This window comes from Streptomyces sp. NPDC026500, assembly GCF_055567635.1.
Genome location: NZ_JBVHQB010000011.1, coordinates 115343 through 171496, shown reverse-complemented (window position 1 = coordinate 171496; position 56154 = coordinate 115343). Strand labels below are relative to the sequence as shown.

Here is a 56154-nt window from a genome sequence, read left to right as displayed (position 1 = left end):
GCCAGGGCCGCCGTCTGCATCGACAACGCCCGCCGCTTCTCCCGCGAGCGCCAGACCGCGCTGGCCCTCCAGCGCAGCCTGCTCCCCCAGTCCCTCCCCCGGACGGCGGCCCTGGAGGCGGCGTCGCGCTATCTGCCCGCGGCGCGGGCCGGGGTGGGCGGCGACTGGTTCGATGTGATCCCGCTGTCCGGGATGCGGGTCGCCATGGTCGTCGGCGATGTCATCGGCAACGGCATCCAGGCCTCGGCGACGATGGGCCGACTGCGCACCGCCGTCCGCACCCTCGCCGACATCGACCTGGCCCCGGACGAGCTGCTCACCCACCTCGACGACCTCGTCGTACGGCTGTCCGCCGAGGCCGGGTCCCAGGGGACCACCGGGGAGGTCGGCGCCACCTGCGTCTACGCGGTGTACGACCCGGTCTCCCGGCGCTGCACCCTCGCCAGCGCGGGCCACCCACCGCCCCTCGTCCTGCCGCCGGACGGCCCGCCCCGGCAGATCGACGTACCGCCCGGTCCGGCGCTCGGCCTGGGCGGGCTGCCGTTCGAGTCCGTCGAGCTCGACCTGCCGGAGGGCACGGTGCTCGCGCTGTACACCGACGGCCTGCTCGAAAGCCGCGAACGGGACGTCGACACCGGCCTCCGGCTGTTCTGCCGGGCGCTGGAGGAGTCCTCGCGGTCCCTGGAGGGGGCGGCCCACGCGATCCTCCAGACGCTGCTTCCCGCGGGCGGCGCCCCGGACGACGTGGCGCTGCTCCTCGCCCGTACCCATGGCCTCGCCCCGTCCGATGTGGCGACCTGGGACATTCCCGCCGACCCCGCCCTCGTCGCGCCGATCCGCAAGCAGGTCGCCGATCAGCTGGAGGTCTGGGAGCTGACCGTGGCCACGTTCACGGCCGAACTCGTGGTGAGCGAGCTGGTCACCAACGCCATCCGCTACGGCGAGCCGCCCATCCGGCTGCGGCTCATCCATGACGCCGAGACCCTGATCTGCGAGGTCTCGGACAGCAGCCACACCGCGCCGCATCTGCGCCGCGCGAAGACCTTCGACGAGGGCGGACGCGGGCTGCTCCTCGTCGCCCAGCTCACCCAGCGCTGGGGCAGCCGGCACACCCCGGAGGGGAAGACCATCTGGGCGGAGCTGTCGCTTCTCGGCGAGGAGTGAAAGCCGTTCGGGGGTGACGTGCGGGGCGGGTCGGCGACGCGGGGGCAGGGCGTAGGCGGGCGGGCGGCGGGGTGTCTGATGTGATGGAGGGCGCCGCCATCACCGCCCGGAGGACCCGATCCTGAACAGCCCACTCGTCCAAGCCATCTCCGGCACGGCCGGCACCCCGCTCGTCGGGGCGCTCTCCACGGGGCCCGGCGATCACCTCGCCGGAACTCTCTCCACCGGGCCCGGCACGCATGTCGCCGCGCACCTCGCCGCGCCGCTCGCCACCGCTCTCGGCAGCCCGTTCGCCGAGGCACTGTCCGTCGTCCTGCTCGCGGCCGTCCTGGTCTGCGCGGTGGTGCGGCCGTTCGACTGGCCCGAGGCGGCGGTGGCCGTGCCCGCCGCCGGTCTTGTCCTGGCCACGGGGGCGATCTCCTGGGATCACGTCCGCGAGGAGGCCGCGCATCTGGGTCCGGTGATCGGCTTCCTCGCGGCGGTCCTCGTCCTGGCCAAGTTCTGCGACGACGAGGGGCTGTTCCAGGCCTGCGGCGCGTGGATGGCCCGCTGGGCCGCGGGACAGCCCGGCCGCCTGCTGACCGCGGTCTTCGTGCTCGCCTCGGCGATCACGGCGGTGCTCAGTCTGGACGCGACCATCGTGCTGCTCACCCCCGTCGTGTTCGCGACGGCCGCGCGGATGGGAGCCCGACCGAAGCCGCATGTGTACGCGTGCACCCACCTGTCGAACACCGCCTCGCTGCTCCTGCCGGTCTCCAACCTCACGAACCTGCTCGCGTTCACCGCCAGCGGTCTGAGCTTCACCCGCTTCGCCGCGCTGATGGTGCTGCCCTGGCTCGTCGCGATCGGCGCCGAGTACGTGGTCTTCCGGCGCTTCTTCGCCCGCGACCTCGGGGCGGGCGCGTTCCCCCGCCGGGCCGAGGAGCCGCCGGAGCTGCCGCTGTTCGCGCTGGTCACCGTGGGCTGCACCCTGGCCGGTTTCGTCCTCGCCTCGGCGGTCGGCGTCGATCCGGCCTGGTCCGCCGCGTCGGGGGCGCTCGTCCTGGCCACCCGCGCCCTCGTCCGCCGCCGCACCACCCCGCTCACCGTGGTGCGCGCCGCCGCGCCGTCCTTCCTCGCCTTCGTCCTCGCACTCGGCATCGTCGTCCGCGCGGTGGTCGACAACGGTCTGGCCGACGCGCTCGACAGCCTCCTCCCGGACGGCGGCTCACTGTCGGCCCTGCTCGGCATCGCCGCGCTCGCCGCCGTACTGGCCAACCTGATCAACAACCTGCCCGCGGTCCTCGTCCTGCTGCCGCTGGCCGCCGACTCGGGCGCGGGCGCCGTGCTCGCCGTGCTGCTCGGTGTCAACATCGGGCCCAATCTGACGTACGCCGGTTCCCTGGCGACGCTGCTGTGGCGACGTATCGTGCATCAGCACGAACACGGCGTCGATCTCAAGGAGTTCACCCGGCTGGGCCTGATCGCCGTACCCGCGGCACTCGTCCCCGCCGTACTGGCGCTGTGGTTCTCGCTCCACGTCATCGGAGGCTGATGGACATGCGGGTGGTCGTCTGGCTGGTCGAGGGAACATGGCCCGCGTGCGTGGACGCCGTACGTACGCACGCTCCCGGCGCGACGGACGTGGTGCTGCTCCATGTCGCGGATCCCGGTGTGCCCGGTCTCGCGCACGGCGCCTTCGCGGGGCTCCTCGGCCGCGGACGCTCCGAGCCCGATCCGGGGGACCTGCTGGAGACTCTCGGTACGACTTCCGGCGCCGAGCTCCTCGACGCGGCGGCCGAGCGGCTCGCGGGCCCGGCGACGCGGCTGGAGCGCACCGGCCGGGTCGAGCGGGAGGTGGTCGCCGCGGCCGAGGGCGCCGGACTGCTCGTCCTGGCCCGCGACGGCGACCGCAGCCGGCTCGGCCCGCACAGCCTGGGACCGGCCGGTCGTTTCGTCGTCGACCACGCGCCCTGCCCGGTGCTGCTCGTCTGGCCCGAACCGGCACCGGACGTCACGACGCTGCCGCCGCCTCCCCCGCATCCCCCTCGCCCCTAGCGCCTGTCGGACAGGCCCTGGGACGGCCCACGCCCCGACCTGCGGAACAACCGCCGGAGGGCGCCCCCGACGGAAGCCGGCCCTTGACGAAGTCGGGCAGCCGCGATTGGATCCTGGCGTGCCGTGGTGCGACCCGGCACGCAGAGGTACGCCCAGCCGGTAACGGACCAGGTTCAAGTCCGGCCAAAGTCGCCAGGATCGCTCGCAGCGTCCGAGGCGGGGACGTACTCGCGATTGATGGAGCGGACATGCCCCCCGTCAAACGTGTTCTCCGCGCCGGAGTTCTGGGCACCGTCACGGCCCTGGCCGGTCTACTGACGCTCGCGGGCTGTGATGCGGGCAAGGACACGAGCGCCTCGCCGAAGAGCCCGAGCACACCGTCCAAGGCCCCGGCCGCCTCACCGTCCGCCTCCGGAACCGCGGCCGATCCCTCGGCGCCCGTCGAAACGGCGACCACCTCGCCGAGTCCGACGCATCGGCCCGGTCCGACGGCGACCGCCGTCGAACTCCCCCCGCTGCACGCGGGGTTCGACTACCAGATCGGCGGTGCCTACCCTCCGGCCTCCGGTGTGCGGATCGTCAGCCGCGACCGCTCGTCGTCCCCGGCGCCCGGCCTGTACAACATCTGCTACGTCAACGCCTTCCAGGCGCAGCCGGAGGAACGCGGACAGTGGCCCGCCGACCTGCTGCTGCGGGACGCGCACGGCAAGGTCGTCGTCGACCAGGACTGGAACGAGGCACTGCTCGACATCCGGACGCCCGCCAAACGACGGCGGGTGGCCGCGCGCGTCGACCGGTGGATCGACGACTGCGCCAAAAAGGGATTCGACGCGATCGAGCCGGACAACTACGACAGTTACACCCGCTCCCGGAAGCTGCTGACCCCGGACGACGCCACCGCGTTCATCACCCTCCTGTCGCGGCACGCGCACGCCCGGCATCTGGCCATCGGGCAGAAGAACACCGTCGAACTGGCGGCGCTCAGATCACGGACCGGGCTCGACTTCGCGGTCGCGGAGGAGTGCGGCGAGTACGACGAGTGCGGGGAGTACGCGAAGGCGTTCCACGACCGGGTGGTGGTCATCGAGTACACCGACAGCGGTCTGCGCAAGGCCCGTTCGGCCTTCGGCGACCGGCTGAGCATCGTGCGCCGGGACGTGCTGGTCTCGACACCCGGCAGCGCGGACTACGTCCGCAAGACCCGCTGAGGGGGGCCGGGATGACACGCGCGATCGCGCGGCGCCGGCTGCTCCTGGGCGCGGCGGCGGCCGGGGCCCTCGCCGGCTGCGGCGGCCCCTCGGACGGCGTCGGCGCCGACGGCAGGGTGACCGTCGAGCTGTGGCACGGACAGAACGACACGGCCAGGAAGGCCGTGGAGGCGCTGGTGGCCGAGTTCAACCGCACACATCCGCGCATCCGCGTGGACAGTTCGGGCGGCGGAGTGCTGGCCGACGCGATGCTCCAGAAGGTGACGGCCGCGCTCGCCGCCGGCTCGTACCCCGACATCGCCTACATCTTCGGCTCGGACCTGGCGAGCGTCGCACGCAGCCCCCGGGTCGTCGACCTGACGTCCGCGCTGCGCGAGGGCACTCCGCCGTGGAACTCCTTCTGGGCGCCGGTACGGGACGCGGTCACCGTCAACGGCAAGGTGCGCGCCGCCCCGGCTGTGCTCGACTCGCTGGCCGTCGTCTACAACAAGAAGCTGTTCCGGCGGGCCGGGGTCCCCTTCCCGAAGCCGGGCTGGAGCTGGGACGAGTTCGTCGACACCGCGCGGAGGCTCACCGACTCCGGGCGCGGGGTGTTCGGCACGGGCTGGCCGGGCACCGGCGACGAGGACACCGTCTGGCGGCTGTGGCCGATGATCTGGGACCTCGGCGGCGAGGTGGTCTCCGCCGACGGCAAGGGCATCGGCTTCGCCGAGCAGGGCACCGAGGCACTTGGGACCCTCGCCCGGCTGGCCCACGACAAGAGCGTGTACGTCGACCCGAAGCCCGGCGGCGAGCAGATGTACCAGGTCTTCCTGGGCGGCCGGATGGCGATGGTGGCGACCGGGCCCTGGGAGCTGCCGGACATCATCACCGCGAAGATCGACTACGACGTCGTCCCGCTGCCGACGTACAACGGCAGGCCGATCACCATCTCCGGGCCGGACACCTGGACCGTGTTCGACAACGGTTCCGCCCGTTCCCGGGCGGCCGTCGAGTTCGTGAGCTGGATGATCCAGCCGGCCCAGGACGCGCGCTGGGGCATCTCGGAAGGCAGCCTCCCGCTCAGCTCGGGCACCGCCCGGCGGCCGGAGTGGCGCGAGCACTCCGCGACGACCGCGGGACTCGACGTGTTCACCGACACGCTGACCTCCGCGCGGGTCCGGCCCGTGCACGCGGCCTATCCGCAGATCTCCCAGGCTCTCGGCGAGGCGATCGTCTCGGTCCTGCTCGGCAAGGACTCCCCCGCCCACGCCATCCGCCGGTGCGCCGACACGGCCGACGCGGCCCTGCTCATCCCCCGGTGACCTCGACTTCAGACGTTCCCAGCTGACTTCCGGCTGAAGGAGGCCGTCATGTCCACCCTTCCCCGCGCCCTCACGCTCGCACCCGGCGCCGCGCAGGCCCCGGCCGCCGCGCGACGAGCCGCCCGCCGCCGTACCCGCCGCGAGACGGCCACCGCCTGGGCGTTCATCAGCCCGGCGGTCGTCGTGATCCTCGGCCTGAGCATCGTGCCCGTCGTGTGGTCGCTGCTCCTCTCCTTCCGCGCCGACGATCTGGTCACCCCGGGCCGCTGGGTCGGCCTCGACAACTACCGGGCACTGTTCCAGGACCCCAACTTCCATACGGCCGTGGGCAATACGCTGCTGTACACCGCCCTGTACGTGCCGCTCAGCCTGGTCGGCGGGCTGGCGCTCGCCCTGGCACTGAACCGCCGCATCCGGTTCATCGGCCTCTACCGCACACTCGTCTTCGTTCCGTTCGTGGTGTCGGCGACCGCGCAGGGCGTGCTGTTCTCGTTCATCCTCGACCCGGAGTTCGGTGTCGCGAACTCCCTGCTGCACAAACTCGGACTCTCCCCGCAGGGCTTTCTGACCGACCCGGACCAGGCGATCTATCTGCTGGTGCTGATCTCGCTGTGGAGCGGCGTCGGCTTCTGCGTCGTCGTCTATCTGGCCGCGCTCCAGGACGTCCCGCCCGAACTCGTCGAAGCCGCGCGGATCGACGGGGCGGGCCGCCGGCGGGTGCTGCGGCACATCATCCTGCCGACCCTCACTCCGGTCACCGTGTTCCTGCTGCTGTGGCAGCTGATCACGGCGCTCCAGGTGTTCGACCTCATCTACGTGACGACGAAGGGCGGGCCGCTCGGATCGACCGGCGTGGTCGTCTACTTCGTCTGGCAGCAGGCGTTCCAGATGTTCACCGCGGGCTACGGGGCCGCGGCGGCGTACGTCCTCGCCCTCGCCCTGCTGGTGGCGGGCGGGGCCCTGCACCTCGTACGGCGCCGGCAGGAACGTATCGAAGGAGCGGTCCGATGAGTTCACCCGCGACCTCCCGGAGGCCGAGCGGCTGGCATCTGCTGCTGGCGCCGCTGACCCTGTGCTTCGCGCTGCCGCTGGTGTGGCTGGCGCTCAGCTCGGTGATGTCCAACGCGGAGATCAACCGGTTCCCGCCCGCGCTGTGGCCCAGCGGGATCGACCTGGGCGGCTACCGGTATGTGCTCGGGAACGCGATGTTCCCCCGCTGGTTCGCCAATTCACTGATCGTCGCGGCCGCGGCTGTCCTGTCGAATCTGCTGCTGGGGGCGCTCGGCGGCTACGCCTTCGCGCGGATGCGGTTCGCCGGGTCGCGGGCGCTCCTCGGGCTGATGCTGGCGACGATGGTGATCCCGTTCCAGCTCACGATGATCCCGACCTTCCTGGTGATGAAGGAACTGGGTCTCATCGACACGCTCGGCGCGCTGATCGTGCCGTCGCTCGTCACCCCGTTCGCGGTCTTCCTGTTCCGGCAGTTCTTCCTCGCGCTGCCCAGGGAGATGGAGGAGGCCGCCTGGATCGACGGGTGTTCGCGGCTGCGGGTGCTGTTCTCGATCGTGCTGCCGCTGGCCCGGCCGGCGCTGGCCACGGTCGCGGTGCTGACGTTCCTGAGCACCTGGAACGATCTGTCCTGGCCGCTCATCGCGATCAACCACGACACCCAATACACGCTGCAACTCGGTCTGACGACGTTCCAGGGACAGCACCACACGCGGTGGTCGGCGGTGATGGCGGGCAATGTGATCACGGTGCTGCCCGTCCTGGTCGCGTTCCTGCTCGCGCAGAAGACCTTTGTCCAGTCGCTGACTTCGAGCGGTCTGAAGGGCTAGGCATCATGAAATCCTTCGATCTCCTGGTCGTCGGCGACGCCAATCCGGATGTCGTGGTCGGCCCGCTGCGCGGCCCGCTGGAGTTCGGGCAGCGCGAACAGCTCGTCGAGCACGCCGGGTTGGTGCTGGGCGGCTCCGCGGCGATCATGGCGTGCGGGGCCGCGCGGCTCGGGCTGCGGGTCGCGTTCGCGGGCCGGGTCGGTGACGATCCCGCGGGCGCCTTCGTGCGCGAGGCGCTCGCCGGGCGCGGCGTCGACGTCGGCTTCCTGGTCACGGACCCGGTCCTGCCGACACCACTCACGACGGTCGTCACGGCCGGGGACGGGGACCGGGCCATCCTCACCGCGCCGGGCTGCCTCACGGCGACCGGTCCCGAGGACGTGCCGCGGGACCTGATCGCGGCCTCCCGGCATGTGCACGCGGCCTCGTTCTTCCTGATGCCCCGTCTGGCGCGTTCACTGGCCTCGGTGTTCGGCCTGGCGCGGGAGACGGGCGCGACGACGTCGCTCGACACCAATGACGATCCCGCGGGCCGATGGGACCACGAACTCCTGGACCCGGTACTGAAGTTCACCGATTTCCTGCTGCCCAACGCGGCGGAGGCCCGCGCGCTGGCCGGGGAGAGCGACCTGATCCCGGCGGCCACCGTCCTGGCCGGCAGGGGACCGACGGTCGTCGTCAAGGACGGCGCGAACGGCGCCCTCGCCTGCACGGGGACACGGCTGTCGCGCGCGCCGGCCCCGCCCGTCGAGCCGGTGGACACCGTCGGGGCGGGCGACAGCTTCGACGCCGGATTCGTCGCCGCGACCCTGCGGGGACTGGACCTGCGCTCCGCGCTCACGATGGCCGCCGTCTGCGGTTCGCTATCGACACGGGCGCACGGCGGTACGGCCGCACAGCCCACCTGGGACGAGGCCCGCGCCGCGGCCCGCGCGGACATCCCGGGCCTCCCTCCCGGCGCGAACGCCCCGAACACCGCCGAAGACCCGGGCACTTCGGAAACCCCCCGCACCAGCGACACCAGGAGCCGCTCATGAACGACGTCACCCCCGCGAAGATCGCCTTCATCGGAGCCGGGAGTGTGGTCTTCACCCAGGGCCTGCTGGCCGACCTGTTCACGTTTCCCGAACTCGCCCACGCGCGGATCGCGTTGCACGACATCGACCCGGAGCGGCTCGCCACGGCGGAGGGCGCCGCCCGGTACATCGCCGGCGTACGCGGCGCCAAGCCCACGATCACCGCGCATCCCGACCGCCGAGCGGCCCTGGCGGACGCCGACTTCGTCATCAACATCATCCAGGTCGGTATGGACGGGGCGACCCGCACCGACTTCGACATCCCCGCCCGCTACGGACTGCGCCAGACCATCGGCGACACGCTCGGCATCGGCGGCATCTTCCGCGCCCTGCGCACTTTCCCGGTGCTCCGCGCGCTCGCCTCCGACATGGCCGAACTGTGTCCGGACGCCCTCTTGTTGAACTACACCAACCCCATGGCGATGAACGTCCTCTATCTGAGCCGCATCGCCCCCGCCCTGCGCGTCACCGGCCTGTGCCATTCGGTGTACTGGACGATGCACGACCTCGCCCAACTCGTCGGCGTCCCCTTCCAGGAGGTCACCCATCTGGCCGCCGGGGTCAACCACCAGGCGTGGGTGCTGCGTTTCGAGCGCGCGGGCCAGGACCTCTACCCCCTCCTGGACGAGGCCGTCGCCAAGGACCCCGGGCTGCTGCGCCGGGTCCGCGTGGACATGTACCGCCGCCTCGGCCACTACCCCACCGAGACGAGCGAGCACTCCTCTGAGTACGTGCCGTGGTACCTCCACCACGACAGCGAGATCGAGCGGCTCCGGCTGCCGGTGGGCGCCTATCTGGAGATCATCGAGGAGAACGCGGCGAGCTACCGGCGCACCCGTGACGCCCTCGCCTCCGGGGCGCCCCTCCCCGTCGAGGGCACTCTGGAGTACGCCCCGCAGATCATCCACAGCACGCTGACCGATACCCCGCGCACGATCTACGGCAATGTGCCCAACCGCGGCCTGATCGACAACCTCCCGTCGGACTGTGTCGTCGAAGTCCCTTGCCTGACCGACGCGTTGGGGGTGCAGCCGACCCGCGTCGGCGCGTTGCCGCCGCAGTGCGCGGCGCTGAACAGCGCGTACGTCGCCGTCAACGACCTGGTGGTGCGCGCCGCCACCGATCACGAGCCGCGCCACATCCGGCACGCCGCGATGGCCGACCCCGCGACGGCCGCCGCCCTCCCCGTCGAGCGCATCTGGGACCTGTGCGACGACCTCGTACGGGCCCACGGAGATCTGCTCCAGCCCGAGCTGAGGGTGCTGCTGGGCCACTGAGCCTGCGGCTCTCGGCCCGAGGGAGCGGCCGGGGCGCCGGTCCGGCGGCCCGCGAAGCCCCGACCCGGGCAGCGGATGCCGGGGGCGGAGCCGCGAACCCCCGGCATGGAGCGCGGCGGCCGTCCGGCCAAGCCCGCGAATGCCCGGAGGGCACGGGCTGCGGCGGCAGCCCGGCCGAGCCGCGGATCCCCGACACACGGGCAGTGGCGGCCATGGGGCCAAGCCCGCGAACGCCCGGTCGGGCCGCGGATCCCCGACACGGGCGACGGTGGGCGTCCGGCCGAGCCCGCGAACCCCCCGGCAAGGGCGGAAGCGCCCGGTGCCGGGCCGGACCCGTCCCCCCTCCCTCGGCCTCTCCCCTCGTACCCCAGGCCCCGGGTCCCTGGTCCCGGCTCCTTGGTCCCTGGTCCCGGCTCCCGGGCTCCGCGTCCCGGGTCCCGGGCTCCTGGGCTCCGGGTCCCGGGTCCCGGGCTCCTGGGCTCCTGGTCCCGCGGACCGGGTCCGTTCATCGTCACCCTCAGGGGGTGAGGCCGGAGGGGGCCGGCTGTCGCATGCTCGGTGGTGAGTGGCTGCGGTCGCAGCCGTGCAACGGAGGTTCTGCCATGGCAACCACCCAGCATCACACTCACTCCAAGACCGCCCTGACGGCGGCCGGCGGCTTGATGATCTTCGCCTCGGTGATGCTGTTCGTCGCCGGCGTGCTGGACATCCTGCGGGGCGTCATGGCGATCGCCAAGGACGACGTCTTCGTCACCAGCCAGAACTACGTCTTCAAGTTCGACCTGACGAGCTGGGGCTGGATCCACCTGGCGCTCGGCGCGGTGGCCGTGGCCGTGAGCCTCGGCCTCTTCGCCGCGGCCACCTGGGCACGCGTGATCGGCGTGGGCATCGCGGCGCTGCTGATCATCGCCAACTTCCTCGACATCCCGTACTACCCCGTCTGGTCACTGACGCTGATAGCCCTGTACGGATTCGTCATCTGGGCGCTCTGCGTGGCACGGCCGGACACGGACACCGACTAGCCCGGACGGCACCGCACGGCACCGGGCGGCGACACCGGACGGCACGGGTCCGCGGCTCACAGGAGGTGCAGGTCGCGGGCCCGTCGTACGGCCTCGCCCCGGCGGGTCGCGGCGAGCTTGCGGTAGACGCTCTTGAGGTGGGTCTTGACCGTGTTGACCGACAGATGCAGGTCGGCGGCGATCTCGTCCCTCGACATCATCTGCGCCAGGCGTTCCAGCACCTCCTGCTCGCGATCGCTGAGCGGCTCGATCACCGGCGCGTGATCCGGCCGCGGGGCGGCCTCGGTGCCCCTGACCGCGGCCATCACCGGGAGCCACTCATGGCCCTGGGCCAGCACGGGTCGGCGTCGCACGAACGTTCGTAGCCATGGGTCGGCCTCCACGAACGGCCGTCTCAGATGCTCCGGCCTGGCCAGGCGCAGGGCCCGCGCCACCAGCCGCTGGGCGGTGAAGTCGTCGCCCAGCGCGTCCGCGGTCTGCGCCCGTACCAGCAGCACCGGGACGGCGATGCCGGGCCCGTCGTCCAGTTCGGTGGAGAGTTCGTCGAGCAGGGCTCGTGCCGCCTCCCGGTCGCCGGTCGCGAGCCGGGCGCGGGCCGCGGCCGCCGCGGCCGCCGGCCCGGTGGCTCCCTCCTCCACGAGCACCTCCATCGCGGCGGGCGGATCACCCAGGGCCAGGTGCGCGGCGGCCATGACCAGCGCGGCCCGTTCGCTGACCCACGGCGAGGGCTCGACCCCGTGCGGGGGTCGCTTCAGCTCCTGAAGGACGCGCAACGCCTCCTTCGGATGCCCCTTGGCCAGCAGCATCCGGGATCGCAGGAGACCGAGGCCCGCCGTCGCGACGGGATCGTGCGAGGCCGTGGTGGAGGCGGTCGCCTGGTCCAGGTGTGTCTGCGCCGCGGCCAGATCGTCACGGTCGACGGCGACCGCGGCCATCACGAGCTGGGCGACCCCCGTCCGGGCGGCCGGGGGAAGGCCGGAGCGCTCCGCCTCGGCGACCGCGGCCCGCGCGTGCGACTCCGCGCGGCCCGGCCGGCCGCACACGAAGTCGATCAGGGCGAGCCGGCTGAGCGATTCGTGCCGGGGGTACGCGGTGGACGGTCCGTCATCGACCTGCGCGGCGGCGGACAACGAGGTCCGGGCGGCGTCGAACCGCCCCGCCCACAGCTGCGCCGAGCCCAGGTCCGTGAGCATCAGGGCCCGCAGCTCCGGGTGCTGTTCCAGCCGTTCGGCCGGAAGGGACAGCTCCGCCGCCGTCATGTCCTCGGCCGCCTCCTGCGCCCTGTCGGCCGAGCCGGTCAGCCGGGCGGCGAACACCCTCAGCAGCGCGTGGCTCAGCCGCAGGGCCGCCGTGTCGGCGCCCTCGTCGGTCAGCTTCTCCCCGGCCCGGCGCAGAAAGTCGAGGCCCCGGACGACGTCGTGGCGGACCAGCTCACGGGCGGCGCGCACCAGGCACGCGGCCGGACCGGCGGCATCCGGAGGCATCGCGGCGAAGAGTCCGTCCAGGCGCTCGGCGTCGAGTCCCGTCAGCAGCTGGCCGATGGCCAGCTCGTCGACGAACCGGCCCGCCGCGAGCTCCCATTCGCCCGCCCCCGCCGCATGCGGCAGAGCCTCCGCCAGCAGTCCCGCGTCGCTCAGCCAGCGGGCGGCCCGCCGGCGCAGCTCGGGCTCCATCCCCGGATGGCGCACCCGCAGATGGACGCGCAGGATCTCCGCGAACAAGGGGTGCAGCCGGTACCAGGAGTGGCCGATGGCCTCGACGAACGCGTTGGCGTGCTGAAGCCCGGCCAGAATGGGTTCCGCGTCGTCCCGGCCGGTCAGGGCGTTGGCCAGATCCGGGTGGATCTGTTCGAGGATGCTCGAACGCAGCAGCAGGTCCTGTGTTTCGTCCGACTGCGCTTCCAGCACCTCGGCCAGCAGGAAGTCCGCGAGCGTGCTCTGGCCCGCCTCGAAGTTCTTGATGAACGTGTCCGGATCGTCCACGTTCTGCGCCGCGAGGATGCACAGTCGCAGCCCGGCCGCCCAGCCTCCGGTCCACTCGGTCAGCGACCGCGAGCCGTCGTCCGACAGCCGGATGCCGTGGCGGCTCAGCAGGGCCGCCGTCTCGCCCGGAACGAATGCCAGGTCGGCGCCCCGGACCTCGGCCACCGCTCCGGCGGCGCGATAACGGTGCAGCGGCAACTGCGGCTCCGTACGGCTGACGATCACCAGGCGCAGACCGCCGCCCGCGTGGCGCAGCACGAACTGGAGCTCGTCCGCGACCTCTGCCGGGGCTCCCACCCGGTCGAACTCGTCGAGCACCAGGATCACCGGATCCGCGCGCTCGCTCAGCCAGGCCGCGAGCCGGGTCAGCAGCGAGTGGTCCACGTCGCCGGGGCTGGAGGGGCTGCCGATGTCGTCCGGAACCACGGCTCCGTGCCGCCGCATGGATTCCAGGACGTACGTCCAGAAGATGCCGGGGCCGGTGTCCTCGTGTTCCACGGTCAGCCAGGCGACGTCACCCGGATGGTCCATCGTGGAGATCCAGTGGGCGACCAGGAGTGTCTTTCCCGCGCCCGCGGGCCCGTTCACCAGGGTCAACGGGCCCTGGACACCCTCGGCCAGACGTCCGACCAGACGAGGCCTGCGCACGAAGGTCTCCGTCAGGTCCGGAACGGTGAACCGGACGGCGAGCAGGGGGTCACCACCTGGGGTCAGCAGCCCGGCCATGGGGTTCTGCCTCCGCGATCTATCGGCTGCGGCGACGTGTTCGGTCCGATGTGGTCCGGGTCCACAGCTCCCTCCCCGGCGTAACCCCCGCACACTGATCGTCACCCGCTGTGCCGAAAGTCGCAAGGCAGGCTCCGGTCGCCCGCGGTGGGTGAGGCGGGAGACGCCGTCTTCGGGTCTCATGGGAGCGGAGCGGGGGCCGGATGTCACTGCTCGGCGCACCAGCGTCGCGGGCCGACTCGACGAGGTGGTTACCGGTGAAGCACTGGCGCGCCCTGATGGTGCTCGGCACGGCACAGTTCCTGATGGTCCTGGACACCTCCGTCATGAACGTGTCCATCAGCCAACTGGTCGAGGACTTCGACACCGAGGTCACCGCCATCCAGGCCGTCATCACGCTCTACGCGCTGGTCATGGCGGCCTTCATGGCCACCGGCGGGCGGCTCGGCGACATCGTCGGACGCCGTCGCATGTTCATCATCGGACTGATGGTCTACGGCGTCGGGTCGGCCCTGACCGCCGTCGCCCCCACCGTCTGGGTTCTCGCGCTCGGCTGGTCGGTCATCGAAGGGCTCGGTGCCGCCATGGTGCTGCCGGCCATGGCGGCCCTGGTGGCGGAGGCCTACACCGGACGGGACCGGGCCGTCGCCTACGGCGTCATCGGCGGGCTCGCCGGCGCGGGCATCGCGGTCGGACCACTGCTCGGCGGCTGGGTGACGACGTACCTCACCTGGCGTCTGGTCTTCGCGGGTGAGGTCGTGGTCGTCATCGCGATGCTCCTCTTCCGCCGGGTGATCGACGAATCGCCCCGGCCCGATCCCCGCCCCCGGCTGGACGGCGTGGGCTCCGCCCTGTCCGCGGCCGGGCTGGGCCTTGGCGTGCTCGGTGTCCTGCAGAGCAGTTCCTGGGGATGGGTGCAGCCCCGCAACCCGCCCTTCACCGTCTTCGGCTTCGCTCCGACGCTGTTCGTCGTCGCCGCCGGGGTGCTCGTCCTGGCCGTCTTCGCCAAGTGGGAACGCCGGAGGGAGGAGCACGGCACCGACCCCCTGATCCATCTGTCCCTCCTGCACAAACCGCCGCTGCGCTCCGGGCTGCTGACGCTGCTCAGCCAGAACCTCATCCTGCTGGGGCTGTTCTTCGCCATCCCGCTGTATCTCCAGGTGGTGCAGGGCTTCGACGCGTTCCAGACGGGACTGCGGCTGCTCCCGGTGTCCGTCACCATGCTGCTGGCCTCCGTACTGGCCTCCCGGCTGGGGCGGGTGATGGGGCCGCGCCGTGTCGTCAGGCTGGCCCTTCTGACCCTCCTCGGAGCGATCGCGTGGCTGCTGTCCACCATCGACCCGGTCATCGACGACGCACAGTTCGCCGGAGCCATGGCCCTGCTGGGCGTCGGTATGGGCCTGCTCGCCTCGCAGTTGGGCAACGTGGTGCAGTCCAGCGTCGGCGAGGAGGAACGCAGCGAGGTCGGCGGACTCCAGTTCACCGCCCAGAATCTTGGCTCCGCGCTCGGTACCGCGCTCATCGGATCGATCCTCATCGGCGCCCTGGCGCAGGCGTTCACCACCCAGGTGGCGAACAATCCGGACGTGTCGCCGGAGGCACGCCAGCAGACCGGCGTCGCGCTGGAAGCGGGCATCAGTTTCGTGCCCACCGACGAGGTGCGTTCGGCGGCCGAACAGGCCGGGCTGCCGCCGGCCGAGGTCGCCGCCGTCACGGACTCCTACGCGACCGCGCAGCTGAACGGCCTGAAGGCGGCGATCCTCGCGGCCGGCGGCATCACGCTCGCCAGCTTCCTGGTCACGACGCACCTGCCGACCGGGGCGGGCCGGAAGAAGTCCCGCGACACCGGCGCCCCGAGCGACTCCCTCGAACAGGCGTGAGCGCGCGAGGCGGCGCCTCGGACGAAGGTTCACCTTTTGCGGGTGAGGGCGGACGGCGCGGTGCACCGGATGATCGTGGGGAAGGGCCGTCCGCCTGCCCCAGGCCGCTCGCCGGGGGGAGCCCCACATGCAGTACGAGATCCGCGTCGAGGGACATCTGTCGGAGACGCTTTCCGAGGCGTTCCCGGAGATGGATCACGTGCTGATCTCCGGCCAGACGATCCTGTTCGGCCCGGTTGTCGACGAGGCACATCTGTACGGGCTGCTGGCCCGCTGCCGGTCGCTGGGGCTGCGTGTCGTGGAGATGCGCCAACTGCCGGAGCAGCCATGAGGTCGCGGCTGGAGCAGCCATGAGGATCACCCGTCGGGGGTGACCCGCGGGACGTCGGCGCACGGGAGTCTGGATTCCGGGAATCCACCCACCGTCCCGTACGCGGTCCGGCAGTGGTCCGCTCGACCGCGTGAGGAGGAACCATGACCGCATCGCATGGTTCGGCACCGCACACCGGACCGGACCCCTGGCACAAGGGCTCGGCCTCGGCGCCCCCGGGTGACACCGCGGTGCTGCTGGACCGCGTCGGCGCCTCCTGGACCTGGCTCCTCGGCTCGGCCGTCGCGACGCTGGTCCCGGGCATCCTGGTCCTTGTCTGGCCGGACGAGACCCTGCACGTACTGGCGGTTCTCCTCGGTCTCTATCTGCTGGTGATCGGCCTGTTCCGTTTCGTGTCGGTCTTCGGCCACCAGGAGCAGGGCAACCGGTTCGCCGCACTGCTGATCTCGGTGCTCTATGTGCTGGCCGGCGTCCTGTGTCTGCGCAACCCGATGCAGACCATCGCCGCACTGTCCCTGATCATCGGCGTCGTCTGGCTCGTGTCCGGCGTCCTGACCGCGTACACGGCTCTTGCCAGCAAGGACCTGCCGCATCGCGGCTTCGTCCTGTGCGGGGCGGCGATCGGCATCATCGCGGGAATCGTCGTGCTGGCGCTGCCGACCGAATCGGCCCGTGCCCTGACCCGGCTGCTCGGCCTGTGGATGGTGCTGATCGGTCTGGTCGAACTGGTCGTGGCCTTCGCCTGGCGGGCCGCCCTGCGCCGGGCGGTCTCGGCCGGGCCGCGTGACCCGGCCTCTCCTTACTGAGGCGAGGCCGAGACGGAGGAGGCCGAGCACGCCGCTGCCGTCCGCACACAGCCGCCCAGGATTCCTTGAGTTGTGCGGAGGGCGGGGCATACTCGTGACTCCCCTGCCTGGGCGCCGGCGGATCATCCGGCCGGCGCCTCGACGCGCACCCGAATCCGCGGGCCGGCCGATGAGCAGGCTGGTACGGAGCGGACGTAACAAAGGGCATGCCGACATTCATGGCCAGCCGGGTCGACGACCGCGTGCTGGTGAACAGCGCCGTGGCGCCGCCGAGGTTCTTCGAGCGGCTGCGGCGGCACAAGCGGGCCGCGTTCGTCGTGGCCGTGGTCCTGCTGCTGGTCCAGATGGCCGTCGCCATGGTCAGTACGGCCGTGGAGCAGACCCCGACGATCGACGAACCCGTGTACGTGGGCGCGGCGACGGTCTACATCCAGCAGCACGACCTGCGGTACAACCCCGAGCATCCGCCGCTGGGCAAGCTGATCATCGGGAGCGGGCTGCTGTTCGCGCACCCGCACCTCGACCCCGCGTTCAAGGGCGATCAGACGGAGCTCGGGCGGCGTGTGCTGTACGAGTCCGGCAACGACCCCTGGCGGGTGATGCTGTGGGCACGGTTGCCGGTGATCCTCCTGACGCTGCTGTTCGGTCTGGTCGTCCTCGCGTTCGCCCGTGAACTCGCGGGCCGCGCGGGCGCGCTGGTGGCCCTCGCGCTGTACGCGTTCTCGCCCGACGTGATCGCGTACGGCTCGCTGGCCACGCTCGACGTGCCGGCGTCGGGTTTCCTGCTGACGTCGGTGTGGCTGGTGTGGCGGGCCAGGCGGCGGCCGCTCCGGTACCTGCCGCTCGCCGCCGTGGCGCTCGGCGCGGCGGTGGCGACGAAGATGAGCATGCTTCCGGCCGTTCCGGTGCTGCTGCTCCTCGCGGTCGCGTCCGTGTGGCACGCGGGCCGCCCCGCCCCCGCCGCGGCGCCGTGGAGCGACACGCGGGCGAAGGCCCGGCTGCTCGGACTCGGTGCGGCGGCCGCCGTGGGCATGGCCGTGGTGGCTGTCGCGGTGGTGTGGGCGACGTATCTCGCCGTCGATCCCCGGCTGCGCTGGACGGCGCCCGCGGACCTGCCCGCCGTGCACGGACTGCGCGCGCTGCTCATCGACCACCTGCCCGTTCCGCAGGCGTACCGGGACGGGATGCGGGTCCAGTTCGGCTACGAGAACGCGACCTGGCAGGGCTTCCTCTTCGGCCGTCTCTACCAGGGTTCCCTCTGGTACTACCTGCCGGCCGCGCTGCTGGTGAAGACCCCGCTCGGCATGGCGGCGCTGTGGACGGCCGGTTCGGTCGCGCTGCTCGCCGTGCGCCGGCTGCGGCCCGCCGCCCCGTACCTCCTCGTCCCTCCGGCGCTGCTGCTGGCTTCGGCGATGACCGGCTCCCGCGATCTCGGCGTGCGCTACGCCATTTACATGCCGGTGTTCCTCGCGGTCGCGGCGGGATGTGCCGTCGTCGTGCGCCGGCGCCGGGCGGTGATCGTCACGGCGGCGCTGGTCCTGTTCGTCGCCGTCAGTTCGCTGCTGACGTATCCGTACTACCTGCCGTACTCGAACGAGGCGTTCGGCGGCCCGGAGAAGACCTATCTGCGCCTGCACGACTCGAACGTCGACTGGGGCCAGGATCTCGGCCGTCTGGCCGACCGGCTGAGGGCGCACTACCCGCACGAGAAGGTGTGGTTCGTGTACAAGGGCGCCGGTGTGCCGTCCGCCTACGGCATCGAGGCGGCCGATCCGCGCACGGTGCCCGCAGATCGGGTGCACGGGCTGCTCGTCGTGTCCGACACCTCGATCGACAAGGCCGACGCCCCGCTGAAGGCCCTGCTCGCCACGAGCCGGCGGGTCGAGGAGGTCGGCCACTCGATCACCATCTTCCGCCGGCCGTGAACCGACCCGACCCGACGGCACCGTCACCGTTCCGTCACTGGTCGGAGGTGACGCAACCCGCCGTCACTCGTCGGGCGTGAGCAGATCCAGCACCCGCTCCCACTGGAAATCCCTTTTCGCGCCGTCCTGTTGGACCTCCCCGGCGTACGGGTCACCGAAGCGGACGCCCATCCCGCTCAGCCGCTCGACACTCGCGCGGTAGGCGGGATGAGCCGCCAACGCCTCGTTCACACAGGGCAGTACGGCGATCGGGACGCCGAGTCCGTAGGCCTCGCACAGCGTTCCGAGGGCGAGGGTGTCCGATATGCCGGCCGCCCACTTGTTGACGGTGTTGAAGGTGGCCGGCGCGAGGGCCACGGCGTCCGGTGCGGGGAAGGGGCGCGGGTCGCCGGGGGCCCGCCAGGCGGAGCGGATCGGGCGGCCGGTCCGCCGCTCGACCTCCGCCGCGTCGAAGAAGCCGAGGCCCTGGGGCGTGGCGATGACGCCGACCTCCCAGCCCCGCTCCCGCGCCGCGGTGATCAGCGTGCCGATGTCCTCGGCGATGCCCGCCGCGCAGACGACGACGTAGAGGAAGGGCTTCTCCGTGGGTTCGCTCACGCGGGAACCCTAGTAAAGATCCGGTCGCGCCAGTGGAGGGGACGGTCTCTCCTCCACTGGCGTAAGGGACGGTCTCCCCTGCTGAAGGGGGAAGGTCTCCCCGCGTTCCGACTCCGGGCGCGGGCACGGATGCGGCTCGGGTGCGGGCTCGGGTGCGGGCTCGGACACGGGCTCGGATACGGGCTCGGATGCGGTTCGGATGCGGGCTCGGATGCGGATGAGCGGGCGTTCTCCCTGACGGCCGACGAACGGGGCGGGTACCGAGTTCCGAGCGTTCCGAAAGGGCGTCCTGGGCCGGCGTCGAGCCGCACGCCCCACGCGCGTGCGCATGGCGTGCGGCGAGCCGGCCGCCGCCATGCGCACGGAGGACGAGGAAGTGTCTCAGGTCTCCGTCACCGTGATGGCGCCGACCGGACAGGCCCGTACCGCCTCGCGCAGCATCGGGTCGCCGCCGCCGTCCGCGCGGCCCGGCAGCAGCGCGCTGAATCCGTCGTCGTCCTGGGTGAAGACGCCCGGGGCGGCGAGGGCGCACTGGCCCGCACCGATGCAGACGTCCTTGTCGATCGCGATGCCGATGTCCATACCCACCAAGCCCCTCACCAGGTCACGGGGAGTTCCAGCATCCCCTGGATCGTGTCTCCGGGCTTGAAGGCGACGGCGTCGGCGGGGGTGGCGAGCCGCAGGCCCGGAAACCGGTCGAAGAGCGACAGCAGCGCGATCTCCATCTCGGCCCGGGCGAGGTTCTGGCCGAGACACTGGTGGATGCCGAAGCCGAACGCCACATGGTGCCGGGCCGAGCGGCGCCAGTCCAGGGCGTCGGGCTCGGGGAAGGTGTGCTCGTCACGGTTGATGACGGACGTGGAGAAGACCACGCCCTCGCCTTCGCGGATCGTCGCACCGGCCACCTCGATGTCCTCGGTCGCGACGCGGAGCAGGCCGTCCGCGATGGACAGGAACCGCAGCAACTCCTCGACGGCGGCGGGCATCAGGGCCGGCTCCGCCCGCAGTTCGGCGAGCCGCTCCGGATGCCTGAGCAGGGTGAACGTGCCCAGCGAGATCATGTTCGCCGTCGTCTCGTGCCCGGCGACCAGCAGGATGGTCGCCAGTGAGATCAGTTCCTGCCGGTCCGCCCTTCCCTCGCGCAGCTGATCGTGGATGAGTTCGTCGAGGAGTCCGTCCCCGGGATCCTTCTGCTTGCGGTCGATCAACGAGTCGAAGTAGGCGTCCAGTTGGTCGCGTGCGTCCTCGATGTCGGCAGCGTCCGGGCCGCGCAGCAGCCGGCGGGACTGTGCCTCGAAGAAGTCGTGGTCGCCGTACGGAACTCCGAGGAGGGCGCAGATCACCATGGAGGGCACGGGGAGCGCGAAGTCGTTCACCAGCTCGGCCGGCGGGCCCTGTTCGGCCATGCGGTCGAGCAGCCGGTCGACGGTCTCCTGGATGCCGGGCCGCAGCGCGCCGATCCGCTTGAGGGTGAAACTCGGTACCAGCATGCGGCGTTGGACGTGGTGCTCGGGATCGTCGACGCCGAGCAGCGCGACCCGGCGGTTGCGCGACGCCGCGAACCGCTCGGTGACCGCCGGGAACGCGGGCAGCGTGCGGTCCGAGGACAGCCGCGGGTCGGTGAGGAGTTCACGGGCGACGGCGTGACCGGTGACCGCCCAGACTCCGCGCCCGTCGAAGAGGGAGATCCGCGAGAGCGGACGCCCCTCGCGCAACGGCGCGTAGGCGGCGGGCGGGTGGTAGGGGCACGTACGGTCCCGCGGAAAGGCGACCGGGGGTTGGGTCAGGGGGGTGGTTTCTGTCATGAGTGACCTCGCAAGCGACGGTTCCCTCTTGCCGATCTTCATTAGATGCCCCAGGCACCTATACGGCCACACGAAGTTCGGCCAGATGAGCCGATCGCACGATCTGGCCGAAGCACGACGGGCCCGCTTCCGGTTGCCCCGGAGTACCGCCCTCGTCGCCGCCCCGCCTGCGCGGTCATGGCTCGAACCCCTCCAGAACACCCCTTCCGAAAATCGGTTGCGCGGGCATGTCCGGTGGCCCGAACATCGGCCCATGTTCACGATCGAAGCCCTCCTGCCGCCGACCTCCACCGCCGTTCGCCCGGTGCGGGTCCAGCAGCAGCCCGGCCGACCGCGGAGGCCCGAGCTTCCCCGGTCGTGACCGCCGCGCTCGTCGCGGGGCTTCTCGCGGGATATGGCATCGCCATGCCCGTCGGAGCGGTCGCGACCTACCTCGTCTCCCTCACCGCTCGTACGTCCCTGCGGATCGGCGCCTCGGCCGCGCTGGGCGTCGCGACGGCCGACGGCCTGTACGCCCTCGTCGCCGCCCTCGGGGGTACGGCGCTCGCGGCCGAGCTCCAACCGATACTCCTCCCGCTGCGCCGGGCCTCCGTACTGGTCCTCGCCACGCTGGCGGTCCGCGGTGCGATCGGCGCGGTCCGCCAGTACCGCGAGCGCCGGCTCGCCGAGCGGAGCGGGCAGGATCCCCCGCACCTGTCCCGCGCCTACCTGGCGCTGCTGGGGATCACCCTGCTCAACCCCACCACGGTCGTCTACTTCGCCGCGCTGGTGCTCGGCAGCGGTGCGGCGGAGGCGGCACATCCGCTGGACCAGGGGGTGTTCGTCCTCGCCGCGTTCGCCGCGTCCGCGAGCTGGCAGCTCCTCATTGCCGGCGGCGGCGCCCTGCTCGGCCGGACCCTGACGGGGCACCAGGGACGACTCGTGACGGGTCTCGCGTCGAGCGGCGTGATCATGCTGCTGGCAGTACGCATGCTGGTGGCCCCGCATTGAGATCCCGGGCCTGCCGGTGTGCGCCCGGTACGCCCCACCGGGGGATCGTCCCCGCGCGGAAAGCCACGCGGGGACGGCGGTGCGGAAGATTCGCGTCCGTACTGGTGTTGAATCGTGCCGAGACACGACCAGTCCGACGCGACGATGGGACGGAAGTCATGCCACTTGAGGGCGAGTACGAGCCCAGCCCCACGCAGTGGGTGCGGGACCAGGTGGAGTTGTACGAGAGTTCCGGTGGGACCAAGGGAACGACGCTGATGGACACCGGAATGCCCGTCATCATTCTCACGACACGCGGTGCCAAGAGCGGCAAGATCCGCAAGACCCCGCTGATGCGCGTCGAGCACGACGGACGCTACGCGGTGGTCGCGTCGCTCGGCGGTGCTCCCAAGCACCCTGTCTGGTACTACAACGTCACGTCCGATCCCCGCGTCGAGCTCCAGGACGGGCCCGTGCGCAGGGAGTTCACGGCCCGGGAGATCACCGGCGAGGAGAAGGCCCAGTGGTGGGAGCGCGCGGTCGCCGCGTATCCCCCGTACGCCGACTACCAGACGAAGACCGACCGGGAGATCCCCGTCTTCGTGCTGGAGCCGACCGGCTGACACCCGACTGCTACCAGGTCGCACGCGCACAGGGAGAGGGCCCGTACCGCACACACGCCGGGACGGGCCCTTTCCCTGTGCGGGCGGGGCGGGGCGGGGCGGACCGGACGGCCTGCCCCTCGGGTCGGCATGTCCGGCCCGCCCGGCACCCGGTCGCGTCCGGCACCCGATCGCGTCCGGCACCCCCTCGGCACGCCCGGCACCCGCTCGGCGCTGAACACTCCCAGATTTCCGCGTGCCGGTGTGCATGAACCCTCGGGCGTCGGGCACACGCGGGTCAGGCCCCGCCGCGTTCCCCCGTTGCGGCGGGGCTTCCCGCTGTCGCGTCCCCGGCGTGCTCCCGGTCGCTCGCCCCGCTCTCGCCGCGGCGCGCGGCCGCTCGCGCGGCTCGGGCGTCGGTCACGTCGAGGAAGATCTGGTCGGCCTCGGGGAAGGTGTGGGCGACCGAGCGCTTGATGCGGACGGCGACCTCCTCCACCTCCTCGCTGTCGAGACCGGGGACCAGGTCGATCCGGGCGGCCACCAGGGTCGAGTCGAGGCCCAGCTCCATGGTCAGCAGCGCCTCGACGCTGTCGATCTCGGGCTGCGCCTTGAGCAGTTCGCGGATCCGGCCGCTCTGCTCGTCGTCGATGGCCCGTCCGATGAGCTGCTCGCGCGCGTCCCGGCCGAGCCAGAAGGCGATGCACACGAGTAGCAGTCCGATGGCGAAGGAGGCGGAGGCCTCCCACACGACCTGGCCCGTGACCACGTGGAGCACCATGCCGACGATCGCGAGGCTCACGCCGAGCACCGCCGTGCCGTCCTCGGCGACGACCGTGCGCAGGGCGGGGTCCCGCATCCCGCCGGCGCCGCCCTGCCCGCGTATCTGGTGGAGCGCCCGCAGGAGCGAGCCGCCCTCGGCGAGCAGCGCGACACCGAGCACCGCGATGCCCACCATGTAGCCACCGAAGGACTCATCGGCTCCGTTGCGGAGCGCCTCGAAGCCCTGGAAGAACGAGAAGCAGCCGCCCATGACGAAGATTCCGACGGCCGCGAGCAGTGACCAGAAGAACCGTTCCTTGCCGTAGCCGAACGGATGCCTGCGGTCGGCGGGGCGGCGGCTGCGGCGGAGCGCTGCCAGCAGGAAGACCTCGTTCGTGCTGTCCGCCACGGAGTGCGCGGCCTCCGAGAGCAGCGCGGGCGACCCCGCGATCAGGCCGCCCACGGCCTTGGCCACGGCGATCAGCAGGTTGGCGCCCAGTGCCACGATCACGGTGACCCTGGTTCTGCTGTCCGAGCCCTCCTCCTTCTGCCGCTGCTGCCCCTTCCGCCGCGTCGAAGGGTCGCGATCCGTCGTTTCGTTCGTTTCTTCACCGCTCACCCCGGCCGGTTTCCCCTGGGTCTCCACCTCACACCGTGCCGGCCGACAGAATCGGACCGAGGGGTACGGGGGCCGCAGATCGGGCACCCGTACCCGGTGGCAGGAGGCCGGCGCATCGCCCGCCCGCGGCCTCGGGAACGAAGAAGAAGGAGCATCAGGTGTCCAAGAAGCAGCAGAAGCGCAAGCTGTCCCTGGCCTACAAGCCGATCGGCTTCATGCTGAGCTGGGCCGGAGGCTCCCTCGCCGGACTCGCCTTCCAGAAGACCTGGATGGCGATACGTCACGAGGAAGACGCTCCCGACGCCCTGGACAGGGAGCGCGGCTGGGGCGAGGTGCTGCTCGCCGCCGCCCTCCAGGGCGCCATCTTCGCTGTCGTGCGCAGTGCGGTGGACCGCTCGGGCGCGAAGGTCATCGAACGCTCCACGGGCGTGTGGCCCTCCCCCGACAAGTCCGGCCGCGACTGAGCCCGCGCGGCGGAGGAGCCCGGCCGGGTACGGCGGCGGGCGGGGTCAGCCCTGTTTGGGGGCCGTGGACCGTACGCAGCGCAGGGTGAACGAGTGTCCGGCCGGGTCGGCGTAGCCGCGTTCCTCGTACGGGCCGGACGCGTCCTTGGTGTCGAGCGGCCGGCCGCCCAGGCCGACCACCACGAGTTCCACCTGGTCGAGGTCGTCCACGTGGAAGTCGATGTGGGCCTGGAAGGCGTTCTCGGGACGCGGCCAGCTCGGCGGTGTGACGTTCCCGTCACGACGGAAGGCCATCCGCATGCCGTCGGCGCCCTTGATCTCGACGCGGTTCGCGCTCGCGTGCGTCTCCTCGGCGTCGAGCAGTTCCTTGTAGAAGGCGGCGAGCTTCTCGGGCTCGGCGCAGTCCAGCACCACTACGGCTGCCGCGACCAGTGCCATGTTTCCTCCGTGAGGGGTTCCGGGACGACGGGGCGGCATCCGGCCGCCACCGCCCTGCCGTCCCGGGTTACCCGGTCCGGGGAATTCAGTCGGCCGCCAGCCACTCGCCGTCCCGCATGAGGTCCCGGCCGGAGATCTCGTCGGCCTCGCGCCAGGCCTGCACGCGCTGCGGCGTGACACTGAAGTACTGGTAGTGGGTGGTGAGTCGGCGCGGGTCGAACCCGGTCCTGGTCGCGAACGCGTCGCCGGTTCCGTCCGGCAGCTCGTCGGCTTCGAGGGTCCGGACGGTGCCGTCGATCACGACCACGTCGCGGGTCGGCCCGATGCCGAGCCGTACGGTGCCGGTCGCCCGCAGGTTGCGGCCCGTGGGACTGGCGGCGGGGGTGGCCAGCAGCACGGTCGTCCCGTCCCAGCGGTAGGACAGCGGGACCAGATAGGGCGTTCCGCCGGAGCTGTCGGCGGTCGACACCCAGGCGTCGACATCGCTCTCCAGCCGGTTGAGCGTGTCCTGCTTGCGCTGCTTCAGGGTGCGGGCGGGCGGGTTCATCTGCGGACGGCCTCCTGGTCGACGGCGTACGGGCAGCACACGTGCGATGAGGGCGAGCGGGTCGCTCCCTCGGGATGACGGCGGAGCATGCCTCAGTGTGACGGGACGGGTGGGCCGGGGTGTGATGACCGGTCCCGGTGTGGAGGGCCAGGCTGTGGGGTTCCCGTCGTCTCCCCGCCCCCGGTGATCTCCGCGAGCCGGGCCGCCGCCGCGCTCAGCAGCATGTCGAGCGCCGTGGGATAGGCGCTGCGCCCCATGTCGAGCACGAGGTGGCGGGCCGTCGCGGCGATGTTCGGGTGGCTGTCTGCGGGCAGCCGGGCGTACAGCGCCCGCCACACGCCGGCCTCGGCGTCGCGTGCGGCCGGGGGCAGGGCGACACTCGCGGCGTCCAGGGCGGCGAACGCGAGCGCCTGGTCGACGAAGGCGTGGTAGATCCGTACGGCCTCGGGGTCGGGGAATCCGGCGCCGCGGAGCACGCCGATGATCGTCTCCACCGCCGCGATCTCGTGAACCCGCCCGGTCACCCGGTAGGAGCTGAGCACGGCGGCCTGCGGATGGGCGAGGGACCCGGAGTGCACGCGCAGGCCGAGATCCCTGAGGTCGGCGCGCCAGTCCCCCGTGGGGTGCCAGGTGCGCAGTGTCCGGCCGATGAGTTCGTCGGCGATGGCGAGCAGCAGATCGTCCGTGTCACGGAAGTAGCGGTACAGGGCGCTGGGGTCGGCGCCGAGGGCGAGGCCGAGGCGGCGGACGGTGAGCGCGTCGGCGCCGTGTTCCTTGAGGAGCCGCAGGGCGGTCTCGACGATCAGTTCCTCGGAGAGGACGACGCCGGTCTTCGTGGGGCGTCTGCGCCGCCGGGCCGCGGCCGGGACGACGCGGTCGTTCGTGGACGTCATGGGGTCTCCCTCCGGTGCGGGCACCTTATGTCAACGGCGTTGACCTGTTAAGGCCCCGGGCAGTTTCATTTCCGGTCATCGGGCCGGAATCAGGCCCCGGGTGCGATCGGAGCAGGCCATGACGCAGAAGCCATACGGTGTGGATCCCCCGTCCTTGCGCAAGACGCTCGGCGTGCTGGACGGTGTCGCCATCGCCGCCTCCAGTACGGCGGCGACGACCAGCATCGGCATCGGTCTCGGGGTGACCGCCGGGGTGGTCGGGCTGCATCTGCCCGCGATCATGCTGCTGGCCTTTCTGCCGATCCTCGGGATCGCGGGCGCCTTCTCGCGGCTGAACCGGGTCGAGCCGAACGCGGGCAACGGCTATGTGTGGGTGGGCCGTTCGCTCAGTCCCTGGCTCGGGTTCCTGGTCGGCTGGGTGAGCATCGTGGCCACGGTGGCGTTCCTCGCGTACACCACGGCGGTGACCGGTTCGGCGATGATCCAGCTCGCCGGCGAGGCGGGCCTGCACACGGTGGCGGGTCTGGCGCTCGATCCGGGCTCCACCGCCCAGACCACGGCCGTGGGCGTCCTCGTCCTCGTCGCCGTCACCCTCACCGCGGTGACCGGGGTCAGAAGCGCCGCGCGGCTCCAGGGCGGACTGCTGGTCTTCGAGTACGTCGTCCTGCTGGGCTTTTGCGGATACGGCATCGTCGCCGGCCCGCACCCCTTCAGTCTGGGGTGGTTCGACCCGTTCCAGATCCCGTCGGCGACGGCGCTGGCGCAGGGGCTGCTGCTGTCGGTGTTCTGTTACTGGGGCTTCGAGGCGGCGTTCAGCGTGAACGAGGAGGTGCGCGATCCGCGGGACGCCTCACGGGCCGGGACCATCACGCTGGTGACCATGCTGGGGCTGTTCCTACTCGGCTCGGTGGCGTTCCAACGTGTGCTGTCCGAGGAGGAGTTGGCCGGGCACGGCGCCGAGGGGCTGGCCTTTCTCGGGAACCGGCTCGCCGACCAGCCGCTGGCCGCGTTGCCCCTGGTGGCGCTGATGTTCTCGGCGGTCGCCTCGCTGCAGGCGGGGGTGATCCCGACGGCGCGCGGGATGTTCGCGATGAGCCGGGACCGTACGCTCGGGCCTGTGTGGTCCAGGATCAGCGCCCGGTACGGGACTCCGGCGACCGGCACACTGCTGATCGGCGCGATGGCCGTGGTCGTGGCCACGCTGTCCCTGGTGATTCCCCGGCTCGCCGACATGATCATGGCGACGGTCAACGCCGTCGGGATCGTCGTGGCGCTGTCGTACGCGCTCACCGCCCTCGCGGCGGCCGCCCGGTTCCGCGGACTGCTCCGCGAGGACTGGCGGGAGGGGATACGCGCGGTCGTCCTCCCCACCCTGAGCGCCGTGGCGCTGCTCGGCCTCGGCGGCTATCTCGCCTGGTCCTTCTACACCTCGACCGATCACCTGGAGGTCAGCGCGGACAACGGCTGGTTCCTGCTGCTCGCGCCGAGCGCCATGATCGTCTCGGGTTTCGTGGCCGCCGCGTGGGCCAAGTGGGTCCGCAAGTCCCCGTACTTCACCACGGGACAGGGAACCGACGCCGACGCGCCCCAGCTCCTGGCCACCCCCAACCGATGACTTCCGGCCACCCCTACCAAGGAAAAGGAACCATGCACGCCGACCTTCTCTTCACCGGCGGCCCGGTGTTCACCCCCGAGGGCCGCGCCGCGACGGCGGTGGCCGTCACCGGCGAGCGGATCACCGCCGTCGGGAACTCCGAGGTCCATGAACTGATCGGCCCGGACACCGAGGTCGTCGACCTGGCCGGGCGGCTGCTTCTGCCCGGGTTCCAGGACGCGCACGTCCACCCGGTCCCTGCGGGCCTGGAACTCACCCAGTGCGATCTCACAGGAGCGAAGACGGCCGCGGACACCGTGGCCGCCGTCCGCGCGTACGCCGTCGCCCACCCCGAGCGGGAGTGGATCACGGGTGGCGGCTGGTCCATGGAGGCCTTCGCGGGCGGTACGCCGACCAAGGAACTGCTGGACGCGGTCGTACCGGACCGGCCGGTGTATCTGCCCAACCGGGACCATCACGGCGCCTGGGCCAACAGCCGCGCCCTCGAACTCGCCGGTGTCACCCGGGACACGCCGGACCCGTCCGACGGGCGCTTCGAGCGGGACGCGTCGGGTGAGCCGACCGGCATGCTGCAGGAAGGGGCCATGCAGTCCGTGGGCCGTCTGACCCCCGCGGCCACGCCCGCCGACCGGCTCGCCGCCCTGCTGCACGCCCAGCGGCATCTGCACGCGCTCGGCGTCACCGCATGGCAGGACGCGATCGTCGGCACCTTCCTGGGCATGGAGGATCCGTCCGAGGCGTACCTGACCGCGGCCCGTGACGGTTCACTGACCGCTCGGGTGGTCGGCGCCCTGTGGTGGGACCGGGCGCGCGGTGCCGAGCAGATCCCCGAACTCGTCGAGCGGCGGGCCGCGTTGGGGCACGGCAGGTTCCGGGCGACCAGCGTCAAGCTGATGCTGGACGGCGTCGCGGAGAACGGCACCGCCGCGCTCATCGACCCCTACCTCGACAAGTGCGGCTGCGCCACGGCGAATCGGGGCAAGCGCTTCATCGACCCGGCCCATCTGCCCGCGTACGTGACCGAGTTGGACGCGCTCGGGTTCCAGTGCCACTTCCACGCGCTCGGCGACGGTGCGGTACGCCATGCCCTGGACGCCGTGGAGGCGGCGCGGAAGGCGAACGGGCCGAGCGACACCCGTCCGCACCTGGCGCATCTCCAGGTCGTGCACCCCGACGACGTGCCCCGTTTCGCGCGGCTCGGGGCCACGGCGAACATCCAGCCGCTGTGGGCCGCCCACGAACCGCAGATGGACGAGCTGACCATCCCCTTCCTCGGACCCGAACGAGCCGCCTGGCAGTACCCGTTCGGATCGCTGCTGCGCTCCGGCGCGCGACTGGCGGCGGGCAGCGACTGGCCGGTCAGCAGCCCCGATCCGCTCCAGGGCATCCATGTCGCGGTCAACCGGGTGAGCCCGGACGAGCCGGGGCCGGTGTTCCTGCCGGCCGAACGCATCGGTCTGGCCGCCGCGTTGACGGCGTACACCGCGGGAACGGCGTACGCGAACCATCTCGACGACACCGGGAGCGTGCGGGTGGGTGCCCTCGCGGATCTCGTCGTCCTGGACCGCGACCCCTTCGCGGGACCGCCGGAGGCGATCAAGGAGACCGGGGTCGCGCTCACCTATGTCGGAGGGGAGCGCGTGTACGCGGCACCGGACGCCTGATCGACCCCATCGCCGCCGGAGGCATTTCTTGGACAGTCGTCCAGCTATAGTGGACATCTGTCCAAGAAATGCCGAGGCGAATCGGAGCCTGCCGACGATGGATACGGTCGCGAACGTGCTGGTGGGCCTGGTGGCCGCACTGCACGCGTACATCCTGGTGCTGGAGATGTTCCTGTGGGAGAAGAAGCCGGGGCGGGGGCTCCACGGGTTCGACGCGCAGATGGCACGGGCGACCGCGCCGCTCGCCGCGAACCAGGGGCTCTACAACGGTTTTCTGGCCGCGGGCCTGGTTTGGGGACTGGTCGCGGCGGACCCGACCGGCCATGACGCGCAGATCTTCTTCCTGTGCTGTGTCGTGATCGCGGGCGTGTACGGATCGGTCACCGCGAACCGCCGCATCCTCTTCGCACAGGCCCTGCCCGGGGTGCTCGCCCTGGCCGCCGTCCTTCTCGCCGGATGACGCCCGACGACCCGCGCGCCGCCCGGACCCGCGCGCGACTGCGGCAGGCGCTGCTGGAGGAGTGCGCCGAGCATCCCCTGGAGGAGATCGGCGTCGCCGCGCTGGTGCGGCGGGCCGGGGTCGGCCGCGCCACCTTCTATGTGCACTACGCCGACCTGGAGGCGCTGGCGGTCGACGCGTGCGCCGATGTCGTACGGGAGGCCGTGGAGGCGCTGCACGCCTGGCGCGGCCGCCCCGACCCGGTGTCCGCGCCGCCCGCCCTGCGCGCCTTCTTCACCGAACTCGCCCCGCACACCGGCCTCTACCGCGCGCTGCTGAGTCCGGGCGGCGGTGGCCCGCTGGGCCGCGTGCTCCACCGCGACCTGCGGGCCCGCAGCCTGGCCGAGCGCACCCTCGCGGGCGCGCCGGACGCCCCGCTCGTCGCCTCCGCGGTGGCCGCCACCTTCGCGGGCGTCCTCGCGGACTGGCTGCACGGCCTCCTGGAGGGCACCCCGGAGGCCGTCGCGGACCAGGTCTGGCAACTGCTCGTCGCCCTGCACATGAGCCGGTGACGCCTCAGCGGGGCCGCTGAGTCGGGGCCCTGAGCCGGCGGCAAGCCTTCCGGGAGCCATGAGCCGGGATTGCCCGGTTCCATGAGACGGCCGCCGGGACGCCTGCCCGGATCGACGGCCCTTACATACAGCCGAGACCCGACCTCGCCGCAGGCCATGCCTCCACCCCGTCGGAGGTGCGGACGTACGCCGTCGACTTGTCCGGCGCCAGCCAGAGGTGCCAGTCGCGGTAGTGGTAGCCGGTGTCCCGCGCGTCGGCGGGCATGCGGACGTCCCCGTCGTACCGGGCCTTGAGCGACTCGTTCCCGAAGAGCCCGCGCGGATCGCGCACGTACTGCCGGGAGTCTCGGCCACTGCCCAGGTCGAGGAAGTGCGCGCTCTGCCAGTCGCAGTGCTCGCCGCCGGCCGCACTGCTCACCGTCGTGGTCGGCACGCGGTGGCCTTCCCGGTCCTCCCAGATCTCGTAGCCCTTCGACTCGGTGTAGCTCGCCGGCAACTCCGACGGGTCGCAGGACGCGCTGATCTCCAGGCCCCAACCCGGGCGCTGCGGCTGATCCTTGGCGACGACGACGGCGACCTTGGTCCGGCCCTTGACGTCGAAGGAGAAGAGGACGCGGTCACCTGCGCGGCGCTCCACCCGATAGCCGTACTCCGGCACCTCGGGCTGATAGATGTCGAAGTACGCGTTCAGCCCCTCCTCGGGGGTCGAACCGCCGTCTCCCTTGCTCCACCCGTCGCCCGCTTCGCCCGCGTGGATCGAGCCGCCGCACTCCAGTGCCCGGCCGGCCGCACCCGAAGCCTCCTCGGCCTCCCGGCCGCCGTCCGCGCTCTCCTTGAACGGCAGGTCCAACCGCCCGGCGTACGGACTGGCGGGCGATTGGCCCTTGACCACCAGGCCGTCGCGGTTCCCCCCGCCGCACCCCACCGCCGCGAGCCCCACCAGCACCACCGCCACGATCCCCTTGCGCATCCCCACCCCTGTCCCTCAACCCTCGTTCGCCCTCCTACGACGCACGGGTGCGGACGTTCGTTCATCCGTCGGCATGCGGCCCGGTGCGGACAAAAGTCCGGCGGCCCGCGGACGGCCCGGTGTCGACGAAGGTGCGGTGGTCAGCGGAAGGCCCGGTGTCGACGAAAGTGCGGTGGTCCGCGGAAAGCCCGGTGTCGACGAAGGTCCGGTCGTCAGCGTGTGGTCTGGAAGGTGCGGCGGTACGTCAGGGGCGAGACGCCGATCGTCGCTTGCAGATGCTGGCGCAGCGAGGCGCCCGTCGCGAAGCCGACCTCGCCCGCGATCCGGTCCACCGGCAGATCGCTGGCCTCCAGCAGATGGCGGGCCCGGGAGACCCGCTGCTGGATGAGCCAGCGGCCGGGGCTCAGGCCCACCTCGTCGTTGAAGCGGCGGGCGAAGGTGCGCAGGCTCATTCCTGCGTGGGCGGCGAGATCGGTCAGGGTCAGCGGGTCGCCTAGGCGCGCCAGGGCCCAGTCGCGGGTGGCGGCGGTGCTCGCGGTCGAGGGCTCCGGCACGGGCTGCTCGATGTACTGGGCCTGGCCGCCCTCGCGCAGCGGCGGGACCACGCACCGCCGGGCCACCCGGTTGGCCAGTTCGCTGCCGTGGTCGCGGCGGACGATGTGCAGGCAGATGTCGATGCCGGACGCGGCACCGGCCGAGGTGAGGATCTCGCCGTCGTCGACGAACAGGACGTCCGGGTCCAGCTCGACCAGTGGGAACATGCGCCGGAACGCGTCCGACACGCACCAGTGCGTGGTCGCCCGGCGCCCGTCCAGCAGCCCGGCGGCGGCCAGGAAGAACGCGCCCGTGCAGATGGAGACGACCCGGGTACCCGGACGGATGAACGCCAGCGCGGCGGCGACCTCGTCGGAGAGCGTGGCGGAGACCCGGGCCGGAGTGACGGCCGCGATCACCACCGTGTCCGCCGTGCGCAGGGCCTCGGGACCGTGATCGACGGCGATGGAGAAGTCGGCGTCGGTGCGGACCGGCCCTCCGTCGACCGTGCAGGTCACCACCTCGTAGCGGCCTTCCGCCGCGCCGAAGATCCGGCTGGGCATGCCCAGCTCGAAGGGATAGACGCCGTCGAGCGCCAGGACCACGACCCGCTCCACATCCTGCATGGCACGATCCTATCGAAGGTTGGCAATTCTGCCATTTTCCCAGAGAGTGCGCCCGGGCAGGCTGGTTCACCATGAGCACTGTGAACACCATGCGAGCCATCAGCCAGACCGTCCTCGGCGGTCCCGAAGTTCTTGAGGAAGTGACCCTGGAGCGGCCCACGCCGCGGCCGAACGAGATCCTGGTCCGGGTACGGGCCGCCGGGGTCAACCCGACCGACTGGAAGCACCGCGCGACCGGAGGATTCCTCGGCGAGCCGCCCTTCGTCCTCGGCTGGGACGTCTCCGGCGTGGTCGAGGCGACCGGAATCGGCGTCGCCCTCTTCCAGCCCGGGGACGAGGTCTTCGGCATGCTGCCCTACCCCTTCGGCCACGGATCGCACGCCGAGTACGTGACCGGTCCGGTCCGCGCCTTCACCCGGAAGCCGTCGGTGCTCGACCACACGCAGGCCGCCGCGCTCCCGCTGGTCTCGCTGACCGCGTGGCAGGCACTGACCGAACAGGCCGGCCTGCGGCCCGGACAGCGGGTGCTGATCCACGCGGCGGCCGGCGGGGTCGGCCATGTGGCCGTTCAGATCGCCAAGGCCCTCGGCGCGTACGTCATCGGCACCGCGAGCGCGGGCAAGCACGACTTCCTGCGGTCCCTCGGCGTGGACGAGCCGATCGACTACACCGGCGTCGACTTCACCGAGGCCGTGCGCGACGTCGATGTCGTACTGGACACGATCGGCGGCGAGACCGGACTGCGCTCGCTGCGCGTGCTGCGCCCCGGCGGAGTGGTCGTCTCCATCCTGCCGGTCGGGACCGACGAGTTCCACGAGCAGGCCGAGCGGCTCGGGGTCCGCGCGGTGCGGATGCTCGTCGATGCCGACCAGGCCGGGATGAGGTCGGTCGCGGATCTCGTCGAGAAGGGCGCGCTGCGCCCCACGATCGCCGAGACCTTCCCGCTGGCCGATGCCGCCAAGGCACACGCCCTGGGAGACACCGGCCGGACGGCGGGGAAGCTCGTCCTGGTGGTCGACTGACGGCACTGGGGCGCACAGTTGGCCAACTCGCGGCGCACAGCGAAGACATATGTCAATCGAACATGCTGGAATTCAGCCCAACGAGGGTAACTTGCAGAGCAAGGAACGGATTTGCATCCGCCGGTGCCCGGGGTCGTGTTCAGTGATCACTTGACGTATCGTCGCCCCGGCCCCCGGTGACCCTGCCCTCCTGCCTTCGGGAGCAGGTCAACAGCCGGCTGGAGGTGATGTCCGCGTGGCGAGCGACCCCGTACCGCCCACCAGGCATCTGCGTATCCACCATGACCACGGTCATGTGGTGTTGGAGTTGCACGGGGAGATCGACCTGCTCACCACGACGGAGATCGCCCCGCTCCTGGACGCGGTGACCTCGAACCCGGCACCGCAGGTCGTGATCGACCTGCGGTGCGTCGAGTTCTTCGACTGCTCGGGTCTGCGGCTGCTGTACCGCGCCAGACGCCGGATCCTCGACCGGGGCGGCCGTCTCCACCTGGTCTGCACCCATCCGCTGACGCTCCGCATGTTCCGGCTCACCGGGCTCTCGCGGATCCTGCCGCCCTCCGCCTCGCTGGAGGAGGCGCTGAGTCGTCCGGAGGCCACTTCGGACCTGTCCTGACAGCCCGGCGAACCCCGCCGCCTACTCCCGGATCTTCGTGACCTGCCCGGCGCCGACCGTCCTGCCGCCCTCACGGATGGCGAACTTCAGTCCTTCCTCCATCGCGATCGGCTGGATCAACTGCACCTCCATGGTGGTGTTGTCGCCGGGCATGACCATCTCCGTCCCCCTGGGCAGGGTCACGACTCCGGTCACGTCCGTCGTACGGAAGTAGAACTGCGGACGGTAGTTGTCGAAGAACGGCGTGTGCCGGCCACCCTCGTCCTTGGAGAGGATGTAGGCGCGTGCCTCGAACCGGGTGTGCGGGGTCACCGAACCCGGCTTGATGACGACCTGCCCCCGCTCCACGTCCTCGCGCTTCACTCCCCGCAGCAGCAGCCCGACATTCTCGCCCGCCCGGCCCTCGTCGAGGAGTTTCCGGAACATCTCGACGCCGGTGACGGTGGTGCGCGTCTTCTGCTCGTGGATGCCGATGATCTCGACCTCGCTGTTCACCTTCAGCACCCCGCGCTCGATCCGGCCGGTGACGACCGTGCCGCGGCCCGTGATGGTGAAGACGTCCTCGATCGGCAGCAGGAACGGCCGGTCCACATCCCGCACCGGTTCTGGCACGAACGCGTCGACGGCCGCGAGGAGTTCGAGGATCGTCGCACTCCACTTCGGGTCGCCCTCCAGCGCCTTCAGCGCGGAGACCCGGACGACCGGGACGTCGTCGCCCGGAAACTCGTACTCGCTGAGCAGTTCGCGCACTTCCAGCTCGACGAGTTCCAGGATCTCCTCGTCGTCCACCATGTCCGTCTTGTTGAGCGCGACCACGATGTAAGGGACGCCGACCTGCCGGGCCAGCAGGACGTGTTCCTTGGTCTGCGGCATCGGACCGTCGGTCGCCGCGACCACGAGGATCGCGCCGTCCATCTGCGCGGCGCCCGTGATCATGTTCTTGATGTAGTCCGCGTGCCCCGGGCAGTCCACATGCGCGTAGTGCCGGTTCTCCGTCTGGTACTCGACATGGGCGATCGAGATCGTGATGCCGCGCTGCCGTTCCTCGGGCGCCTTGTCGATCTGGTCGAACGGCGTGAACGGGTTCAGATCGGGGAAACGGTCGTGCAGGACCTTGGTAATGGCGGCCGTGAGGGTCGTCTTGCCGTGGTCGATGTGCCCGATGGTGCCGATGTTCACATGCGGCTTGGTCCGCTCGAATTTCGCCTTGGCCACTGCGAGCCCTCCTGATCACCTGGGTGACGCCGAGCGTTGCTCCGCGGCTTCCCGGCCGGGCACGGCAGCCGCTCCTGGTGACCGAGCGGACGGGAGGGAAGTTCCGCTCCCTCCTGTCTATTGGTTCCGGGGCGCGTCGAACAGGGCGCTGACGGACTCACCGTTGTGAATGCGCCGCACCGCCTCCGCGAGCGCCGGGGCGATGGACAGCACGCTGAGTTTCTCCGTGTGTTCCTCCACCGGGATCGGCACGGTGTTCGTGCAGACGATCTCCAGTACGTCGGGCTGTTCGCTGAGCCGCTTGAGCGCGCCCGCCGCGAACAGCCCGTGGGTGCAGGCGACCCGGATCGACCGCGGTCCCAACTCACGCAGACGCTCCAGGAGTTCGAGGACCGTACTGCCCTTGGCGATCTCGTCGTCCAGCACGATGACATCGCGTCCGGTGATCTCACCGATGACGGTGCTGATGCTCACGCGGTCGTCGGCGAACCGCTGCTTGGCACCGGCGGCCACATGGGCCCCGATCAGCCGCGCGAAGGCCGCGGCCTCCTTCGCGTTGCCGAGATCGGGCGAGACCACCGTGGTGCGCGACAGGTCGTTGGCCCGGAAGTGGGCGGCCAGCTCCCGCAGGGCGTGCAGATGGTCGACCGGCACCGAGAAGAAGCCGTGCACCTGCGGGGAGTGGAGTGTCATCGCGAGGACACGGCTGGCGCCGGCCGCCACCAGCAGATCCGCCACGAGCCGGCCGCCCATGGAGATCCGCGGCATGTCCTTCTTGTCCGAACGGGCGTACGAATAGTGGGGCATGACCACGGTGATCCGACCGGCGGAGGCACCGCGCGCCGCGTCGCACATCATCAGCAGCTCGACGAGATGCTCCTGCACAGGAGTGACCAGCGGCTGCACGAGGAAGACATCACGCTCGCGACAGTTGGCCTGGAGCTGGACCTCCAGGCAGTCATTGGCGAACCGGCTGACACGGGTCGGACTGAGGGGCACACCGAGGTGCGCGCAGAGCTCGGCCGCGAGCTCGGGATGGGCACTACCGCTGAACACGGCGATGTCACGCACGACCGCTCCTCGCATGATCGAACCGGGTTGCGTCGCCGGCTGGCAAGATCGGCCCGGAGTGCGTACCTCATGCTACTGGGCGCCTTTCAGGCCTTCGACCGGGGGGAATCCCGGTTGCGGATCCGGTCGCGGGGTGCCGGTCCGGGCCCGGACAACGCCCGGCGAGCGGCCGTGCCGGGCCGCCCGCCCTTCAGGCCGCACGCACCGGCGCATCGGGCACAGCAGTCGGGGCTCGGTGTCCGGGTGGCCCGGCCGCCGCACCGACTCGTCCGCGCGCCTTCCGACGGACGGCACCACGGTCTCCCGGCACCGGAATCCGCACGCCAACCGGTCGGCCTGTCAAGGGGCTTGGGGGGTACACGGACGGTTGAAAGGAGGACCGTCGACATGACGACGTCCATCAAACGCATGCCCGGTTGGGCGAAGGTGGTCTCCGCCTTCGTGCTGGTGCTCGTGGTGGTCTTCGCCGGGCTGCGGCTGGCCGTTCTGCCGGGGCTGCGCGATGTCTTCGGCACGGAGACCCACGACAATTCGGGCCCCGCGCTCCTCAAGTCCATCCAGGACATGAGCCGTTACGACGCCGCGTCGGGCAACTTCCAGGTGGTCGTGGACCTGGAGAAGGACGCGAAGTACCTGCCCGACGCGATCCGCGGCACCCGCACGCTGTACGTGGGGGCCGGCACCGTCGACGCCTATGTCGATCTCGGGCACATCGACCAGAAGGACGTGACGGTCAACGGCGACCGTACGTCGGCCACGCTCCATCTGCCGCACGCGGCGCTGGGCAAGCCCGCCCTCGACCCCGACCACTCCTACGCCGTCTCGAAGCAGCGCGGCCTCCTCGACCGGATCGGCGACATCTTCTCGGACAACCCGAACGACGAGCGGGCCGTGCAGCGGCTCGCGGCCAAACACATCGGCAAGGCCGCGCAGGACAGCCGCCTCACCGCGCGGGCCGAGGCGAACACCACCGGCATGCTCGAAGGCCTGTTGCGCTCTCTCGGCTTCAAGGAGGTGACGGTCACCTACGGTGCCTGAGTCCGGGCGGTACCCACGGCGCCGGGGCGAGCCCCCGGTCACACCCGGTGCCTGCGGCCGTCCCGGAGGCGGCCCTCCGGATGGCAGTCCCCCGCCGACGGGCAGACGATGGAGGAGGGAAACGGAAGGGAGCCGTCATGCTGGAGATCAAGACGGTGGACAAGCCCGATGAGCGACGCGATTTCCCGCGCGGCCACCTGGAAGCGGTCCACATGAGCGGGCTCGACTTCGCGGTGGGAACCTTCGAACCGGGCTGGCGCTGGTCCGAGTCCGTCGGCCCGATCGCGGGAACGAAGAGCTGCGAGGTCCACCACAACGGCTATGTCGTACAGGGACGGATGCACCTCACCATGGACGACGGCGGCGAGGGCGAGGTAGGACCCGGCGACGTCTTCGTGTGCCCGCCCGGGCACGACGCCTGGGTCGTGGGCGACGAACAGGTCGTCGTCTACGACTTCGCCGGAGGCATGGCCACCGACTACGCGAAGGCGAAGGACGCCTAGACACACTCCACTTTCCCGGAGTGGGACACCCCGGCCGAACGCCGGTTCGGCCGAGGTGCCGCGCCGGGGCATCCCCTGGCCGTAAATCACCCCCCGTGCCGCGAAGCCCTCCCCTTCACCGAGCCCCACGGCATTCTCGGCCCCATCGGGGGTAAGCGGGCTGCACCAGAGAGCAGTTGAAAACGGGAGGGTCTCATGGTCCGTACCGCGTTGCGTGCTCGTGCCGCGAAAGCCGGTCGCCGGAAACCGGCGCCGAAGTCGGGATCGGAGCCGAAGTCGGAATCGGACCGGAAGAAGCCGGCGTCCAAGGCCGAGCGGAGCAAGCCGGCGTCGAAGGCCGACCGGGGCAAGGCGGCGTCGAAGGCGGAGCGGGGGAAGGCGGCGAGGTCGCGGTGGCTCTTCGGCCGCGGGACGCCGCCACCGGCTCCGGCGCCGGAGCGGGAGACCCGGGCCCTGGCACTGCCCTTCCGGCTGCTGGCCATGCTGCTCGCCTTCGCCGCCATGGTGGCGTTCGCCGTCGCGCTGGCCCGGCTGACACTGGAGCCCTCACCGGCGTCCACGGCCCTGATCCACGACAATCTTCACCCCGGACGCTCCCTGCGGGCCTATCTCGACCAGCCGGAGCTGCGCGACGCCGTCAAGCAGATCGGCGGGAACCTCGTGCTCGGGGTGCCCTTCGGCGTGCTGCTGCCCGTGGTGTTCCCGAAGACCCGCGGAATCCTGCGCGTCCTCGCACTCACCGCGGCGGTCATGCTCCTGGTCGAGCTCGTTCAGGGAGCGCTCATCACCGGACGTTCCTTCGACATCGACGACGTCATCCTCAACACGACCGGCGCGCTGGTGGGTTACCTGCTTCTGGGTCGGCGGCTCGGCCGGGCGGTGCACCCCAGGAAGCGTCTTCGCGCCTGAGGCAACCCCTCAACTGTTGGTCCGGACCAGAGTATTGACACCCCGTTACCTCACTCCTTAAATCAAGAGGCGAAGCATGCACCCCCCACCTCAGTCGGCCCACCCGCCCTAGGGAAGCCGTACGGAAATGAGAGTCATGGACTCCCCACGCCTGCTCCGAAGATGCCTCTTCGCCGCGCTGTTCGCCGCGCTCGTCGCCTCCGCCTCGGCCGTCGTCGCTCCCGCCCACGCGGGTCCGGCTGCGGCCACCGCGGCCGTGACGTTCGACGACACCTTCGACGGTCCCGCCGGTTCGGCCGTCGACTCCTCCAAGTGGCAGATGGAGACCGGCGACAACGTCAACAACCACGAACGGCAGTACTACACCTCGGGCAACAAGAACGCGGCGCTGGACGGCCAGGGCCATCTGGTGATCACGGCCCGCAAGGAGAATCCGGCCAACTACCAGTGCTGGTACGGCACATGCCAGTACGCGTCGGCCCGGATGAACACCTCCGGGAAGTTCACCACCGCGTACGGCCATGTCGAGGCCCGGATGAAGATCCCGCGCGGACAGGGCATGTGGCCGGCGTTCTGGATGCTCGGCAGCGACATCGGGCAGGTCGGCTGGCCGAACTCCGGTGAGATCGACGTCATGGAGAACGTCGGTTACGAGCCGTCCACCGTGCACGGCACGATCCACGGTCCGGGGTACTCCGGGTCCGCCGGTATCGGCGCCCCGTACTCCCTGCCGAACGGCCAGGCATTCGCGGACGCCTTCCACACCTTCGCGGTCGGCTGGGCACCGAACTCGATCAGCTGGTCGGTGGACGGAACGGTCTACCAGCGGCGGACGCCCGCCGATGTGGGCGGCAACACCTGGGTGTTCAACAAGCCGTTCTTCCTGATCCTCAACCTCGCGGTCGGCGGTTACTGGCCCGGCGACCCCGACGGCTCCACCGCCTTCCCGCAGCAACTCGTCGTCGACGAGGTGAAGGTGACGACGAGCGACAGCTCGGGCGGCACCGCCCGTCCGATCAAGGGCCTCGCGGGCAAGTGCGTGGACGTGGCCGGCGCCAACTCGGCCAACGGCACGCCCGCACAGCTCTACGACTGCAACGGCACCGGCGCCCAGCAGTGGACCGTGTCCTCGGACGGCACGATCCGCGCACTCGGCAAGTGCCTGGACGTCACCGGCAACGGTACGGCGGACGGCTCGACGGTCCAGCTGTGGGACTGCACCGGCGGCCCCAACCAGAAATGGACGGTCACCGCGGCTCACGACATCGTGAACCCGCAGGCCGACAAGTGTCTCGATGTCACGGGCAACAACTCGGCCAATGGCACCCGGCTCCAGATCTGGACGTGCGGCGGCGGAGCCAACCAGAAGTGGACGGTGGGATGAGGGACGGCTCGGGCGACGGAGCTCGTCGTTCGGGACACCCCTTTCTCCCCGTCAGTGGCCCGCGGCCGTCCCCAAGGACATAAGGCCGAGACAGACATCCGCTTGACTCCTCACTCGTTCGATCGTTGATCGAACGGCTCGCCGTCACGGCGAGGCGCCCCGGTGTGACCGTCGCTGACGGGACACCGGGGCTTCCGCGTTCACCCGCGTGGACGTCGCGGCTCACTTGATCAACCCACTTGTGGTTCCGCATGACGAGCACACTCCGTCCGGAGCCGATCACCCCGGACAACCCCGCCGTCGCGGCGGTCCACAGGGGGGCTCGCGGGGCCGATCGGGTGGTGGGAGACGCGTCCGGCTGCGACAGGCGGATGCGGGCCTTGTGGACGCGATTGAATCCCACGGGCCCCGAGCGTCAGAAGGAGGACGACCGCTGTGACCGACGAGGACATCCTCCTGGGTATCGCCCTGACCGTCGCCCTCGCCACGGGCTCGCAGATCCTGGCGAACAAGCTGCGTGTCCCCGCGCTGATCGTCCTCCTGCCGGTCGGATTCACGGCGGGCGCCCTGACCGACGTCATTCACCCAGCACGACTCATCGGCCCGGACTTCCCCGCGCTGGTCTCGCTGTCCGTCTCCGTGATCCTCTACGACGCGGGCCTCGGCCTGAACCTGCGCAACCTCACCGGCCGTACCCGCGGAATCGTCCTGCGACTGCTGATCATCGGCATCCTGGTCACGTTCCTCGCCGTGGGGGGTATCGGGCCGGCCTTGTTCGGCATCCCGCTCCGGGTGGCCGCGATGATCGGCATGATCCTCGTCGTGTCCGGTCCCACTGTCGTCGGTCCCCTGCTCGAATACGTCCGGCCGACGGACCGGCTGCGGCGCATCCTGATCTGGGAGGGAACGCTGACCGACCCGATCGGAGGCATCCTCGGAGCCGTCGTCTTCCACGCCGTCGCGACCTCTCACCGGATCGACCTCGGCCGGGGCTACCAGATCGGGCAGTTCCTCATCAGCATGGGCGTCGGCCTCGTCGGCGGGGCGGTGGGCACTGCCATCCTCTGGCTGACGCTGTACAAGCTGCGGCTCGGCGAAACACTGGGCACCCTCGCCCAGTTGGCGACGGTGATCCTCGTCTCCGCGGGCTGCGACATCGCCCGCGACGACACCGGTCTCATCGCCGCCATCTTCACCGGACTCGCCATCACCAACCTGCGGGGGATGGACATGCCGGCTCGCCGGCCCTTCCTCGAAACACTCGTGCAGATGATCATCGGCCTGCTGTTCATCTCCATCTCCTCCGCCGTCACGCCTGCCTCCGTGGTGCCCGTGCTCGTCCCCTCACTGATCCTGATCGCCATCCTCGTGCTCGTGCTCCGGCCGCTCATCGCATACGCCGCGGCCTGGGGTTCCGACCTGACGGTGGGCGAATGGGGCTTCATCGGGTGGATGGCGCCGCGCGGCATCGTCGCCGCCTCGACCGCGTCCGCCTTCTCCGCCACCCTCGTGGCGGAGGGACTGCCCGGCGCCTCCAAGATCCTGCCGATCACTTTCCTCGTGATCGTGGGGACCGTCCTGCTCTACGCTCTGACCGCCGCGCCCGTGGCCCGGAAGCTGGGCGTCGTCCGGTCGGCGCGGACGCGGCCGCTCCTGGTGGGCGGGGCCCCGTGGGTGATCGGCCTGGGGAAGGCCCTGGAGGCTGCCGGACTCGACGTCCTGATGTGGGCCGGGCTCGAAGAGGAGCGCGAGCGGATCACCACGGCAGGAATCGAACTCGCGCACGGGGAGATGCTCGCGACCGCGACCAACCCCCGCGCCCGCCTGGAGGGCGTGACGGCGGTCTTCCTGCTCACCGACGACGACGATTTCAACGCCCTCGCCTCCGTCGTCATCAAGGACAATGTGCAAGGGCCCGTCTACCGAGTGGGGCCGCCGCGGGACAGCCACGGCGTGGTCGCCCCCTACACCGGCGGCGACATCCTCTTCGGCCGCGCGCTCGTCCGGCACCACCTGGCGGCCCGCTACGAGCAGGGCGCCCGCTTCCACGTGCAGCCCGGATCCCGGCCGATCCCTTCGGACTACGACATCCTGTTCGTGGTCCGTGCCGACGGCCAGCTGGCACCGGTCACCGGGACGCAGACGATCACACCGCTGCCGGACGACACCGCCGTACTGATGGGCTCCGTATGATCTCCTGGGCCGCCCGCTTCCGGCTCCGGCAGTACGCCAAGGCGAGTCTGTGGATCGTCCCGCTGTTCGGGCTCGTGCTCGGCGTCGCCCTGGCCGAGGCGGCGTCCGCCCTGGACGGGGCATCCTGGCTGCCGAAGACCTGGGACTACTCCGCGTCGACCGCGAGCAGCGTCCTCAGCTCCGTGGTCGGCGCGATGATCGCGCTGCTCGGGTTCGTCGTCACCATCGGCGTCCTCGTCATCCAGCAGGCCACCGGCACCCTCTCACCGCGCTACATGCGGCTCTGGTACCGCGACCGGTTGCAGAAGGCCGTGCTCGCCACCTTCACCGGCACCTTCTCGTTCGCGTACACACTGCTGCGGAGCATCGAGACCAACTCGGTGCCCAACCTCGGCGTGACCCTCGCCGGTGTCGCCGTCTCCGTGAGCCTCCTGCTCCTGCTGATCTACCTCAACCGCTTCACCCACAACCTGCGGCCGGTGGCCATCGCAGACATTGTGGGACGGCAGGGCGAACAGGTCCTCGACCACGCTGCGGCACACGTACGGAGCAGCGCGGCACCCGACGGGGCACCGCGCACGGCAGGCCCGACGGCCCGCATCCGGTCGGAACGCGGCGGTGTCATCCAGGCGTTCGACGCACCCGGCATGGTCTCGCTCGCGGCGCGACACGACTGCGTCTTCGTGCTGGCCGCCTCCGTCGGCGACTTCGTGCCGCCCAGCGGCACCATCGTCGAGATCCACGGCGGTATGTCCGCGCCCGGCCCTCGCCGGGTGACCGGCCTCCTCGCCCTCGGTCCGGAGCGGACGATCGAGCAGGACCCGGCCTTCGCCCTGCGCATCCTGGTCGACATCGCCATCCGCGCCCTCTCCCCCGCGGTCAACGACCCCACCACGGCCGTCCAGGTGCTGAACCACATCGAGGCGTTCCTGCACGCCGTCGGACGCGCGGGAACCCGCAGCCACTACGTGCTCGCGGACGACCGCGGCAGGCCACGCGTCGTGCTGCCCGGGCGGCCGTGGGAGAACTACCTGGAGCTCGCCGTCACCGAGATCCGCGACTACGGTGCGACCTCCGTCCAGGTCTGCCGACGGCTCCGGGCCCTCCTCGAAGGTCTCATCGCTACGCTGCCGGCCGAGTGCGGGCCCGCCCTCCGCGCCGAACTCGGCCTCCTCGACGAAGCGGTCGAGAGAGAGTTCGGCGACGCCCCCCGCCGCGCCGACGCACGGACGGCCGACCCCCAGGGCATCGGGGGCCGGCACCGCCAGGAGGCGCCCCCGGACGCCTCACCGCCCGGCGAGCCCGGCCCGTAGAGCATCCACGGGGGAGTTCCTCACCGTGGATGCTCAAGACGCACTCTCCTGCCGACCGCTCGCCGATGGCGGGACTGGGGGCGGCCTCGGGGTCCGGCGCTCCCGGACCCGGCTGCCCGAGCTCCGCCTCAGCCATGCTGCCGCCGCCGGTCGATGGCCTCGTCCAGGGTCGACGCCGCCATGATGAGCGAAAGGTGGGTGAACGCCTGCGGGAAGTTGCCGAGTTGCTCGCCACTCGGGCCGATCTCCTCAGCGAACAGGCCGACGTGGTTGGCGTAGGTGTGCATCTTCTCGAAGGTGTAGCGGGCCGGGCGGATCCGTCCGGCGCGCGCCAGGGCGTCGACGTAGAGATAGGTGCAGAGGCTGAAGGTTCCCTCCGAGCCGCGCAGGCCGTCCGGGGAGGCGGCAGGGTCGTACCGGTACACGAGGCTGTCCGATACGAGCTTGCGCTCCATGGCGTCCAGGGTGGAGAGCCAGCCAGGGCTCTTCGCGGCGAGGAAACCCACGCGGGGGATCAGCAGGAGGGAGGCGTCGAGGACGTCCCCGCCGTAGTGCTGCACCAGGGCTTGTTCGGCCTGGCTCCAGCCCTTGTCCATCACCTGTTCCAGAATGCTGTCACGGGCGTTGCGCCAGCGCGGGATGTCGCCGGGCCGGCTCAGTTCCGTCGCCAGGCGCAGGCCCCGGTCGAAGGCGACCCAGCACATCACCCGGCTGAACGTGAAGTCGTTACGGCCTCCGCGCGTCTCCCAGACTCCCTCGTCCGGACGATCCCAGTTGTCGGACAGCCAGTCCAGCGTCCGGGCGAGTCCCTTCCAGCCGTGGAAGCCCAGCTCCTCGCTGACGTCCATGCCCTCAGCCATCGCGTAGAGGGCCTCGCCGTAGATGTCGAGCTGCAGCTGGTCGGCGGCGGCGTTGCCGGCCCGGACGGGGCTCGATCCCCGGTAGCCCTCCCAGTGGTCGAGGATCTCCTCGCTCAGGTGCGGGTCCCCGTCGACCCGGTACATGATCTGCAGGCGCTCACCGGGCAGGTCCGCCCGGTCGCGCATCCGCTCCCCCAGCCACTTGGTGAACGCCGACGCCTCCTCGGCGAACCCGAGGTCGAGCAGGGCCCGCACCGAGAGCGACCCGTCCCTCACCCACGAGTACCGGTAGTCCCAGTTGCGCTCACCGCCTACCTGTTCCGGCAGGCCCATGGTGGCGGCGGCGACCGGCGCTCCGGTCGGGTGGTAGGTGAGGAGTTTGATCGTGATGGCGGAGCGGTTCACCATCTCGGCCCAGCGCCCCCGGTAGCGGGAGGTGTGCAGCCACCCCTGCCAGAAGTCCACCTCATGCCACAACGCCTCTGTCGCGCCCTCGACCGTGAGCGGAGGCGGCGCCTCGCCGTCGGCGGCGCACGTGGTGAACACGGCGACGGCCGACTCGCCGATTCCGAGGGTGACCGCACCCTTCATGTCCTGCCCGTCCCGCGTCAGCGGGAAGGACGCCTGCAGATGACCCGCGATCCCGGGACCCCGGAACACCGCCCCCTGAGGCCGTAGATCCAGCTCATGGTCGGCCCGGCCGTAGTCGAACCGCGGCCTGCACTCCAGCAGGAACCGCACGGTGCCCCGCACCACGCGAATCACCCGCATCAGGCTGTGCCGGTCGGTGGGGGTGCGGCTGGTGTTCGCGGGCATCCAGTCGACGACCTCGCCGACACCCTCCGGCGACATGAACCTCGTGACCAGCACGCCGGTGTCCGGGTAGTAGAGCTGTTTGCACGTTACGTCCGAATGTTCCGGTGCCAGCCGGAAGTACCCGCCGCGGTCGTGGTCGAGCAGCGAGGCGAAAACGCTGGGCGAGTCGAACCTCGGCGAGCAGAACCAGTTCACCACGCCCTCGGAGGACACCAGGGCGGCGGTCTGGAGGTCGCCCACCAGACCATGGTTGGCGATGGGGGGATAGCGGTCCATGAAAGTCCATTCCAGGAGGTCTCGGCGCAGTCCACTCTCCGACAGGCCGCATACGGACGCCTCTCGGAGCCACGAACGGGCCAATCGGGCCGTGGCTGACGGCCCGCAGTACCCACGAGCCGGGATGCTCCGGAGTCCTGGGTGCCGCCTGCCTCCATTTCCGTCGCTCCACGGTGAGACGGCACTCCCGGGCGGGCCGTCCGTGCCAGGCCGCGGTCAGCCCGCCCGGTTGGACCCCGACCTTGATCCCGTGCGGGTCGAGCGGCCCGCGGCGCCTGCGCTGACCTCCCTTGCCCTCTGGCGCCGGGGTCGACCCGCGTTGCCGTGCGGGGTGCCCACGACGGATCTACCGTTGAAGTGAAGCCCTGCGCTCGCGGACCTTCGATGCTCCGCCCCACCTCGCGCACTCGGCGCCGGAAGCAAGCGCTCCGGCCGTCCTGTCCCGGGCGACCCCGGAGCCGCAGGGCCAGGCAGGAGAGCCTTCGATGCCAAAGAACGCGACCACCGCGATGCGTACGTCACCCCACGCGACACCCGCGGAGCGCGTGGCACTCGGCAAGGAGGCGCGGCGCCGCTCTCCACGGTCGGAACACGCGGTGTACAGGCCCGGCCCGAAGAGACGGGACCCGCTGGCGATCCTGGAGGAGCAGTCCGCGGCCCGGGTGCAGGAGTTGGTGCCGATCCGGTACAGCCGGATGACCGAGTCCCCGTTCCGCTTCTACCGGGGCGCCGCGGCGATCATGGCATCCGACCTGGCCGGCAGTCCCGTCTCGGGAATCAACGCCCAGTTGTGCGGAGACGCGCATCTGCTCAATTTCCGGCTGTTGGCCTCGCCGGAGCGGAAGTTGATGTTCGACATCAACGACTTCGACGAGACCTTGCCGGGCCCCTGGGAGTGGGACGTCAAACGGCTGTCGGCGAGCTTCGTCATCGCAGCCCGGGCGAACGGCCTCGACGACGACGAGCGCGCCCGCATCGTGAGCGGCACCGTGCGCTCGTACCGCGAAGCCATGCGCCGTTTCGCCGGGATGGGCAACCTCGACGTCTGGTACGCGAAGATCGACGCCGACCGCCTCAGGGACCTCACAACGGGCCAGCTTCAAAAGAGCGGGCAGAAGAAGCTCGACCACGCCCTGACGAAGGCCCGCTCGCGCGACGCCGTGCAGGTCTTCGACAAACTCACGCGCGAGGTCGACGGCCGACCGAGGATCGCACCGGACCCCCCGCTGCTGGTCCCCCTCACCGACCTGATGCCGGACACCGAACGCACCACGCTGGAGCGCCAGTTCCGAGGACTCATCGAGCGGTACGGGATCACGCTGCCGTCCGACCGGCGCTTCCTCCTGGACGACTACCAACTCGCGGACGTCGCCCGCAAGGTGGTCGGAGTCGGCAGCGTAGGCACCCGGTGCTGGATCATCCTGCTGCTCGGACGGGACGGCCGCGACCCGCTGTTCCTGCAGGCCAAGGAGGCCGACACCTCCGTCCTCGCCGACCACGTCGGAGCCAGCCAGTACCGCAACCAGGGCGAACGCGTGGTCGCGGGGCAGCGGTTGATGCAGGCGGCGAGCGACATCTTCCTCGGCTGGGAACGCGTGGACGGCGTCGACGGCAAGCGCCGCGACTTCTACGTCCGGCAACTGCGCGACTGGAAGGGCATCGCGATGCCGGAGACGATGTCGCCCCTTCAGCTGGAGACCTTCGGCAGCCTCTGCGGCCTCACCCTCGCCCGTGCGCACGCACGGTCCGGCGACCGGATCGCGATCGCCTCCTACCTGGGTAAGAAGGACTCCTTCGACCGTGCTCTGGTGACCTTCGCGGAGGCGTACGCCGACCAGAACGAACGCGACCACCAGGCACTCGTCGACGCCGTGAGGCAGGGGCGACTGCCCGCGGAGGAATTGCCGGCCCGTTGACGGCTCCCAGGACTCGATGCCGTCCCGCCGTCGTTCGCCGGCCGCGGACGGTCCGCCGCGTCGTCGGGCCCGCGGCCGCGGGTTCTTCGCGCGGCCGCGGGCCCCCGGGTGGGTCAGGGCTGCATCTCGTACGCGCCTGACAGCGCCTCGACCTGGGACCAGACGCGGGCCAGGCGCTCCGGGTCGACGACCGGGCGGCGGATGTGTGCCAGCGCCCAGGCGGCCTGGGCCTCGGTGGCGGCGGCCTTGCCGTGCAGATCGGTGGCGTAGCCGGAGAAGTCGCGGACCAGGACGGCGAAGATCTCGTCCAGCAGGTCCTCGTCCAGGCCGGTCAGCTCGGCCTCCTCCAGCACCAGCTGGCCGTAGACCACCAGGGCGAAGAGGTGGCCGAGAGCGAGGGAGAAGTCGAGGTCCCGCAACTGGGCCTTGTCGGGGGCGTGCTGGGAGAGCAGCTCGCACAGTCCGTCGGCCTGCTCCCGGAAGCGGGCGACGTTGGGCAGCGCGGCGAACCGGTCGTAGGCGATGCGCCAGTCCTGGAAACGGATGGCACCCAGGCCACGCGCCGGGCCCTGCCCGAACAGGAACGTGTCGTCCGCCGCGTCGAGGCGGGTGGGCACGGGCGCGTAATCGGCGGGCTGGAACAGGTAGTTGCCCATGAACTTCTGGATGAGGGCGAGGTTGACGTGGACCGTGCCCTCCAGCTTGGGCAGGCCGCGAATGTCCCGGCACGCCTTGTCGAAGTAGGTGTCCTTCTCGAAGCCCTTGGCCGCGATGACGTCCCACAGCAGGTCGATGACCTTTTCGCTCTCGGTGGTGACCTTCATCTTGGTCATCGGGTTGAAGAGCAGGTAGCGACGGTCGTCGGGACCGGCGGAACGGAAGTAGTCGGCGGCCCGGTCGCTGAAGAGCTTCATGGCGGCCAGCCGGACGTAGGCGTCGGTGAACTCGCGGCGCACGTGCGGGAAGTCGGTGACCGGGTTGCCGTAGAGGATGCGGTTGTGGGCGTGGGTGACCGCCTCGTACATGGCGTGCTCGCAGATGCCGACGCCCACCGTGCACAGGTTGAACTTGCCGATGTTGACGGTGTTGAGGGCGGCGTCGAAGGCGGCCTGGCCGGTGTGCATCACGTCCTCGGCGCGCACCGGGTAGTTCTCCAGGCGGAACTCGCTGACGAACATCTGCGAGTTCACTACGTTCTGCGTGAGGTGGTAGTCCGGGTGCCGGCTGTCGGCCGCGAAGAAGACGTAGCCGTCGGGGCCCTCGATGTCGGAGCGGCGGCCGAAGACGGAGACCAGTCCGGCGACGTTGCCGTTGCCGATGTAGTACTTGGAACCGTTGGCTCGGAAGCCGCCCTCGCCGTCCGGGGTGAGGACCATGTCCGTCTGATAGATGTCGGCGCCGTGGCTCTTCTCGGACAGGGCGAAGGCCATCACATGCCCCTCGGAGAGCAGTTGCGCCGCACGGGCGCGTGTCTCGGGGTTCGCGCTCTGCCACACCGGGCCGAGGCCGAGGATGGTGACCTGCCAGGTGTACCAGTAGTTGAGACCGTAGAAGCCGAAAATCTCGTTCAGGGCGGCGTTCCGGGCGGTGTCCCAGCGCTTGTTCTCATCGCCGGCGGCATCGGCGGACGGCGTGAGGAAGGTGGCGAACAGACCTTCCTTGGCAGCGAACTCCAGGAAGTCCGCGTACCAGGTGCGATCGATGTAGTCGCGCAGCAGTGCCTTCTTGCCGCGGGTCTCGAACCAGTCGATGGTGGCTCTCAGCAGGCGGCGGGTCTCCGGGTCGAAGTGCGTCGGGTCGTAGGTGCGCGGGTTGAAGAGCAGGGTGTTCGACATGGCAGTTTCCTTCTCGAATAAGAGGTTGCGGTATCCACCGGTGGTCCGGCGCGGGAGAGGACATGGTCGGGCACGCTAGCTGCGTCAGCTCGTACGCGATGCCGGCCGCGCAGCGCCATGTACCGCAGCGGCCGGTCCACATCCAGCGTCTCGGCATCGGCATCGGCATCGGCATCGGCATCGGCATCGGGGAAGTCTCGGCGCCCACCGGGATCACCGGGCTGGAGCGGTGTCGGGCCGTGGCCACTCGATACGACACACGGGGTGCAGGATTGCCGCTCGTGTCGAAGACCTCGGGGCTGTTGGCCAGGTTCACCCACACCATGATGCCCTGATCGTGAGCACGACATTGAACCGCGATTACTGGCGCGTACGCCGAACGGATGGCCCGGGGCGTCCGGGGGTGCGGCTTGTCGGCCGCCAGGGAACCAGTCTGTTTGTCTGGGTGGCTGGATCAGTGTGCGTTGCGGTGCGATGCGATGGGTGTGTGTGGATGAGTCAGCTGGACCTGGCGCGGTTGCAGTTCGCGATGACGTCGATCTACCACTTCCTGTTCGTCCCGGTGACCATCGGGCTGGCCCTGCTGACGGCCCTGCTCCAGACCGCCTGGTACCGAGGCGGTCAGGTCGCGTACCTGCGGCTGACGCGGTTCTTCGGGACCCTGCTGGTGATCAACGTCGCTGTGGGCGTGGTGACCGGCCTCGTCCAGGAGTTCCAGTTCGGGATGGACTGGTCGGGCTACTCCCGCACGGTCGGTGACGTGTTCGGTGCGCCCCTGGCGATGGAGGGCCTGGCCGCGTTCTTCCTGGAGTCGACGTTCCTCGGCCTGTGGATCTTCGGCTGGGACAAGCTGTCCAAGCGCGTCCATCTGGCGACGATCTGGGCGGTGGCGGGCGGCAGCGCGCTGTCGGCGCTGTTCATCATGGCCGCGAACTCCTGGATGCAGCACCCGGTCGGCTACAAGATCGACCCGTCCACCGGACGCCCGCAGCTCGACGACATCTGGGCTCTGTTCACCAACCCCGTCTTCCTCCGCGGCTATCTGCACGTCTTACTGGCCGCGCTGGTGACCGGCTCGATGGTCATGCTCTCCGTTTCCGCCTGGCAGCTGCGCAGGGTCCTGCGCGAGGACAAGGGCGGCGCCGAAGACGAGGCCCCAAAGGACGAGAGCGCCCCGGCCCAGGCCCAGGGCAAGGAGGAGGGCGAGGGCGACGGTGGGGGTGCCGCGGGCGCTGCGAAGGAGGCGGCCTCGGGGTTTCGGCTGTCGGCCCGCCTGTCGCTGATCGTCCTGGTGCCGTCCCTGCTGTTCGCCATGCTCGTCGGCAGTGAACTCGGTGTGACCGAGGGCAAGTACCAGCCGATGAAGATCGCGGCAGCCGAGGCGCAGTGGGAGACCTGCCAGCCCTGTTCCTTCTCCCTCTTCCAGATCGGCGGTGGCAACAACGACCAGACGCCCACCCAGATCCTGGAGATCCCGCACCTGCTCTCCCTGCTGGCCACCAACCACTGGAACGGCAAGGTCCTCGGCCTCAACGAGGTCAACAGCCAGTACCAACAGGCCTACGGTCCGGGCGACTACGTGCCCAACGTCTTCATCCAGTACTGGGCGATGCGTGTCATGGCCTACCTCGCCTCGCTCGCCCTCCTCCTCGGACTGTGGGGCCTGTGGCTGCTGCGGCGCGAACGGCTCACGCACGCACGCTGGTTCCTGAACACGGCGGTGTGGGCCGTAGTGCTGCCGTTCCTCATCAACACCTCCGGCTGGCTCCTCACCGAGAACGGACGCCAGCCCTGGATCGTGCAGGGCCTCCAGCTGACGAAGAACGGTGTCTCCTCCTCCGTCAGTACCACCGAAGTCGCCATCAGCATCCTGGCCTTCTTCCTCCTCTACGCCGCGATGGCCGTGATCGCCGCCGTGCTGATGACCCGCCACACGCGCAAGGGCACCGGCCCCCTGCACCAGGACGACCAGCCCGCATCCGAGATGACCTACTGAGGTCCCCAGCCGCCGGAAGGCCCGCGATGGCATTCACCACCCTCTGGTTCATCCTCGTCACCGTGCTGTGGACGGGCTTCTTCGTGCTGGAGGGCTTCGACCTCGGGGTCGGCATGCTCCACGGGCTGCTCTCCCGCGACGAATCGCACCGCCGGGCCGTGCTGCACACCATCGGACCGGTCTGGGACGGCAACGAGGTCTGGCTGATCACCGCCGGCGCCGCGATGTTCGCCGCTTTCCCGGGCTGGTACGCCACCCTGTTCTCCGGCTTCTACCTGGCACTTGTGCTCCTGCTGGCCGGACTCATCGTCCGCGGCGTCGCCATCGAGTACCGCGGTCGCGTCGAGGGCGCGCGATGGCGCCGGAACTGGACCGTCCTGCTGACCGCGGGCAGCGTGACCGTGCCCCTGGTGCTCGGCATCGCGCTCGGTGACCTGTTGCACGGCGTACCCATCGACCACGACCAGGAGTACGCGGGCACCTTCGCCGACCTGTTCACCGGCTACGGCGTCTTCACCGGGATCACTCTCACCGTGCTCTGCGTCCTGCACGGCGCGACCTTCCTCTCCCTGAAAACCAGCGGGGACATCCGCGAGAAGGCCCGCCGGCTGGCCCGGCTCACCGTCCTGCCCGCCGGCCTGGCGGTCCTCGCCTTCGTCTTCTGGACACGCTCACTCGCCAGCGGCGGCGTCCTCCTCAACCTCGCCGAACTCGCCGCCGTCGTGGCCGTCGCGGCCGCGGCCTGGCTGATCGTCAGCGGCCACGACGGCTGGGCCTTCGGCGCCACCACGCTCGCGATCGCCACAACCGTGGCATCGCTGTTCACCGAGCTCTACCCCAGGGTCATGGTCTCCAGCACGAGCAGCGCCTTCGACCTGACGGTCCACAACACCGCGTCCGGCGCCTACGCGCTCAAGGTCATGACCGTGGTCGTCCTCGTCCTGCTCCCCGTCGTCCTCTGCTACCAGGGCTGGACCTACCACGTCTTCCGGCAGAGGATCTCCGCCGACCAGTTCCCCGCTCCTGGACAACCTGCTGCGGCCTCCACGGCCCGGCCCGACCATTGACACCGGCTTCGGTCACCATTGACACCGGCTTCGGTCGGGGTGCGGCCGCCTGGGCAACCCCTGCCGGGCCCTTCACGCAGCCGGCCCGCAGCGACCCCACCCCTTCGCGCTGTACCGATCCTCGGACCGCGGCGCGCCTTGGGACCGGGGCGAGCCTTGGGACCGGCGCGGATCGCGGGCCGGAACGGCGGCGTCAGCGCGGATGCCAGGTGAGTTTGTCGCCGCCCACCCAGCGGACCACGTCGGGGTCGTCGAGATCGTGGACCGTGATGCCGTACGCCGCCGCGTACTCCAGGACGTCCGTGATCGCCTTCGCCTCGCCGACCATCTCGCCGTCGATCTCCATGATCCGGAACGGCGGCGTGCCCGGCTGCACCCCGAGCACCATGATCCGTGGGTGGGCGATGTGAGGGCTCGCGCTTTCGGTCATAGCTAGAGCGTAAAGCGGTTCCCGCTGTTCCCGCTGGTCAGCGGTGGAGCGCCGGAAGCCTGCCGCCCGCATCGCCCGGAACACGGCGGAGCAGCGGAAATCCGGGCGTTCGTCCAGCTGGGTGACGTGCCCGCCCCGCCCACCGGGGGACCCGGAACCGTCGCCGTGCCGGGCATCCGCCGTGCGGTCCGGCGACGGCTGGGCAACGCTGGAGGGAGCGTGCGGCGGCCGACGCGACCGCAGGGAGGAGTGCCGATGGACCCCGTCGAGGCCCTGGACCGGATCGCGTTCCTGCTGGAGCGGAGGCTGGCCCCCACCTATCGTGTCCGGGCCTTCCGTACCGCGCAGACCCTGCTCGCCGGGCTGCCCGCCGACGAGGTACGCGAGCGCGCCGCGACCGGGGCACTGGAGTCACTCAAGGGCATCGGCCCGAAAACCGCGCAGGTGGTGCGGGAGGCGCTGGCCGGTGAGGTGCCGGGCTATCTGGAGAAGGTAGAGCGGGAGTCCGCGGGGCCGCTCACCGAGGGCGGTGAGGGTCTGCGGGAGCTGCTGCGCGGGGACTGCCATCTGCACTCCGACTGGTCGGACGGTGGCAGCCCGATCGAGGAGATGGGTCGTACGGCGGCGCGGCTCGGCCACGAGTGGGCGGTGCTCACCGACCACTCGCCGCGGCTGACCGTGGCGAACGGCCTGTCGCCGGAGCGGCTGCGCGAGCAACTGGCGGTCGTCGCCGAGCTGAACGAACGCTGGGCCCCCTTCCGCCTGCTGACCGGCATCGAGTGCGACATCCTCGACGACGGATCGCTCGACCAGGAGCCGGAGTTGCTGGAACAGCTGGACGTGGTGGTCGTGTCCGTGCACTCCAAGCTGCGCATGGACGCGCGGCCCATGACCCGCCGGATGGTCGCCGCCGTACGCAATCCGCTCTCGGACGTGCTCGGGCACTGCACCGGGCGGCTGATCGGGGAGCGCGGCCGGCCCGAGTCCGAGTTCGACCCGGACGCGGTCTTCGCGGCCTGCGCGGAGACCGGCACGGCCGTCGAGATCAACAGCCGCCCGGAGCGCCTCGACCCGCCGCGCCGGCTGCTGCGCGAGGCGGTCGACGCGGGGGTCCTGTTCTCCCTGGACACCGACGCGCACGCCCCCGGACAGCTGGACTGGCAGATCTACGGCTGCGCGCGGGCCGAGGAGTGCGGGGTGCCCGCGGAGCGCGTCATCACCACGTGGTCCCTGGAGGAACTGCTCACCTGGGCCCGGACGCGGGAGACGCCGTGACGCACGTCACCGCCGGGGACGTGCTTCCGGGGAACACCCACAGGTAGTTACCCGTTGAACAAACCGTGGGTGCGGATGGGACAGTGTCCCCGGGCCTCACCTTTGCCCACAGGGACGATCGTCCGGCTGAAGCCCTGTGGAGCGTTTCGCCGAGAGGCGACCGCCATCGGTGCCCACCACAGACGACCCCGACCGAGATTCCCCCGTCCGGTCGGGGTCTTTCCCTTGCCCGGACCGAAGCGGACCGACCGAGCCGGATCAGACCGGACCAGACCGAAGCGAACCGGACCGGACCGGTTCCGCGGCCCGCCTTTCGCCGCGACGACCGTGTCCGCTTGACTTCGAGTCCACTCCAATTCGTAGCGTGCGAGGCATGAGCACCGCACAGCACAAGATCGGTTCGGGATTCGGCGCCCGAAGCACCGCCGACGACGTCCTCCACGGAATCGACCTCTCCGGCAAACTCGCGATCGTCACAGGTGGCTACTCGGGCCTCGGCCTGGAGACGACCCGGGCACTGGCCGAAGCGGGCGCCCGGGTCGTGGTCCCCGCGCGGCGCCCGGAGACCGCGCGCGAGGCGCTGGCGGACATCGACGGCGCCGAGACCGACGAGCTCGACCTCGGCGACCTGGAAAGCGTGCGCGCCTTCGCCGAGCGGTTCCTCGCCTCGGGCCGGGTCATCGACATCGTCATCGACAGCGCCGGCATCATGGCCTGCCCGGAGACCCGGGTCGGCCCCGGCTGGGAGGCCCAGTTCGCGACCAATCACCTCGGTCACTTCGCGCTGGTCAACCGGCTCTGGCCGGCGATCGAGCCGGGCGGGGCGCGGGTCGTGTCCGTGTCCTCCGCCGGCCACCACTACTCCGGCATCCGCTGGGACGACGTGCACTGGCAGACCGGCTACGACAAGTGGGAGGCCTACGGGCAGGCGAAGACGGCGAACGTGCTGTTCGCCGTGGAGCTCGACCGGCGCGGCCAGGAGTCCGGCGTACGGGCCTTCTCGCTGCACCCCGGCGGCATCCTCACCCCGCTCCAGCGGCACCTGCCCAAGCAGGAGATGGTCGAGCGCGGCTGGATCGACGAGAACGGCACGCCGCTGAACCCCGTGGGCTTCAAGACGCCCCAGCAGGGGGCGGCCACCCAGGTCTGGGCGGCGACCTCACCGCAGCTGGCCGGCATGGGCGGGGTGTACTGCGAGGACTGCGACATCGCCGAGCCCGCTCCGGCGGAAGGCGCCAGGGCCGGCGTACGTGACTACGCGACCGACCCCGAGCAGGCCGCCCGGCTGTGGGACCTGTCGGCGGAACTGACCGGGGTGAACGCCTTCGGGTGAGCCGCGCGGGCGCCAGGAGCATCAGTGGCGTCAGTGGCGTCAGGATCGTGACATGAACTCCCGCAGATCCGCGGTGAGTTGTTCGCGGTGGGTGGCGAACAGGCCGTGGCCCGCGTTCTCGTAGACCTTGAACGTGCTGTCGGGCAGCAGCTCCGCGGCCCGGCGGCCGGTCAGGTCCAGTGGCGCGGACGCGTCGTGCGTGCCGTGCACGACCAGTGCGGGCAGGTCGATCTTGGCCAGTTCGGACGCGACGTTCAGCGTGACGACGAGGTCGCCGAGGGCCGCTCCGGCGCGTGCGGTCGCACCGTGGCAGCGGTCGATCATGGATCGTACGTACGCCTCGGAGAGGTCGTTGCCGGGGAGGTCGAGGGCGAAGAACGCGCGGGCGCCGTCC

General features: G+C 70.8%; 51 protein-coding genes (2 of these 51 only partly in view). 35 read left to right on the top strand and 16 right to left on the bottom strand.

The window, feature by feature from the left end; genetic code table 11:
* From ACZ4N5_RS21565 to ACZ4N5_RS21520, 10 genes are all read left to right on the top strand, one after another.
* Positions 1-1164 carry the end of a SpoIIE family protein phosphatase gene (locus ACZ4N5_RS21565; RefSeq protein WP_467758670.1) on the top strand. The gene continues 1212 nt to the left of window position 1, outside the view, so the window shows 1164 of its 2376 coding nt (coding positions 1213-2376); its start codon lies beyond the left edge, outside the window; it ends in the stop codon at positions 1162-1164.
* A 301-nt stretch (positions 1165-1465) separates the two neighbouring features.
* Positions 1466-2698 (top strand): arsenic transporter, encoded by a 1233-nt coding sequence (locus ACZ4N5_RS21560; RefSeq protein WP_467758758.1) that lies wholly within the window; start codon positions 1466-1468, stop codon positions 2696-2698.
* A gap of 5 nt (positions 2699-2703) precedes the next feature.
* Complete coding sequence (locus ACZ4N5_RS21555) at positions 2704-3201, top strand: universal stress protein (RefSeq protein ID WP_389284246.1); 498 nt, start codon at positions 2704-2706, stop codon at positions 3199-3201.
* 248 nt (positions 3202-3449) lie between these two features.
* Positions 3450-4409, top strand: a complete 960-nt coding sequence (locus tag ACZ4N5_RS21550) for an endo alpha-1,4 polygalactosaminidase (RefSeq protein WP_467758669.1) — start codon at positions 3450-3452, stop codon at positions 4407-4409.
* Between the two features lie 11 nt (positions 4410-4420).
* Positions 4421-5713 (top strand): ABC transporter substrate-binding protein, encoded by a 1293-nt coding sequence (locus tag ACZ4N5_RS21545; protein ID WP_467758668.1) that lies wholly within the window; start codon positions 4421-4423, stop codon positions 5711-5713.
* A gap of 48 nt (positions 5714-5761) precedes the next feature.
* The gene (locus ACZ4N5_RS21540; protein ID WP_467758667.1) at positions 5762-6724 is read left to right on the top strand and encodes a carbohydrate ABC transporter permease; all 963 of its coding nucleotides are present in this window, start codon (positions 5762-5764) and stop codon (positions 6722-6724) included.
* On the top strand, positions 6721-7551 hold the full coding sequence (locus ACZ4N5_RS21535) for a carbohydrate ABC transporter permease (RefSeq protein WP_467758666.1): 831 nt from the start codon (positions 6721-6723) through the stop codon (positions 7549-7551). Before ACZ4N5_RS21540 ends, ACZ4N5_RS21535 begins: the two co-directional genes overlap by 4 nt.
* Positions 7552-7553: 2 nt before the next feature.
* Positions 7554-8588 carry a carbohydrate kinase family protein gene (locus tag ACZ4N5_RS21530; RefSeq protein ID WP_467758757.1) on the top strand — a complete coding sequence of 345 codons (1035 nt, stop codon included), beginning with the start codon at positions 7554-7556 and terminating at the stop codon, positions 8586-8588.
* The gene (melA, locus tag ACZ4N5_RS21525) at positions 8585-9904 is read left to right on the top strand and encodes an alpha-galactosidase (protein ID WP_467758665.1); all 1320 of its coding nucleotides are present in this window, start codon (positions 8585-8587) and stop codon (positions 9902-9904) included. The genes ACZ4N5_RS21530 and melA overlap by 4 nt, the downstream gene beginning before the upstream one ends.
* 602 nt (positions 9905-10506) lie before the next feature.
* Positions 10507-10926: a DUF7144 family membrane protein gene (locus ACZ4N5_RS21520; RefSeq protein WP_467758664.1), complete on the top strand. Its 420-nt coding sequence runs from the start codon at positions 10507-10509 to the stop codon at positions 10924-10926.
* A gap of 56 nt (positions 10927-10982) precedes the next feature.
* On the opposite strand, the gene ACZ4N5_RS21515 is transcribed toward ACZ4N5_RS21520, so the two are convergent.
* A complete protein-coding gene (locus ACZ4N5_RS21515) occupies positions 10983-13634 on the bottom strand; it encodes a winged helix-turn-helix domain-containing protein (RefSeq protein WP_467758663.1) in 2652 nt (883 codons plus the stop codon).
* Between the two features lie 257 nt (positions 13635-13891).
* Here ACZ4N5_RS21515 and ACZ4N5_RS21510 point away from each other — a divergent pair, with 257 nt between their 5' ends.
* From ACZ4N5_RS21510 to ACZ4N5_RS21495, 4 genes are all read left to right on the top strand, one after another.
* Positions 13892-15514 (top strand): MFS transporter, encoded by a 1623-nt coding sequence (locus tag ACZ4N5_RS21510; protein WP_467758662.1) that lies wholly within the window; start codon positions 13892-13894, stop codon positions 15512-15514.
* A gap of 127 nt (positions 15515-15641) precedes the next feature.
* Positions 15642-15845 carry a hypothetical protein gene (locus tag ACZ4N5_RS21505; RefSeq protein WP_261707285.1) on the top strand — a complete coding sequence of 68 codons (204 nt, stop codon included), beginning with the start codon at positions 15642-15644 and terminating at the stop codon, positions 15843-15845.
* A gap of 143 nt (positions 15846-15988) precedes the next feature.
* Positions 15989-16651 (top strand): HdeD family acid-resistance protein, encoded by a 663-nt coding sequence (locus ACZ4N5_RS21500; protein ID WP_467758661.1) that lies wholly within the window; start codon positions 15989-15991, stop codon positions 16649-16651.
* Between the two features lie 218 nt (positions 16652-16869).
* Positions 16870-18576, top strand: a complete 1707-nt coding sequence (locus ACZ4N5_RS21495; protein WP_467758660.1) for an ArnT family glycosyltransferase — start codon at positions 16870-16872, stop codon at positions 18574-18576.
* 63 nt (positions 18577-18639) lie between these two features.
* On the opposite strand, the gene ACZ4N5_RS21490 is transcribed toward ACZ4N5_RS21495, so the two are convergent.
* The 3 genes from ACZ4N5_RS21490 to ACZ4N5_RS21480 all read right to left on the bottom strand — a co-directional run bounded on the left by ACZ4N5_RS21490 (position 18640) and on the right by ACZ4N5_RS21480 (position 20978).
* Complete coding sequence (locus tag ACZ4N5_RS21490) at positions 18640-19173, bottom strand: flavoprotein (RefSeq protein ID WP_467758659.1); 534 nt, start codon at positions 19171-19173, stop codon at positions 18640-18642.
* 381 nt (positions 19174-19554) lie between these two features.
* On the bottom strand, positions 19555-19749 hold the full coding sequence (locus ACZ4N5_RS21485) for a ferredoxin (RefSeq protein ID WP_467758756.1): 195 nt from the start codon (positions 19747-19749) through the stop codon (positions 19555-19557).
* A 20-nt stretch (positions 19750-19769) separates the two neighbouring features.
* Positions 19770-20978, bottom strand: coding sequence for a cytochrome P450 (locus tag ACZ4N5_RS21480; RefSeq protein WP_467758658.1), 1209 nt, complete (start codon positions 20976-20978; stop codon positions 19770-19772).
* A gap of 357 nt (positions 20979-21335) precedes the next feature.
* Between ACZ4N5_RS21480 and ACZ4N5_RS21475 the strand changes: the two genes are divergently transcribed.
* The gene (locus ACZ4N5_RS21475) at positions 21336-21968 is read left to right on the top strand and encodes a LysE family transporter (protein WP_467758657.1); all 633 of its coding nucleotides are present in this window, start codon (positions 21336-21338) and stop codon (positions 21966-21968) included.
* A gap of 158 nt (positions 21969-22126) precedes the next feature.
* Positions 22127-22570, top strand: a complete 444-nt coding sequence (locus ACZ4N5_RS21470; RefSeq protein WP_467758656.1) for a nitroreductase family deazaflavin-dependent oxidoreductase — start codon at positions 22127-22129, stop codon at positions 22568-22570.
* A gap of 277 nt (positions 22571-22847) precedes the next feature.
* On the opposite strand, the gene ACZ4N5_RS21465 is transcribed toward ACZ4N5_RS21470, so the two are convergent.
* On the bottom strand, positions 22848-23930 hold the full coding sequence (locus ACZ4N5_RS21465; protein ID WP_467758655.1) for a cation diffusion facilitator family transporter: 1083 nt from the start codon (positions 23928-23930) through the stop codon (positions 22848-22850).
* 158 nt (positions 23931-24088) lie between these two features.
* Here ACZ4N5_RS21465 and ACZ4N5_RS21460 point away from each other — a divergent pair, with 158 nt between their 5' ends.
* On the top strand, positions 24089-24394 hold the full coding sequence (locus tag ACZ4N5_RS21460) for a DUF4235 domain-containing protein (protein WP_467758654.1): 306 nt from the start codon (positions 24089-24091) through the stop codon (positions 24392-24394).
* A 45-nt stretch (positions 24395-24439) separates the two neighbouring features.
* Here the strand turns inward: ACZ4N5_RS21460 and ACZ4N5_RS21455 are convergent, their stop codons facing one another.
* From ACZ4N5_RS21455 to ACZ4N5_RS21445, 3 genes are all read right to left on the bottom strand, one after another.
* Positions 24440-24832, bottom strand: coding sequence for a VOC family protein (locus ACZ4N5_RS21455; protein WP_467758653.1), 393 nt, complete (start codon positions 24830-24832; stop codon positions 24440-24442).
* A gap of 85 nt (positions 24833-24917) precedes the next feature.
* Positions 24918-25379: a pyridoxamine 5'-phosphate oxidase family protein gene (locus ACZ4N5_RS21450; RefSeq protein ID WP_467758652.1), complete on the bottom strand. Its 462-nt coding sequence runs from the start codon at positions 25377-25379 to the stop codon at positions 24918-24920.
* 92 nt (positions 25380-25471) lie between these two features.
* A complete protein-coding gene (locus ACZ4N5_RS21445; protein ID WP_467758651.1) occupies positions 25472-26272 on the bottom strand; it encodes a TetR/AcrR family transcriptional regulator in 801 nt (266 codons plus the stop codon).
* Between the two features lie 118 nt (positions 26273-26390).
* On the opposite strand from ACZ4N5_RS21445, the gene ACZ4N5_RS21440 reads away from it, so the two are divergent.
* The 4 genes from ACZ4N5_RS21440 (at position 26391) to ACZ4N5_RS21425 (ending at position 30562) form a co-directional block, all read left to right on the top strand.
* Complete coding sequence (locus ACZ4N5_RS21440) at positions 26391-27887, top strand: APC family permease (RefSeq protein ID WP_467758650.1); 1497 nt, start codon at positions 26391-26393, stop codon at positions 27885-27887.
* A gap of 32 nt (positions 27888-27919) precedes the next feature.
* Positions 27920-29551 (top strand): amidohydrolase, encoded by a 1632-nt coding sequence (locus ACZ4N5_RS21435; protein ID WP_467758649.1) that lies wholly within the window; start codon positions 27920-27922, stop codon positions 29549-29551.
* A gap of 97 nt (positions 29552-29648) precedes the next feature.
* Positions 29649-30011 (top strand): DUF1304 domain-containing protein, encoded by a 363-nt coding sequence (locus tag ACZ4N5_RS21430; protein WP_467758648.1) that lies wholly within the window; start codon positions 29649-29651, stop codon positions 30009-30011.
* Positions 30008-30562 (top strand): TetR/AcrR family transcriptional regulator, encoded by a 555-nt coding sequence (locus ACZ4N5_RS21425; RefSeq protein ID WP_467758647.1) that lies wholly within the window; start codon positions 30008-30010, stop codon positions 30560-30562. The genes ACZ4N5_RS21430 and ACZ4N5_RS21425 overlap by 4 nt, the downstream gene beginning before the upstream one ends.
* Positions 30563-30683: 121 nt before the next feature.
* On the opposite strand, the gene ACZ4N5_RS21420 is transcribed toward ACZ4N5_RS21425, so the two are convergent.
* A complete protein-coding gene (locus tag ACZ4N5_RS21420) occupies positions 30684-31532 on the bottom strand; it encodes a hypothetical protein (RefSeq protein WP_467758646.1) in 849 nt (282 codons plus the stop codon).
* Positions 31533-31744: 212 nt separating this feature from the next.
* The gene (locus ACZ4N5_RS21415; protein WP_467758645.1) at positions 31745-32692 is read right to left on the bottom strand and encodes a GlxA family transcriptional regulator; all 948 of its coding nucleotides are present in this window, start codon (positions 32690-32692) and stop codon (positions 31745-31747) included.
* A 71-nt stretch (positions 32693-32763) separates the two neighbouring features.
* Here ACZ4N5_RS21415 and ACZ4N5_RS21410 point away from each other — a divergent pair, with 71 nt between their 5' ends.
* Together ACZ4N5_RS21410 and ACZ4N5_RS21405 are read left to right on the top strand one after the other, a co-directional pair.
* Positions 32764-33714, top strand: a complete 951-nt coding sequence (locus ACZ4N5_RS21410) for an NADP-dependent oxidoreductase (protein WP_467758644.1) — start codon at positions 32764-32766, stop codon at positions 33712-33714.
* A gap of 235 nt (positions 33715-33949) precedes the next feature.
* Positions 33950-34330, top strand: coding sequence for an anti-sigma factor antagonist (locus ACZ4N5_RS21405; protein WP_467758643.1), 381 nt, complete (start codon positions 33950-33952; stop codon positions 34328-34330).
* Positions 34331-34351: 21 nt separating this feature from the next.
* Here the strand turns inward: ACZ4N5_RS21405 and tuf are convergent, their stop codons facing one another.
* Together tuf and ACZ4N5_RS21395 are read right to left on the bottom strand one after the other, a co-directional pair.
* A complete protein-coding gene (gene tuf, locus ACZ4N5_RS21400; protein WP_467758642.1) occupies positions 34352-35545 on the bottom strand; it encodes an elongation factor Tu in 1194 nt (397 codons plus the stop codon).
* Between the two features lie 117 nt (positions 35546-35662).
* Positions 35663-36616, bottom strand: coding sequence for a ribose-phosphate diphosphokinase (locus ACZ4N5_RS21395; protein WP_467758641.1), 954 nt, complete (start codon positions 36614-36616; stop codon positions 35663-35665).
* Positions 36617-37003: 387 nt separating this feature from the next.
* Between ACZ4N5_RS21395 and ACZ4N5_RS21390 the strand changes: the two genes are divergently transcribed.
* The 6 genes from ACZ4N5_RS21390 to ACZ4N5_RS21365 all read left to right on the top strand — a co-directional run bounded on the left by ACZ4N5_RS21390 (position 37004) and on the right by ACZ4N5_RS21365 (position 43956).
* Positions 37004-37654 carry a DUF4230 domain-containing protein gene (locus ACZ4N5_RS21390; protein ID WP_467758640.1) on the top strand — a complete coding sequence of 217 codons (651 nt, stop codon included), beginning with the start codon at positions 37004-37006 and terminating at the stop codon, positions 37652-37654.
* A gap of 137 nt (positions 37655-37791) precedes the next feature.
* Entirely contained in the window at positions 37792-38157 is a 366-nt protein-coding gene (locus ACZ4N5_RS21385) for a cupin domain-containing protein (RefSeq protein WP_453279838.1), read from the top strand.
* Positions 38158-38352: 195 nt separating this feature from the next.
* Complete coding sequence (locus ACZ4N5_RS21380; RefSeq protein WP_467758639.1) at positions 38353-39066, top strand: VanZ family protein; 714 nt, start codon at positions 38353-38355, stop codon at positions 39064-39066.
* A gap of 136 nt (positions 39067-39202) precedes the next feature.
* Positions 39203-40450, top strand: a complete 1248-nt coding sequence (locus ACZ4N5_RS21375) for a ricin-type beta-trefoil lectin domain protein (RefSeq protein WP_467758638.1) — start codon at positions 39203-39205, stop codon at positions 40448-40450.
* 435 nt (positions 40451-40885) lie between these two features.
* On the top strand, positions 40886-42643 hold the full coding sequence (locus ACZ4N5_RS21370) for a cation:proton antiporter (protein WP_467758637.1): 1758 nt from the start codon (positions 40886-40888) through the stop codon (positions 42641-42643).
* Entirely contained in the window at positions 42640-43956 is a 1317-nt protein-coding gene (locus tag ACZ4N5_RS21365) for a DUF2254 domain-containing protein (protein WP_467758636.1), read from the top strand. The genes ACZ4N5_RS21370 and ACZ4N5_RS21365 overlap by 4 nt, the downstream gene beginning before the upstream one ends.
* Positions 43957-44084: 128 nt before the next feature.
* Here the strand turns inward: ACZ4N5_RS21365 and ACZ4N5_RS21360 are convergent, their stop codons facing one another.
* Positions 44085-45908 carry a glycoside hydrolase family 15 protein gene (locus ACZ4N5_RS21360; RefSeq protein ID WP_467758635.1) on the bottom strand — a complete coding sequence of 608 codons (1824 nt, stop codon included), beginning with the start codon at positions 45906-45908 and terminating at the stop codon, positions 44085-44087.
* Between the two features lie 485 nt (positions 45909-46393).
* Between ACZ4N5_RS21360 and ACZ4N5_RS21355 the strand changes: the two genes are divergently transcribed.
* Positions 46394-47824, top strand: coding sequence for a DUF2252 domain-containing protein (locus ACZ4N5_RS21355; protein WP_467758634.1), 1431 nt, complete (start codon positions 46394-46396; stop codon positions 47822-47824).
* A gap of 113 nt (positions 47825-47937) precedes the next feature.
* Here ACZ4N5_RS21355 and ACZ4N5_RS21350 read toward each other — a convergent pair whose 3' ends face one another.
* Entirely contained in the window at positions 47938-49659 is a 1722-nt protein-coding gene (locus ACZ4N5_RS21350; protein WP_467758633.1) for an acyl-CoA dehydrogenase, read from the bottom strand.
* 62 nt (positions 49660-49721) lie between these two features.
* Between ACZ4N5_RS21350 and ACZ4N5_RS21345 the strand changes: the two genes are divergently transcribed.
* The 3 genes from ACZ4N5_RS21345 (at position 49722) to cydB (ending at position 52722) form a co-directional block, all read left to right on the top strand.
* Complete coding sequence (locus tag ACZ4N5_RS21345) at positions 49722-49994, top strand: hypothetical protein (protein WP_467758632.1); 273 nt, start codon at positions 49722-49724, stop codon at positions 49992-49994.
* A gap of 158 nt (positions 49995-50152) precedes the next feature.
* Complete coding sequence (locus ACZ4N5_RS21340; protein ID WP_467758631.1) at positions 50153-51655, top strand: cytochrome ubiquinol oxidase subunit I; 1503 nt, start codon at positions 50153-50155, stop codon at positions 51653-51655.
* A gap of 26 nt (positions 51656-51681) precedes the next feature.
* Positions 51682-52722: a cytochrome d ubiquinol oxidase subunit II gene (cydB, locus tag ACZ4N5_RS21335; RefSeq protein ID WP_467758630.1), complete on the top strand. Its 1041-nt coding sequence runs from the start codon at positions 51682-51684 to the stop codon at positions 52720-52722.
* 193 nt (positions 52723-52915) lie between these two features.
* Here the strand turns inward: cydB and ACZ4N5_RS21330 are convergent, their stop codons facing one another.
* Positions 52916-53152 (bottom strand): hypothetical protein, encoded by a 237-nt coding sequence (locus ACZ4N5_RS21330; RefSeq protein WP_467758629.1) that lies wholly within the window; start codon positions 53150-53152, stop codon positions 52916-52918.
* 255 nt (positions 53153-53407) lie between these two features.
* Between ACZ4N5_RS21330 and ACZ4N5_RS21325 the strand changes: the two genes are divergently transcribed.
* Positions 53408-54427: a PHP domain-containing protein gene (locus tag ACZ4N5_RS21325; RefSeq protein ID WP_467758628.1), complete on the top strand. Its 1020-nt coding sequence runs from the start codon at positions 53408-53410 to the stop codon at positions 54425-54427.
* Between the two features lie 373 nt (positions 54428-54800).
* Positions 54801-55760 carry an SDR family NAD(P)-dependent oxidoreductase gene (locus ACZ4N5_RS21320; protein ID WP_467758627.1) on the top strand — a complete coding sequence of 320 codons (960 nt, stop codon included), beginning with the start codon at positions 54801-54803 and terminating at the stop codon, positions 55758-55760.
* Between the two features lie 39 nt (positions 55761-55799).
* On the opposite strand, the gene ACZ4N5_RS21315 is transcribed toward ACZ4N5_RS21320, so the two are convergent.
* On the bottom strand, positions 55800-56154 hold the 3' end of the coding sequence (locus ACZ4N5_RS21315; protein WP_467758626.1) for an alpha/beta fold hydrolase. It continues 479 nt past the right edge of the window; the window shows 355 of its 834 coding nt (coding positions 480-834); the start codon falls outside the window, past its right edge; its stop codon occupies positions 55800-55802.

Excerpts from the sequence above, each read along its gene's own strand:
- ACZ4N5_RS21555 (WP_389284246.1), top strand. The coding sequence starts at position 2,704 with ATGCGGGTGGTCGTCTGGCTGGTCGAGGGAACATGGCCCGCGTGCGTG.
- ACZ4N5_RS21550 (WP_467758669.1), top strand. The coding sequence starts at position 3,450 with ATGCCCCCCGTCAAACGTGTTCTCCGCGCCGGAGTTCTGGGCACCGTC.
- ACZ4N5_RS21545 (WP_467758668.1), top strand. The coding sequence starts at position 4,421 with ATGACACGCGCGATCGCGCGGCGCCGGCTGCTCCTGGGCGCGGCGGCG.
- ACZ4N5_RS21540 (WP_467758667.1), top strand. The coding sequence starts at position 5,762 with ATGTCCACCCTTCCCCGCGCCCTCACGCTCGCACCCGGCGCCGCGCAG.
- ACZ4N5_RS21535 (WP_467758666.1), top strand. The coding sequence starts at position 6,721 with ATGAGTTCACCCGCGACCTCCCGGAGGCCGAGCGGCTGGCATCTGCTG.
- melA (WP_467758665.1), top strand. The coding sequence starts at position 8,585 with ATGAACGACGTCACCCCCGCGAAGATCGCCTTCATCGGAGCCGGGAGT.
- ACZ4N5_RS21520 (WP_467758664.1), top strand. The coding sequence starts at position 10,507 with ATGGCAACCACCCAGCATCACACTCACTCCAAGACCGCCCTGACGGCG.
- ACZ4N5_RS21515 (WP_467758663.1), bottom strand. The coding sequence starts at position 13,634 with ATGGCCGGGCTGCTGACCCCAGGTGGTGACCCCCTGCTCGCCGTCCGG.
- ACZ4N5_RS21505 (WP_261707285.1), top strand. The coding sequence starts at position 15,642 with ATGCAGTACGAGATCCGCGTCGAGGGACATCTGTCGGAGACGCTTTCC.
- ACZ4N5_RS21500 (WP_467758661.1), top strand. The coding sequence starts at position 15,989 with ATGACCGCATCGCATGGTTCGGCACCGCACACCGGACCGGACCCCTGG.
- ACZ4N5_RS21495 (WP_467758660.1), top strand. The coding sequence starts at position 16,870 with ATGGCCAGCCGGGTCGACGACCGCGTGCTGGTGAACAGCGCCGTGGCG.
- ACZ4N5_RS21480 (WP_467758658.1), bottom strand. The coding sequence starts at position 20,978 with ATGACAGAAACCACCCCCCTGACCCAACCCCCGGTCGCCTTTCCGCGG.
- ACZ4N5_RS21470 (WP_467758656.1), top strand. The coding sequence starts at position 22,127 with ATGCCACTTGAGGGCGAGTACGAGCCCAGCCCCACGCAGTGGGTGCGG.
- ACZ4N5_RS21455 (WP_467758653.1), bottom strand. The coding sequence starts at position 24,832 with ATGGCACTGGTCGCGGCAGCCGTAGTGGTGCTGGACTGCGCCGAGCCC.
- ACZ4N5_RS21450 (WP_467758652.1), bottom strand. The coding sequence starts at position 25,379 with ATGAACCCGCCCGCCCGCACCCTGAAGCAGCGCAAGCAGGACACGCTC.
- ACZ4N5_RS21445 (WP_467758651.1), bottom strand. The coding sequence starts at position 26,272 with ATGACGTCCACGAACGACCGCGTCGTCCCGGCCGCGGCCCGGCGGCGC.
- ACZ4N5_RS21440 (WP_467758650.1), top strand. The coding sequence starts at position 26,391 with ATGACGCAGAAGCCATACGGTGTGGATCCCCCGTCCTTGCGCAAGACG.
- ACZ4N5_RS21435 (WP_467758649.1), top strand. The coding sequence starts at position 27,920 with ATGCACGCCGACCTTCTCTTCACCGGCGGCCCGGTGTTCACCCCCGAG.
- ACZ4N5_RS21430 (WP_467758648.1), top strand. The coding sequence starts at position 29,649 with ATGGATACGGTCGCGAACGTGCTGGTGGGCCTGGTGGCCGCACTGCAC.
- ACZ4N5_RS21425 (WP_467758647.1), top strand. The coding sequence starts at position 30,008 with ATGACGCCCGACGACCCGCGCGCCGCCCGGACCCGCGCGCGACTGCGG.
- ACZ4N5_RS21420 (WP_467758646.1), bottom strand. The coding sequence starts at position 31,532 with ATGCGCAAGGGGATCGTGGCGGTGGTGCTGGTGGGGCTCGCGGCGGTG.
- ACZ4N5_RS21415 (WP_467758645.1), bottom strand. The coding sequence starts at position 32,692 with ATGCAGGATGTGGAGCGGGTCGTGGTCCTGGCGCTCGACGGCGTCTAT.
- ACZ4N5_RS21410 (WP_467758644.1), top strand. The coding sequence starts at position 32,764 with ATGAGCACTGTGAACACCATGCGAGCCATCAGCCAGACCGTCCTCGGC.
- ACZ4N5_RS21390 (WP_467758640.1), top strand. The coding sequence starts at position 37,004 with ATGACGACGTCCATCAAACGCATGCCCGGTTGGGCGAAGGTGGTCTCC.
- ACZ4N5_RS21385 (WP_453279838.1), top strand. The coding sequence starts at position 37,792 with ATGCTGGAGATCAAGACGGTGGACAAGCCCGATGAGCGACGCGATTTC.
- ACZ4N5_RS21380 (WP_467758639.1), top strand. The coding sequence starts at position 38,353 with ATGGTCCGTACCGCGTTGCGTGCTCGTGCCGCGAAAGCCGGTCGCCGG.
- ACZ4N5_RS21375 (WP_467758638.1), top strand. The coding sequence starts at position 39,203 with ATGGACTCCCCACGCCTGCTCCGAAGATGCCTCTTCGCCGCGCTGTTC.
- ACZ4N5_RS21365 (WP_467758636.1), top strand. The coding sequence starts at position 42,640 with ATGATCTCCTGGGCCGCCCGCTTCCGGCTCCGGCAGTACGCCAAGGCG.
- ACZ4N5_RS21360 (WP_467758635.1), bottom strand. The coding sequence starts at position 45,908 with ATGGACCGCTATCCCCCCATCGCCAACCATGGTCTGGTGGGCGACCTC.
- ACZ4N5_RS21355 (WP_467758634.1), top strand. The coding sequence starts at position 46,394 with ATGCCAAAGAACGCGACCACCGCGATGCGTACGTCACCCCACGCGACA.
- ACZ4N5_RS21350 (WP_467758633.1), bottom strand. The coding sequence starts at position 49,659 with ATGTCGAACACCCTGCTCTTCAACCCGCGCACCTACGACCCGACGCAC.
- ACZ4N5_RS21345 (WP_467758632.1), top strand. The coding sequence starts at position 49,722 with ATGGTCGGGCACGCTAGCTGCGTCAGCTCGTACGCGATGCCGGCCGCG.
- ACZ4N5_RS21340 (WP_467758631.1), top strand. The coding sequence starts at position 50,153 with ATGAGTCAGCTGGACCTGGCGCGGTTGCAGTTCGCGATGACGTCGATC.
- cydB (WP_467758630.1), top strand. The coding sequence starts at position 51,682 with ATGGCATTCACCACCCTCTGGTTCATCCTCGTCACCGTGCTGTGGACG.
- ACZ4N5_RS21330 (WP_467758629.1), bottom strand. The coding sequence starts at position 53,152 with ATGACCGAAAGCGCGAGCCCTCACATCGCCCACCCACGGATCATGGTG.
- ACZ4N5_RS21325 (WP_467758628.1), top strand. The coding sequence starts at position 53,408 with ATGGACCCCGTCGAGGCCCTGGACCGGATCGCGTTCCTGCTGGAGCGG.
- ACZ4N5_RS21320 (WP_467758627.1), top strand. The coding sequence starts at position 54,801 with ATGAGCACCGCACAGCACAAGATCGGTTCGGGATTCGGCGCCCGAAGC.